This is a genomic window from Serratia sp. PAMC26656, assembly GCF_016469055.2.
Classification (GTDB): Bacteria; Pseudomonadota; Gammaproteobacteria; order Enterobacterales; family Enterobacteriaceae; genus Serratia; species Serratia plymuthica.
On record NZ_CP150486.1, the window covers coordinates 5,363,231 to 5,420,901 of the forward strand.

The window sequence follows — 57,671 nt, forward strand, 5'->3', positions numbered from 1 at the left end:
TCACCAATCAGGTGGGCTTCACCAAAGAATTTACCTATTCATTAGGCGGCCAATATACCGGCAAGGCCTATTGCGATACTCGTATTCCGACCAGCCCGCACTTTTATAAGTCGGATTCGGCATTGCCCCCCTCCGAGTTCGGCAACGGTTATTTAAAACTGAATGATTACCTGGATTTAAAAGCCGAAGTTTGGATCGCCGGTAATAAAAGGGCCTACGTCACCGTACCTTTTTACAATGTATCCAACGAGTTGAGCCAACATTCATGCAACCCGCCCTACGTGCAAATCAACAACTACGAAAGCGGTTCCCGGGGCAAAGTCACCTTCCGGGTGCGCAAAAAAATCATCAATGGCGTGCAGATTAACGACCGGCAAATCATCGAGATGTATGGCCGCCTGGGTTCAACCGACGCAGGTTTCGGCCCCAACCCTATGGCGCAGGTGTTTATTCAATCCGCCATTCTGTACGTGCCGGATAAATGCGTGGTGAATGAAGGCCAACTGATCAACGTCGAATTTGGGGAAATCAGCGGCAGCAACCTGAACGGCGCAAGCTATCCGCAAAGCATTCCGGTGCGCTTCCAGTGCGAAGGCGGCAGCTTTGAGGACGGCACCCTGAATATCAAACTGGCGGTCTCCGGCACCCCGGCGCCCTTCACCAATAACGCGTTTAAAACCGATAAAACCGATCTCGGTATCGAGATCAAACATAACGGTCAGTTGGTTGTCCCGAATGAGTTTTACCCGGTGCAGAATATCGGTAACGGCGGCAGTTGGAACCTGGTTGCCGCGCCGTTGGCCAACGGCGGCAAGGACATCGCGGAAGGGGAATTTAACGCCTCGGCCACCATTGTGGCGGCCTTCGAGTAACCCAGGGAGAAACAGACCATGCGTTTACACGCTTTAGCGATGCTCAGTTGCACGCCCTTATTGTTGACGGCGTTGCCGGCTCTGGCGGATACCGAACTGGTCGGTTCACCACTGCAGTTCCACGGTACCGTGGTGAGCCGGCCGTGCAATATTGAACCGCAATCGGCCGATCAGGTGGTGGAGATGGATACCGTGATCGTCAAAACCCTGTACCGCTATGGCCACAGCAATCCGGTGCCGTTCAACATCAAACTGACCGACTGCAAAACGGCAGTGTTCAAATCCGTCAATGTCACCTTCAGCGGCACCGAAGACAGCGAACTGCCGGGCAAACTGGCGATCAATAACGGCACCAACGGCGCCGCCATCGCGCTGTTTGACAGCAAGGGCGCCGATATCGAGTTGAATCAGGCCACCAGCGCGGTGGCATTGCAGGACGGCGCCACTGTGCTGAATTTCACCGCCTATGTGCAGGGCCACCCCAGCGCGATACAGAATAAAACCATTACCGAGGGTGAATTCAGCTCGGTAGCCAATTTTGTGCTGGCTTACCAATAAGGCCAGGCGCTTCAGGAAGCAGTGATGATATCCAACAACAAAACGGCCGGGTTATTCGGGCTGGCGGCGTGCTATTGCCTGATCGCCATGCATATTTACTGGCCCAATCGCGGCGGCAGCGGTTTTTATTTGCCGTGGAATCTGGTCGGCGGCATATTTATCGCCCTGTTTATTCTCGGCGCGATGCTATTGAGCCGTCCGCCATTGGCCGTGTCCGGCTTTTTTAACCGGCTGGCACCGGGCGCTCTGATTTTATTATTGCCGCTGTTGTGGACGAAAAATCCCTGGCTGAGTGAAGCTCTCCCGCGCCTGTTGGGGCTGACGCTGGGCGTCGCCGCCTACTTCGCGCTGTTGCAGATACCGCTCGACCGTCTGCGGCGGCGCAGGCTGCTGATTTTACTGCTGGCGGCGACGGTGCTCGAGGCGCTGCTGGGTCTGGTGCAGTACGGCCTGTTGGAGCCGGGTAACGCCATAGGCTACAACACCGTGAAAAACCGCCCTTACGGCATCTTCCAGCAGTGGAACCTGATGGCCAGCTTTATGGCTACCGGGCTGGCGCTGGCGCTGTATCTGCTGAGCAACCGGCGCCCGTTGCACCGGAGCGTGCAATGGCTGACGGGCAGTATGCTGGTGCTGGCACCGCTGTTGTTGATCGTGATCGCCTCACGCGTTGGCCTGCTGGCGGCCGTTGTGCTGTCGCCGCTGCAACTGTTTATGCTGTATCGGCTTAATCGCCGCCGCGCCACCGCCGCCCTGCTGCTGTTGCTTGCCGGGATAGCCGCCGGGCTGCTGCTGGTCATGCTCAACGGCGCGACGCGGGCGCTCACCGTGGCGGAACCGATTTTCTACCGGCTGACCTACTGGCAGGAAGCGCTGCGTATGATCGCCGAACGCCCGTGGCTCGGCTGGGGTTACGGCCGCTTTCAGCACGACTTCCTGCATCACTTCTACACCACCCACCGCAGCGGCATGGAAAGCGTCAGCATCAGCCATCCGCACAACGAAATTTTGCTGTGGGGCATCGAGGGCGGCCTGCTGAGCCTGAGCGGCATCGCCTTCATTTGCTGGGGGTTATGGTGCCTGTTGCGACGCACCCGCGCCCTGCCGCTGCGGCCCGCCCCTTGGCTGGCGGCGCTGCCGATCCTGCTGCACATGATGGTGGAATACCCGCTTTATCTCTCAGCGGCACACGGCGTACTGCTGCTGGCGATTCTGCGCACCGGCGATGTGCGTTGCCGCCTGCGCCTGTCACCGCGCCCGCAGCTCACCCTGCGGCTGCTCACCACCGGTTTGGCCGCGCTGGCGTTGCCGTATCTGCTCAACGGCCTGCACAGCGCCCTGATCGTGACCGCCGTGGAAAAAACCGGTCTGCAGCAATTTGCCGCCATGAGTCGGGTGATGACGCCGACACCCTGGCAGGTGCGCTACGACTACGATGTCCAGTTGCAACGGCTGCTGCAATACCCGCATACCCGCGATCCAGCCACGCTGCTGAGCTACCAACGTTGGGCGGAAAATGAAATCCGCGTGCGGCCGGACGCCAATATCTACGTCAACCTGATGGTGACCAGCCGGTTGCTGCAACAGCCGCAGCGGGCGGAGAATCTGCAACGTCAGGCTCGCCGGCTGTTCCCGCACGATGCGCGTTTTAAGGAGTAACTATGCTTAATATTCGGTTCACCCTGCTGGGCAGCGATAACTTTTATCAACAGGGGTTACGGCAACTGCTGGAAGAGTATCTGCATGACCTGAATCACAGCCGCCGCGGACATCTGCACGAACTGCGCAATCTGGAGCCGATCGAGATCGTGTTCCGTACCCTGGAAGAGCAATGCGGCTGCGCCAGTTGCTACCAAAGCCCGTACCAGACGCCGCGCCATCGGCAAATGATCGTGCTGATCCTCGACGATCTCGACACCCGTTATCTGCACGCCCACCCGGCGTTGTTCAGCATTAACCGACGCGACGATGCCGCTACCGTTCGCCACAAGCTCCACATGGCGCTGGAGCGCTTTTGCCAGCAACCCTGGGTGGCACTGCACGCCAGCGCCATCTGGAAATGCCGGCAATGCCGCATCGCCGCCCTGAGCAGCTGCGAAAAGAAGGTGCTGAAGCTGATGAGCACCGGCATGTCCGCCTGCACCATCGCCGGGATGCTGCACCGCAGCCAGAAGACCATCAGCGCCCACAAGCGTTCGGCAATGCGTAAATTGAACGTGCGCAAAAATACCGAACTGAACAAAATGCTGCTCAATCAGATGGGGTTGAACTGAAACGCCGCGGGATCAGGCCAGAGCGCGTTTCTTTGGCAGAAAGATCTCCGCCAGCATGCAGCGCGCGCCCCCGCCGCCGAGATCTTCGATAATGTCGATCGGCCCCAGCGCCAGCCGGGCGTAGCCGCCAATCAGCGCCTGTTGCGGCGGCGTAAAACTGGCCCAGGCGCGGGTCGACATCGCGTAAACCGGACTGCCGTCTTTGGCGCGCAGTTCCAGCACGTTGCAGGCGAACGCCTCCATCTGGGCATGGCTGACGTCAATCAGGGTTTTGCCGCTACCTTGCAACGTGGCGATCACCCTGCGCTTTTGCTCCGGGTTGCGCAGGCTTTCCAGGCAGAGAATGGCGTAGCGCACGCCGACGCTCATCATCACGTTGGTGTGATAAATCGGCTGATTATGGCGATCTACGGCGTCGAACCAGATAATTTTATAGCCGGAATGGCGCTCAAATTCGCGCCCCACTTCTGGAGAGCTGCGTGACGACAAGCAGGAATAAGCCAGCTTGTTCGGATGATCCAGGATCAGCGAACCTGTGCCTTCCAGAAAACGCCCGGCCAGTTCGTGAGCGGAAAGATCGATATGCCGTTCAATCACGAAATCATTGGCGAGCTGCGCGACAATATCCTGGCGGCGTTCCCGTCGTCGGTTTTCCGCTTCCATCGGGAAAGTGAACAGGCTGCCGTCGCCCAGCAGCGCAATCCAGTTATTCGGGAACAATGCGTCCGGCGTTTCCTGCCCGTCGATATCATCCATCACCCGCACGTCGACACCGGCCTGTTGCAGGGCATCAACGTAACCGTTAAAGGCGATTAATGCCCTGGCCGCGTGGTGTTCATGGTGCTGCGTGACCTTCTGAAAAAAATTGCTGTGCTGGGTCTGTTTATTCGCGGCAAAGCCGGAAGGCCGGATCATAAAAACGGATTGGGTGGTTTGCATGATATTTCTCACAGGGATCGGGGGAATAACGCGACCCTATTATGGAAAATCAATTTGGCACCAGGCAGTGTGAAAAATGACTAAATTGCTCTATATTTTTATAAATCGCCACCGCCAGCCGACACTTTGCCACCATGAATGATACCGATCGCCAGATCCTCGCGCTGCTGCGCGAAAACGCCCGCAGCTCGGTGACCGAGATAGCCAACAAGGTCCGGGTTTCGCGCGCTACGGTGCAAAAAAGAATTGAGGCGCTGGAAGCGCAGGGGATCATTACCGGCTACACCATCCGCGTGAAACCGGGCGTGGAACATAACCGCATTCGCGCCTGGATGTGTGTGGCGGTGGAAGGCACCAAGGCGCAAAGCGTGTTGCAACAGTTGCGCGGCGAACCGGCGGTGTTCACCCTGCATACCACCAACGGCAAGTGGGACATTCTGCTGGAGATCCGCACCGACAGCCTGGAGAGTTTCGATAAAATTCTGGGCCGCATCCGGCGCATCGCCGGCATTTCCAACACCGAAACCAGCATCCAGCTGTCGACGCACAAGGCATAACGCCGTCAGCGAGAGCGGAACATCGCCTCCAGCATTTCCACGATCAACGCCGCATATCGGCCGTCGGGATCGAGCTCGGGGTCGAATACCGACAGCGTCATGCCGCAGCACAACGGATTTTGCAGCAACCGCGCCACGATATTTTCCAGCCAGAGGCGATCGATTCCGGGGCTACCGGGGGAATCCACCGCCGGCATAATGGTTTGATCAAGCACGTCCACATCCAGATGCAGCCAAAAGCGCCATTCCGGCTCGGTGGCCAGCATCTGTTCGATTTGTCGCACAATCTCCGCTTTGCCCATCAGGTTGGCGGCGAAGACGTCAATGCGCGCTATCGCCGTTTGATTGATATCCGGCCAGGCAAAATCTGCGTCCCGGCACTCACGTTCGCCCAGCTGTAAAACCTGCCGTTCCGGCACCAGCGGCCCTGTTACGCCAGGCCATTCGGTCAGCAGCGGTTCCCCGCGCCCGGTCGCCAACGCCAAATCCATCCCCGCCACCGCACCCAACATCTGCTGCGGATCGTAGTTGCCGGGATGACGGAAATCGCTGTGCCCGTCGATGTGCACCAGCGAAAGCGACCCAGTACGGCGTGAACCGGCCAACGCCCCCAGCAGAATCGAACAGTCGCCGCCGACCACCAGCGGGAACTCGCCGCGCGCCTGCACCGCAGCAATCTCTGCGGCCAATGCGATAGTGAAGGCGCGAATCGCGTGACCATTACGTATGCGGGTGCCGGGCTGCGCTGCCGGCGAATAGGTCGGCTGCGGCAACTCAGTGACGGCCCCTGCTCCCAACCTTTGCACCAAACCATGCGCCATCAACGCCTGCGGCGCTCGCCAGGTTCCGGGAACATGGCCCGGCCGCAGAGGGCTCAGCCCCAGATTGGTAGGTGCAAGAATGATATGCATGGTGAATACCCCGGATAAACCCTCTAAAAATCAGCTTAGCCTATCCGGCGGCACCGGGCCTGAGTTTTGCCTACGGCTGCCGCGTATCGACGTCAACGTGCAGGAACCAATCGTATGTTCACTCTGATTATTGAGGTGCAGATAGTGCTGTAAATGCAGTAAATCTCGGCACGCTGTTTTACGAGGCTGGCCCGCGCGCGGAAAAACTGTCAGTGCTGATGTCCGCCGCCATAGATCGCCAGGAACTACGGCTGGCCGATCCTCACCCAGTTCCTTTCACTGCTTACCGCCGAGATCGACATACGGGTGTTCCAGCACGAATTGCACCCCATCAGCCTGCCGCGCATCCGCGAGATGGTCAGCAACGCGCTGAGTGCGACAATACAGTTAAAGCCAACATAACCAAATGATTATTTTAATATTAGTTAAATTTTATACTTTCATGAAACACGAAAATAATTAAATATATAATTATTGTTCTCTCATATGAATTAAATTTATTCTTAAACCTTAATTAAAACTCATTAATAATAAATCTTGCTAATAAAGCAGGAATGAGTTAATTATTTCACACTGCTTTACATTTTATAATCGCATTGATTACTTAAACAGAAGGAGTTGTTTATGGAAGTGATTGATTGTTCGTTGCCAGAATGTGTCTCTGGTGGTCAGGCAACAATGGCGGAAGAAGGAACGGGGAAGTGCTACAGGTAAAAATACACGCTAAAAAAACAGTGATAAACCTATCTCTATTTTCAGGTGATTATATGAATGACAAAGCGCTTAAATTAATATCGGTAGTTATTGGTATATTTCTCTCTGCCTCCTTGCTAGGTGGGGCTGGAGTGGGGTTTTCATCATGGTATCCCGCGCCGAGTGGCATTTCCGTATTATTGGTTTCAATTACTTGCAGCGTGTGTATAGTCAGGATTTTATATTTTTTGATTAAGTTATTTTTCGGAAACTCTCATGCTAGAAACTAAATTTCTTGTTTACCCGCCCCGAAATGGGCGGGCCCGAATATAAATATAATTCAGTCTTTTCGATGGCTAAAGACAATCATCCACCCTTAACCCTGATGATATCGCTGAAGCACGGAGTCGCAGTCGAGATACCGCCAGTTTGTGCGGGGTGTCAATCAGCCTTGCTGCCCCTGCGTCGCCAGCGCCTGAGCGCAAGCCCAGGCCGAGCTCCAGGCCCACTGGAAGTTATAACCGCCCAGCCACCCTGTCACATCCACCACTTCGCCGATAAAGTACAGGCCGGGCACCTTGCCGGCTTCCATCGTTTTGGAAGACAGCTCTTTGGTGTCTACGCCACCGAGCGTCACTTCCGCCGTGCGGTAACCTTCGGTGCCGTTCGGCTGCACACGCCAATTCTGCAAGGTTTCGACCAGCGCGGCCTGTTGCGTGGCGTTCAGTTGCTTCAGCGTGGCTTCCGGCAATTGCCCCAGCGTTTGCAAGCACTCCACCAGGCGTTTTGGCAGGTGCAGCGCAAGCGTGTTTTTCAGGCTTTGGTTGGGGTGCGCCTGACGTTGCTCATTAAGGAAACCCGCCAGATCGAGCGCAGGAAGTAAGTTAACGCTCACAAACTCACCAGGCTGCCAGTAGCTGGAAAGTTGCAATACCGCCGGGCCGGAAAGGCCACGGTGGGTGAAAAGCAGGCTTTCGCGGAAGCTGACGCCGTTTTCGGCGGTGATCACCGCCGGCACAGAGACGCCGGACAGCGTTTGCAGGTGTTCCAGCAGCGGTTTATGCAGGGTAAAAGGCACCAGCGCGGCGCGGGTCGGCAATACCTTAAGACCAAACTGCTCCGCCAGCTTGTAGCCGAACGGCGACGCGCCCAACCCCGGCATGGAAAGTCCGCCGCTGGCCACCACAAGTGAGCGAGCACTCACTTTCTCGCCATTCAGTGCCAGTTCGAAACCGGCTTCGGTTTTTTCCACGCCCAGCACTTCACTGCGCAGGCGCGTCGTCACCTGGCCCAGTTCGCACTCTTTAACCAGCAGTTCGACCACCTGCTGCGCCGAGTCATCGCAAAACAGCTGCCCCAGCGTTTTCTCATGGTAGGCGATGCCGTAGCGGTTAATCAGATCGATAAAATCCCACTGGGTATATCGCGCCAGCGCCGATTTACAGAAATGCGGGTTGTTCGACAGGTAGGCGGCCGGTTCGGTGTACATATTAGTAAAGTTACAGCGTCCGCCGCCGGACATCAGGATTTTGCGTCCCGGTTTTTTGCCGTTATCGAGCAGCAGTACCCGGCAACCGAGTTGCCCCGCCTGCGCGGCGCAAAACATGCCCGCTGCGCCCGCACCTATTACCACGACATCAAACTGTTCCACCTGCGCCTCTCCGAATAAAAACCACAATCGCGACAAAAGGCCGCCATATTACGCCGTTTCGCTACCGGTAACCGACAACTTTACGGCGGCAGATTGTAAAGCCATGCCGCCGTCAGCGCCATAGTAAGAAAATATTACAGTACGCTTATCAGCATAAGGTTATGATATTTCATATCTTTGTCATGCGAGCGCCATCGTTTCGTCATATCTAAATCAAAAAAACGTCATATTTTCCTTTTCCCCGGCCCCGGTTGTCACGGATAATGCGCGGCGTTCATGTCCACAAACTGGCGTAACGCTTATGCTGCATTTGTTCGCAGGCCTGGATTTCCATACCGGCCTGATGTTAATTCTCGCATTGTTGTTCGTGTTGTTTTATGAAGCCATCAACGGCTTTCATGATACGGCCAATGCGGTCGCTACAGTAATCTATACCCGTGCCATGCGCTCGCAACTTGCGGTCGTGATGGCGGGCTTGTTCAACTTTCTTGGCGTTATGCTCGGTGGTTTGAGTGTTGCTTACGCCATTGTTCACCTGTTGCCTACCGATCTGTTGTTGAACGTCAGTTCAGCGCACGGATTAGCCATGGTCTTCTCCATGCTGCTGGCGGCGATCATCTGGAACCTCGGCACCTGGTATTTCGGTCTGCCGGCCTCCAGCTCCCACACGCTGATTGGCGCAATTATCGGTGTTGGTTTAACCAATGCACTGATGACCCACACGTCGGTGGTGGATGCGCTTAACGTCCCGAAAATGATCGGTATTTTCCTGTCATTGCTCATCTCGCCGCTGGTCGGCATGATGGTCGCCGGGCTGATGGTGTTTGCCTTGCGCCGCTATTGGAGCGGCAACAAGAAACGCCAGCGTATCCACATGACCCCTGCGGAACGTGAAAAGGTCGACGGCAAACGCAAGCCGCCGTTCTGGACCCGTATCGCTCTGATCCTGTCGGCTATCGGCGTCAGCTTCTCGCACGGCGCCAACGACGGCCAGAAAGGCATCGGCCTTATCATGCTGGTGCTGATCGGCGTTGCGCCGGCCGGCTTCGTGGTCAATATGAATGCAACCGGCTATGACATCACCCGTACGCGTGATGCCGTGACCCACCTGCAGCAATATTACCAGCAGCACGGCGATGCCCTGTCACACGTGGTGTCCCTGACGCCGCTGGTGCCAAGCCCGGAAGATGAGGTTTCGCCGAATAAGCCGACCGAGTTCCACTGTGACAGTTCCCGCGCCATGCCGGCGATTGAGCTGACGCAGGGCCTGCTGAACAATCTGCAAAGTTACGATCAACTGACGGTAGAACAGCGCAGCCATCTGCGCCGCCTGCTGATGTGCGTAACGGATACCGCAGACAAGGTCGCCAAACTGCCGGAAACCTCCGCTGCGGACCAGCGTTTCCTGAAGAACCTGCGTCAGGATCTGCTGCAAACCGTTGAGTATGCACCGCTGTGGATCATCGTTGCGGTTGCTCTGGCGCTGTCACTCGGCACCATGGTTGGCTGGAAGCGCGTTGCCACCACCATCGGCGAGAAAATCGGTAAGAAGGGAATGACCTACGCTCAGGGCGTGTCGGCTCAGATGACCGCGGCCTTGTCGATCGGCGTGGCTAGCTACACCGGTATGCCGGTTTCCACCACCCACGTGCTCTCTTCGGCGGTAGCCGGGACGATGATCGTGGACGGCGGCGGTGTACAAAGTAAAACCGTGAAGAACATCCTGTTGGCCTGGTTACTGACCCTGCCGATTTCGATTCTGCTTTCCGGTTCACTGTACTGGCTGGCGCTTAAGGTTATCTAAGCAGCGTGTTCAATGAGAAAGGCGGCCCGATGTGGCCGCCTTTTTTTTGCTCGTATCCAGGGTAACTGCCCGGTTTTAATACCAGATCATCAGCGCCAGCAGGCTGATGGCCACCAGCCCGCACAGGGCGGAAGTCAGCATAAACTGCCCGCGCACCCGCTCACAACGGCGGATAAACTCCGGATCGTGATGTTCGACGTAGCGCTGCGAGAAGATGTAGCGCACCAGCCGCAACTGCTTGCTCGGCTGACCGTGGGCAGTAAAGAAACCGCCGCCGTCGACGTATTGGTACAACAGCGGATCGCAGCCGCGCAACACCACCAGCAGCGCACGCAGAGAAGAGTAATACCGCACCATGTTTACCACACACACCACACACAAAGCCCAAAACAGCGCGACGGTACTGATCATGATTGCCCCCTCAAGGCGTTGTTATCCACGGCGCTCCGCCGGGTCCAACTGCCCTACCTCGATGCCCATTACTGCGGGAGCCTACCGCTCCGATCCCCTTTTTACCGCTCGGGCCGCGCATAACCCACAGCCTCTGAAACAAGCCGTCGCCCGGCAAGGAACCCGTAGCGCGGACTGACTCAGAGGAGAAAAGGTGAGGCCCATATTCATTATTGTAGGTGAATGAAACGCAAACAGGCCTGAGCAGGAGATAAAATTTACCGCAACCTACCTATTTGTCATCCACCCGTTGGTTATAAGTGATAACCGCTCTGCCTGCCATGTCCGGCATTTTCCACGGCCAGATAAGCATTTGGGACTATACTCTGTTTAAGAATGCTTATGTTTCAAGCAGTCAAACTGCCAATAACCCCAGTAATGGTAGGATTCTCAACCCGGCGGGTGTAAAACTGACGGGGTAGAGATGAAGAGATTTTTTGATGCAGCACACTGTGATCGCCCCAACATATCATTGTGTTATCTGAATGATAAAATGCAGGTAAACCTAAAGCGCCAGGCTGGTACGCTGAAATGCCTGCTAACCCTTTAATCGGCATTATATGGAAGGAGTATTCTCATGGCTTACAAACACATTCTGATTGCGGTAGACCTGTCCCCGGAGAGCAAAATTCTGGTGGAAAAAGCCGTATCTATGGCGCGACCGTACAACGCCAAAGTTTCCCTGATCCACGTAGATGTGAACTATTCCGACCTGTATACCGGCCTGATCGACGTTAATCTCGGCGATATGCAAAAACGTATCTCCGAGGAAACCCACCACGCGCTGACCGAGCTTTCGCAAAATGCCGGTTATCCGATTACCGAAACCCTGAGCGGCAGCGGCGATTTGGCGCAGGTGCTGGTCGATGCCATCAAGAAATACGACATGGACCTGGTGCTGTGCGGTCACCACCAAGATTTCTGGAGCAAGCTGATGTCCTCTGCGCGCCAGTTGATCAACACCGTGCATATCGACATGCTGATTGTGCCGCTGCGTGACGAAGAAGACAGCGCCGAAGATTAAGTAATCGCTCGCAAACTTAGCCTGCCAACGCCCGCCTCTGCGGGCGTTTTTCATTCTACCGCGATCATTAATCGCTTGTTAATCAACCGCCCTCCAGTGATATAGTCGCTAAAGACACAACATCATCCCCCACACGTTATCCATACCAATATTTATAAAAATAGTGGGGGAACATTAATGCCAAAAGGAGTTATCCATGGAAAATGCCGTATCGGTAGAGTCGTTTTTGTCCTCGCTACAACGCCACAACCCCCACCAGCCTGAATATTTGCAGGCGGTAAGAGAAGTGTTTACCTCGCTGTGGCCGTTTATCGAACGCAACCCGCGCTATCGCGAGCATGCGTTGCTGGAGCGGTTGGTGGAACCGGAGCGTGTCATCCAGTTCCGCGTCAGCTGGGTGGACGATCGCGGTCAGGTGCAGGTTAACCGCGCCTGGCGCGTGCAGTTCAATTCCGCCATCGGGCCGTATAAAGGCGGTATGCGTTTTCATCCGTCGGTGAATTTATCGATTCTGAAATTCCTCGGCTTCGAACAAACCTTCAAAAATGCGCTGACCACCTTGCCCATGGGCGGCGGTAAAGGCGGGTCGGATTTCGATCCGAAAGGCAAAAGCCAGGCGGAGATCATGCGTTTCTGCCAGTCGCTGATGACGGAACTGTACCGCCATCTTGGCCCGGATACCGATGTGCCCGCCGGGGATATCGGCGTTGGCGGCCGTGAAGTCGGCTTTATGACCGGCATGATGAAAAAACTGTCCAACAACACCGCCTGCGTGTTTACCGGCAAGGGGCTGTCGTTCGGCGGCAGTCTGATCCGCCCCGAGGCCACCGGCTATGGGCTGGTCTATTTCACCGACGCCATGCTGCAACGCCACGGGCTGGGCTTTGAGGGGATGCGGGTCGCCGTTTCCGGTTCAGGCAATGTGGCGCAGTACGCCATCGAGAAGGCGCTGGAGCTGGACGCGCGCGTGATCACCGCGTCTGACTCGGGCGGCACCGTGGTCGATGAGGCCGGTTTCACCACCGAGAAGCTGGCCCATCTGGCGGAAATCAAGAATCAGCGTTATGGCCGGGTGGAAGACTACGCCCGTGAGCGCGGCCTGACCTACCTGGCCGGCCAGCAGCCGTGGAGCGTGCCGGTGGATATCGCTCTGCCGTGCGCGACCCAAAACGAACTGGATCTGGAAGCCGCACAGTTGCTGATCCGCAACGGGGTCAAAGCTGTGGCCGAGGGGGCTAATATGCCCACGACTATTCAGGCTACCGATGCGTTCCTGGATGCCGGCGTGCTGTTTGCCCCAGGCAAGGCCGCCAACGCCGGCGGCGTGGCCACTTCCGGGCTGGAGATGGCGCAGAATGCGGCGCGCATCAGCTGGCGGGCAGAAAAAGTGGATGTACGTTTACAACATATCATGGCGGATATCCATCAAGCCTGCGTCGAATACGGCGGTGAAGGAAAGCAAACTCACTATGTGCATGGCGCCAATATCGCCGGATTCGTCAAGGTTGCCGACGCCATGCTGGCACAGGGCGTGCTGTAACCCGCCCTTAAGGTGATCTTGCTCACACATCCGTTAAATGCTTCAATGCCGGCTCTCCTGCCGGCATTTTTACCGCCCCAAAACGCCATTCCCACCCTCATAAAGTTGCTTACATGTAAATTAATATGGTTTATTTTGTTAAGTAAATGATGATTTTTCGTGGTAAAATTACCACCACTAAATTATTAAACATTTAATTAACATTAAAACCGCCATAATTTTACCTCAATGTGCGCAGATCACATTTCTCCAACGTCGGTTACGCCCCCTCTTCCATTCCTTTGTAATCTGCACTGGTGGAAAAACATCCACCCCTACAGATAAAAAAGGTACAGCGAATGAAATTTAACCTCGCATTATTAAATGCATGTGTGGTTTCTGCGTGCATGTTATCGACAACACCTGCTTTTGCCGCTGAAAAGTACGACATCGCCGTGGTTGCCAAAGTAACCGGTATTCCCTGGTTCAACCGTATGGAAGTGGGCGTAAACGACGCAGCCAAAAAGCTCGACGTCAACGCCTACCAAACCGGGCCTTCCACCCCAGATCCGGCCGCACAGGTCAAAGTGATTGAAGACCTGATCGCCAAAAACGTTAACGCCATCATCGTGGTGCCAAACGACGCCAAGGTGCTGGAACCGGTGCTGAAAAAAGCGCGCGAGAAAGGCATTGTGGTGCTGACCCATGAATCCCCGGATCAGCAGATCGGCCAGTGGGACATTGAAACCATCGACAGCGAGAAGTATGCGCAGGCCAACGTTGATGAGCTGGCGAAAGACATGGGCGGCAAAGGCGGCTACGCCATTTACGTCGGCTCGCTGACCGTGCCGCTGCATAACGCCTGGGCCGATTCCGCGATCAAATACCAGAAAGCGAAATACCCGGACATGTTCGAAGTCACTTCGCGCCTGCCGGTGGCGGAAAGCATCGATAAATCCTACGCCACCACGCTGGATTTGATGAAAACCTATCCGCAGATGAAAGGCATTATCGGTTTTGGCTCCCTCGGCCCGATCGGTGCCGGCCAGGCGGTCGCCAAGAAGCGCGCCAAGGACAAAATCGCCGTGGTGGGTATCGCCATGCCGGCACAGGCTGCCCCTTACCTGATGCGCGGCGATATCAAGAAAGTGCTGCTGTGGGATCCGAAAGACGCCGGCTATGCACTGGTGACGGTGGCCGACCAACTGTTGCAGGGCAAGGAAGTAACCAAAGATTTGTCGATCGAAGGGCTGGGTAAAGCCGACGTCGATATGGATAAAAAAGTGATTCGGTTTAATAAAATTCTTGAAGTGACCAAAGATAATGCCAAATCGCTAGGCTTCTAACCTTAAATAATATTGCTCCACACCGGGAAAATCATTAAATAACGTCGGTGCGCAGCTTACCGCGCCCGACGATAATAAAAACCTGCACAGGTTAACGCTATGACCACATCCACCGCATTTATCACCCTGGAAAATATCAGTAAAAAGTTTCCGGGCGTGCTGGCACTGGACCAGATCAACCTGACGCTGAATATTGGCGAAGTGCATTGCCTGGCCGGACAAAATGGCTGCGGCAAAAGCACCATTATTAAAATTATTTCCGGGGTTTATCAGCCGGAAAAAGGCGCCAATATTTCGCTGGAAGGCAAACTCTTTCATTCCCTGACGCCGCAGCTCTCCGGCTATTACGGTATTCAGGTGATTTATCAGGATCTGTCGTTATTCCCCAATCTGACGGTGGCGGAAAATATCGCCATTCATCGCTATCTGCCCGGCGGCCATTTCTGGGTACGCAAGCAGGTGATGCGCCAGACCGCGCTGGACGCCATGGCCCGCATCGGGGTGCATATCGATCCCGATAAAAAAGTCGAAAAACTGTCGATTGCCGATCGCCAACTGGTGGCGATTTGCCGCGCCATTGCCGCCGAAGCGCGGCTGGTGATTATGGATGAGCCTACCGCGTCACTGACGCGTCAGGAGGTCAACGGCCTGCTGCGGGTGGTCAACGAGCTGAAAGCGGCGGGCATCTGCGTGGTGTTTGTCAGCCACCGCCTGGATGAAGTGATGGAAGTCGCCGACCGTATTAGCGTGATGCGCGACGGCAAGCTGGTCGGCACTTACCCGGCAAGCCAGCTCGACAGCCACGAACTGGCGTTCCTGATGACGGGCCAACGCTTCCACTACAGTCAGTTGCCGGCACGCCCGCCAGCCGATACCGCCCCGCTGCTCGAGGTCCGCAACCTCAACCGGCGCGGCAAATACCGGGACATCAATCTTTCACTGCGCGGCGGCGAAATAGTCTCGATCGTCGGGCTGCTCGGCGCAGGCCGCACCGAACTGTGCCTCAGCCTGTTCGGCATAACGCGCCCGGACAGCGGTGAAATCAAAATCGACGGCCAACCGGTGCGGCTGCACAACAACCGCGACGCGGTGCGTCACGGCATCGGCTACGTGTCGGAAGATCGTCTGACCCAGGGGTTGATCATGGAACAGTCGATCTACGACAACACCATCGTCACGGTGTTTGATCAGCTGCATACCCCGCTTGGGTTGCTGGATCACGCCAAGGCGACCGAACTGGTCAACCGGCTGATTCGTGACCTGAACATCAAGGTGTCCGACAGCGCTTTGCCGGTCAAAACCCTGTCCGGCGGCAACGCCCAGCGTATCGCCATCGCCAAGTGGGTAGCGACCCGGCCGAAGATCCTGATCCTCGACTCACCCACCGTCGGGGTGGATATCGCCAACAAAGAGGGGATCTACCAGATCGCCAAAGATCTGGCCGAGCTCGGCATGGCGGTGTTGATGATCTGCGACGAGATCCCGGAAGCCTATTACAACAGCCATCGGGTGATGGTGATGCGCAAAGGTGAACTGATCGCCGAGTTTTCCCCGCACCACAGCACCGAACAACAGATCGCCGAGGTGGTGAATGGATAAGTCATTATTGGCCCGCCTGGCCGGCCGGCACGAGTTTTACCTGGGCCTGCTGGTGTTGTTGCTGGCCATTGGCCTGAGCGTCGGCACCAGCGAGTTCCTGACGCTCGGCAACCTGACCGATGTCGCCACCAGCTACGCCATTCTCGGCATTCTCGCCTGCGGCCTGTTCGTGGTGCTGATTGCCGGTGGCATCGACATTTCGTTCCCGGCTATGACCGCCATCGCCCAGTATGTGATGGCTACCTGGGTTATTCAGCACGGCGGCGGCTTCCCTTTGGCATTCGTGCTGGCGATGGGCGTCGGCCTGTTGCTCGGGCTGGTGAACGGTTTTCTGGTGTACTGGCTGAAGGTGCCGGCCATCATCATCACCATCGCCACCCTGAATCTGTTCTATGGCCTGCTGGTGTACGCCACCAACGGCACCTGGCTGTACGGTTTCCCGGACTGGTTTATGGACGGCATCAACTGGTTCTCGTTCCAGGGCGCCGATGGCTACGATTACGGCCTGACGCTGCCGCTGCTGTGCCTGCTGGCGGTAGTGATCGTCACCGGCGTGCTGATGAACTTTACCCGCCTCGGCCGCCAGATCTTCGCCATGGGCGGCAACCGCGATGCGGCGTCGCGCCTGGGGTTGAACCTGCTGCGGCTGCACTTCTACGTTTATGGCTACATGGGCATTCTGGCCGGTATCGCTGCGGTGGTTCAGGCGCAAATCACCCAGTCGGTCGCGCCCAACTCGCTGCTCGGTTTTGAGCTGACGGTGCTGGCGGCGGTGGTGCTCGGCGGCACCAGCATGACCGGCGGCCGCGGCTCTCTGACCGGCACGCTGCTTGGTGTCGTGTTGCTGGCGTTCCTGCAAAACGGCCTGACGCTGCTCAGCGTGTCGGCTTACTGGCACCAGGTGTTCAGCGGCGCGATCATTTTGATCAGCATCAGCAGCACCGCCTGGAATGAAAAACGCAAGCTGGCCAAGGAGCTATGACATGAATTCGTTAACCCGCCTGATCCCGAACGATCGGATCATCCGTCTGCAAAGCGCGATTATCATCGCCGTGGCGCTGCTGTTTGCCGGGCTGCTCGGATCGCGTTTCTTCAGCATCGGCAACTTCCAGTCGATCGCCTCGCAGCTACCGATCCTCGGCATGCTGGCGCTCGGAATGGGCATTACCATGCTGACCGGCGGCATTAATCTGTCGATCATCGCCGGTGCCAACGCCTGCTCGCTGGTGATGGCGGCGATTATCGTCAGCCATCCGGATCAACCGCTGTTTTTAGCGCTGGCGCTGCTGGCCGGGCTGCTGGTCGCGGTCGCCATCGGCGCGCTTAACGGCGTGCTGGTCGCCTGGGTCGGCGTTTCGCCGATTCTGGCCTCGCTCGGCACCATGACGCTGATCACCGGCCTGAATATCCTGCTGTCCAACGGCGCGGTGATCTCCGGCTTCCCGGCGGTGATTCAGTACTTTGGCAACGGCAGCCTGCTCGGCATTCCGGTGGCGCTGCTGCTGTTCCTGCTGGTGGCCGTCGGCCTGTGGTTGCTGCTGGAGCACACCACGCTGGGCCGCAGTTTGTACCTGATCGGCTCCAACGAACAGGCCACCCGTTTTAGCGGGGTCAATACCGCCCAGGTGCAGATCGCGGTGTATATCCTGTCCGCCCTGCTCGGCTGGGGCGCAGCCCTGTTGATGATGGCCAAATTCAACTCGGCCAAGGCGGGTTACGGCGAATCCTACCTGCTGGTGACCATTCTGGCCTCGGTGCTGGGCGGCATTAATCCGGACGGCGGTTTTGGCCGGGTGCTTGGCCTGGTGCTGGCGCTGATTGTGCTGCAAATGCTGGAAAGCGGCCTCAACCTGCTGGGCGTCAGCAGTTATCTGACCATGGCCCTGTGGGGCGGTGTGCTGATCCTGTTTATCGCATTACAGAATCGAAAAAGCTAGGTTGCGCCCCGTCATTGAACGTGGCACCGACGCAGACCAAAAATCCCGCTATCAAGGCGGAAGGTGCAGGACATAGCGGGTCTATGTTCAAACCTGACAACGCGGAAAGCGGGATTTTGGGGCGCATCCCTTCGGGCTGGTGCCATTTAAGCGCGCAGCATCGTTATTCACCGCTTATTTGGGCCCACCAAACTTCACGGCTCACGCCTTGCTTCGCGCTTAAATGACCGCCAGCGGCGCTCACGGGCAATGGCGGGACACAACCTTTAGGAGAAGAACAATGGCGAGTTATTTTATTGGCGTAGATGTAGGCACCGGAAGCGCACGCGCAGGGGTATTCGATCTCAACGGCCGCATGGTCGGGCAGGCCAGTCGGCCCATCGATTTGTACCGCCCGAAGGCGGACTTTGTCGAACAGTCTTCGGACAATATCTGGCAAGCGGTGTGCAGCGCGGTGCGCGATGCGGTCAACCAGGCCGATATCAACCCGATTCAGGTCAAAGGGTTGGGGTTCGACGCCACCTGTTCGCTGGTGGTGCTGGATAAAGAAGGCCAGCCGCTGACCGTCAGCCCGTCAGGTCGCACCGAGCAGAACATCATCGTGTGGATGGATCACCGGGCGATCGTTCAGGCCGAGCGCATCAACGCCACCAAGCACCGGGTGCTGGACTTCGTCGGCGGGATCATCTCGCCGGAGATGCAAACCCCCAAAATGCTGTGGCTGAAACAGCATATGCCGACCACCTGGGCCAATGCCGGCTACCTGTTTGACTTGCCGGATTTCCTCACCTGGCGCGCCACTCAGGACGCTACCCGTTCGCTGTGTTCGACGGTGTGCAAATGGACTTACCTCGGCCATGAGCAGCGCTGGGACAAAAGCTATTTCAAACAAATTGGGCTGGAAGACGTGCTGGAACACGACGCCGCCAAGATCGGCAGCGACGTAAAAATGATGGGCGAACCGCTGGGCCACGGCCTGACGCAGCGCGCCGCCGGCGAGATGGGCCTGATTGCCGGCACGGCGGTCAGCGTGTCGATCATCGACGCTCATGCCGGCACTCTCGGCACGCTGGGCGCCACCGGGGTTTCCGGCGAAGTGGCGGATTTTAACCGCCGCGTCGCGCTGATCGGCGGTACTTCCACCGGCCATATGGCGATGTCGCGTACTGCGCGCTTTATCGGCGGCGTTTGGGGGCCGTATTATTCGGCAATTCTGCCGGAATACTGGCTGAACGAAGGGGGTCAATCCGCCACGGGCGCGTTGATTGACCATGTGATCCAGTCTCATCCGTGCTATCAGGATCTGCTGGCGCAGGCGAAAACCCAGGGAAAAACCATCTATGAGGTGCTGAACGCCCTGCTGCGCCGCATGGCCGGCGAACCGGAGGACATCGCCTTTCTGACCCAGGATATTCACATGCTGCCGTATTTCCACGGCAACCGTTCGCCGCGCGCCAACCCGACGCTGACCGGCACCCTGACCGGGTTGAAGTTGTCGCGTACCCCGGAAGACATGGCGCTGCACTATCTGGCGACCCTCCAGGCGATCGCGCTCGGCACCCGCCATATTATCGAAACCATGAACCAAAGCGGCTACAGCATCGACACCATTATGGCCAGCGGCGGCGGCACCAAGAACCCGCTGTTCGTGCAGGAGCACGCCAACGCCACCGGCTGCGCCATGTTGCTGCCGGAAGAAAGCGAAGCGATGCTGCTGGGCGGCGCGATGATGGGCACCGTGGCGGCGGGCGTGTTCGACACGCTGCCGGAAGCGATGAGCGCCATGAGCCGCATAGGTAAAACCGTCACGCCGCAGACCAACAAAATAAAAAGCTATTACGACCGCAAATACCGCGTGTTCCATGAGCTGTATAACGACCATATGAAATACCGCCGGCTGATGCAGGAGGAGGCGTAATGCAGCAGGAATGGCAGCGAGCGACGGAAGCCTGGGCCATTTACAGCCGCGAACTGGCGCAACTTGGCCAACGCATCGACGCACCCACCTGGCAACGGCTGCTGACGCTGCTGGCGGCGTGCCAGGGCAAGATTGTGGTCACCGGCGTCGGCACCTCCGGCATCGCGGCGCGCAAGATTGCCCATATGCTGGCCTGCGTGGAACGGCCGGCCATCTACCTGAACGCCACCGACGCGGCGCACGGCGATTTGGGCTTTCTGCGCGACGATGATCTGATGATTCTGATTTCGCGCGGCGGCAATTCCGACGAACTGACCCGCCTGCTGCCGACGCTGCAGGCCAAAGGCGTACCGCTGATTGGCGTAACGGAAAACCCGGATTCGGCGATAGCCCATGCGGCGCAGCTGGTGATCCGCACCGGGGTGGAAAACGAGATAGATCCGCTGAATATGCTGGCAACTACGTCTATCGTGCTGGTATTGGCGATTTTCGATGCCGCCTGCGCCTGCCTGATGGAACGCAGCGGCTACAGCAAAGAAACCTTGCTGGCGGTGCATCCGGGCGGTGACGTGGGGAAAAGCCTGCGCGAGCAGGAATAACAGCGGGGCGAAGATGTTCGCCCCCTGGGAATAAGCTTACAGCGGCATATAAATATCGAAGCGGTGGCTCTTGGTCAGGCTGGCCGCGTGCGCAGGCACGTTGGCCAACGGCGGGGCGTAATCCGGCCGCTTCACCACCACCCGCTTGGTCGCCAGCCGACGCGCAGGCTCCAGCAGGCCGTCGGCGTCGTCATCGCTGCCCACCAGCGACTGAAATACCCGCATCTCTTTCTTCACCAGCGCGCTTTTTTGCTTATGCGGATACATCGGATCGAGATACACCACTTCGGGCCGTGGATCGAGGCCGGTCAGCGCGGTCAGGCTGGAGGCGTGCAGCAGCGTCAAACGCTCACGCAGCCACGGGCCGATTTCCGCATCCTGATAGCCGCGTTGCAGCCCGTCATCCAACAGCGCCGCCACCACCGGATTGCGTTCCAGCATCCGCACCTTGCAGCCCAACGAAGCCAGCACAAAGGCATCACGCCCGAGCCCGGCGGTCGCGTCCACCACCTCCGGCAGGTAGTTGCCCTTGATGCCGACCGCCTTGGCCACCGCCTCGCCGCGCCCGCCGCCGAAACGGCGCCGATGCGCCAGGGTGCCGGAAACGAAATCGACGTAAATCGCGCCCAGTTTGGGTTCGTCGCGTTTGCGCAGCTCCAGCCGCTGCGGCGTCAGCACCAGCGCCATCAGCGCGTCGTCGTCCGACGTTAACTGCCAGCGCTCCGCCAGAATAGACAAGGCGCCGGGATCGGCGCCTTCTTCACACAATAAACACACGCTCACCGGTGGGTTATCCTTTAATACCGTAATGGCGCAGCATAGCATCCAGCTGCGGCTCACGGCCACGGAAGCGTTTGAACAGTTCCATCGGCTCTTCCGAACCGCCGCGCGACAGGATGTTGTCGAGGAAGGATTTGCCGGTTTCGGCGTTGAAAATCCCCTCTTCCTCAAAGCGCGAGTAAGCATCGGCCGACAGCACTTCCGCCCACAGATAGCTGTAATAACCCGCCGCGTAACCGCCGGCAAAGATATGGCTGAAGGCGTGCGGGAAGCGGCCCCAGCTCGGTGAAGGCACCACCGCCACCGTTTTTTTCACTTCCGCCAGCGTCGGCAGGATTTGCGCACCGCGTGAAGGGCTGTACTCGGCGTGCATGCGGAAGTCGAACAGGCCGAACTCCAGCTGGCGCAGGATAAACAGCGCCGCCTGGTAGTTTTTGGCCGCCAGCAGCTTGTCGAGCATCTCTTTCGGCAACGGCTCGCCGCTCTGATAATGGCCGGAGATAAAGGCCAGCGCTTCGGGCTCCCAGCACCAGTTTTCCATAAACTGGCTCGGCAGCTCGACCGCATCCCACGGCACGCCGCTGATGCCGGAGACACCGGCGGTATCGATTTGGGTCAGCATATGGTGCAGACCGTGGCCGAACTCGTGGAACAGCGTGGTCACTTCGTTATGGGTGAACAGCGCCGGTTTGTCGCCCAGCGGGCGGTTGAAGTTGCAGGTCAGGTAGGCAACCGGTTTTTGCAGCGAGCCGTCGGCCTTGCGCAGGCTGCCGACGCAGTCGTCCATCCACGCCCCGCCGCGTTTGTTTTCACGCGCGTACAGGTCAAGGTAGAAGCTGCCGCGCAGTTCGCCGTTGGCATCGAACAGGTCAAAGAAGCGCACTTCAGGATGCCAGGTATCCACATCCTTGCGTTCTTTGGCGGTGATGCCGTAAATGCGTTTCACCACTTCGAACAGCCCTTCTACTACGCGCTGTTCAGGGAAGTACGGCCGCAGCTGTTCGTCGCTGATGGAGAACAGGTGCTGTTTTTGTTTTTCGCCGTAATAGGTGATGTCCCAGGCTTCCAGCTCATCCACGCCGTAATGCTGTTTGGCGAAGGCGCGCAGTTGTGCCAGTTCCTTCTCGGCCTGCGGGCGAGCACGCTTGGCCAGATCGTTCAGGAAACCGAGCACCTGCTCCGGGTTTTCCGCCATTTTGGTCGCCAGCGATTTGTCGGCGTAGCTGGCGAAGCCCAGCAGTTCTGCCAGTTCGTGGCGCAGCGCCAGCGTTTCCGCCATGACTTCGCTATTGTCCCATTTGCCGGCGTTCGGCCCCTGATCGGAAGCGCGGGTAGCAAAGGCGCGGTACATTTCTTCACGCAGCGCACGGTTGTCGCCGTAAGTCAGCACCGGCAGGTAACTCGGCATATCCAGCGTCAGCAGCCAGCCATCCTGCTCTTTGGCCTGCGCCATCGCCTGGGCCTGTGCCAGCGCGCTTTCCGGCAGGCCGCTCAGCTCGGCTTCGTCGGTAATCAGTTTGCTCCAGCCCATGGTGGCGTCGAGCACATTGTTGCTGTAGGTAGAACCCAGCTCGGACAGGCGCGCGACAATCTCGCCGTAGCGCCGCTGTTTTTCCGGCGACAGGCCAATGCCCGACAGTTCGAAATCACGCAGCGCGTTTTCCACCGATTTGCGCTGTGGCGCGTTCAGTTGGTTAAACGCTTCGCCCTCTTTCAGGCTGCGATATGCCTGGTACAGCCCCTCATGCTGGCCCACCCAGGTGCCGTATTCAGACAGCAGCGGCAGCGCCTGTTCGTAAGCGGCACGCAGCTCCGGGCTGTTTTTGACCGAATTCAGGTGCCCGACCGGCGACCAGATGCGCGACAGGCGATCGTCCGACTCCGCCAGCGGCTGACACAGGTTATCCCAGGTGAACGGCCCCGGCTGCGCGACCACGCGCTCTACCGCAGCGCGGCAATCGGCCAAGGCGGATTGCACCGCAGGCACGATATCTTCAGGGCGAATGGCGGAAAACGGCGGCAGGGAAAACGGTGTCAGCAACGGATTTGTCATAGGGCAGTCCTGATTAGCGTTGGGGCCCGCCGCAGCGGGCAGGCCTTAAAATGCGAATGAATATCTAACATGGAGCCAAGCAGCGGGAAAATCAATGGCCGGGCGTTGATAGATAGTGCCTTAAAGGGTGCTCTGGCGGATTTTCGCCGCCAGAGCAGCCAGATGCCCATCGTCGGCGCGAGCGGCGTCGTGCGAGGAAAGATACCCCTCGTAACGCTCGAAAAACTTGGTCGATTTGGACTCGATCGGCTGCCAGTGATCCAGCTCGGCGGTGCCATGCATCGGGATCAATTTGGCATGCACGTGATCGACGCCAAAGCCTTCGAACACCATGCCGCAGCGGCCCACGTCGTCAAATGCCCGGTCGAGCAATTGCGCCACCCGCTTGGTCGCCAGCATCAGTTCGCTGAGCGCCTCGTCCGGCAGCGCAAAGGCGTAGCTGTCAAAGTGCGCCTTGGGGATCACCACGCTGAAACCTTCGGTATTTGGGTAAATGGAGAGAAACGCCATATGAGCGTCGTCTTCCCAGATTTTATGGCACGGTACTTTGCCTACCACCATGTCGCAAAATAGGCAGCTCATTTTATCTCCTCGTGATTCACAGCGTTTCGACCAATTCAAACTCTTCAAACACCAGCCACATATCCGGTGCAAAGCTGCCTTCACGGGTGAAAAACGCCCGGTGTCCCTGCTGCCAGAATGCCAGGCTCTTGTCGCCCTCACCCTCTTTCGCCGCCATCTCGGCGGTGACGTCACAGTAGCGGATCAGCCGCAGGGAGAGCGTTCTGATCACGCAGGCGGGTTCCCCACGCCCATCAAGGATGACGCTATAATCGCCCAGCAGAGGCGACTTCTCTTGCCGGTAACTGGCATAAGAACCGCAGGTCGCCGTTTTATCCCCGCTCAGCACCAACTGCAACAGTTCATTGGCCAATTCGGGCCCATCGCCGAATGCCCAACGCGCAGCGTCGGGGTAACGGTCCAAAATCACGTGTTCACTCATCGTCTTATCGCTCCCTTTAATGACCTGCGGCAACGCAGTTCAGTTTTTCCCTGCCAGACAGTTTATACTGTGCAGATTATAAGCCTTCATTCTCTTCAGCACGCTCCGCAGGAGCACAAGGAATTACCACCAGCCATGTTAAGTTACCGCCACAGTTTCCACGCCGGCAACCACGCCGACGTGCTCAAGCACACCGTTCAGAGCCTGATCATTGAATCGCTGAAAGAAAAAGACAAACCTTTCCTGTATCTGGATACCCACTCCGGCGCAGGGCGCTATCAGCTGAGCAGTGAGCACGCCGAACGCACCGGGGAATACCTGGAAGGCATCGGCCTGCTGTGGAAACGTGACGATCTGCCGGAAGAGCTGGCGGCTTACATGAGCGTGATTCGCAACTTTAATCGCACCGACAGGCTGCGTTACTACCCTGGCTCCCCTCTGATTGCCCGTCAGTTGCTGCGCCCGCAGGATAAAATCCACCTGACCGAGCTGCACCCGAGCGATTTCCCGCTGCTGCGCAACGAGTTCCAGAAAGACGAACGCGCCAAAGTGCAACGTGCCGACGGCTACCAGCAGCTGAAATCCCAGTTGCCGCCACTGTCGCGCCGTGGGTTGATCCTGATGGATCCGCCGTACGAGATGAAAACCGATTATCAGGACGTGATCAAAGGCTTGCAGGAAGGCTATAAACGCTTTGCCACCGGCACTTACGCGCTGTGGTATCCGGTGGTGATGCGCCAGCAGATCAAACGCATGCTCAAAGAGCTGGAAGCCACCGGCATCCGCAATATTCTGCAGATCGAACTGGCGGTAAAACCCGACAGCGATCAACGCGGCATGACCGCCTCGGGCATGATCGTGATTAACCCGCCGTGGAAGCTGGAACAACAGATGAAAAACGTGCTGCCGTGGCTGCACAAGACGCTGGTGCCGTCGGGCAATGGCCACCATTTGGTGAACTGGGTGGTGCCGGAATAAGCCCCCCGGGCGCGGTACGCCGCGCCTTCACCCCACCTATCGCAGCCATCGACGCAATCTTTGCGACAAACCCGCATCAGGCGTTAAACTCTTACCCTCTTCGATTCACACAATTCATGGAAATCCCAGATGACCAAACATTACGATTATCTAGCAATTGGCGGCGGCAGCGGCGGCATCGCATCGATCAACCGGGCAGCCATGCATGGCCAGAAATGCGCACTGATTGAAGCCAAGGAACTGGGCGGCACCTGCGTAAACGTGGGTTGTGTACCGAAAAAAGTCATGTGGCACGCGGCGCAGATCGCCGAAGCCATCCACCTGTACGGCCCGGATTACGGCTTCGATACCACCGTCAACGCCTTTGACTGGAAGAAACTGGTCGCCAACCGCACCGCTTATATCGACCGTATCCATAATTCCTACGACAACGTGCTGGGCAAAAACAAAGTCGACGTGATTAAAGGTTTCGCGCGCTTTATCGACGCCCACACGGTGGAAGTGAACGGCGAGAAGATCACCGCCGACCATATCCTGATCGCCACCGGCGGCCGCCCTAGCCACCCTGACATTCCCGGCGCCGAATACGGTATCGATTCAGACGGCTTCTTCGAGCTGGATGCGATGCCAAAACGCGTTGCGGTCGTCGGCGCGGGCTATATCGCGGTGGAGATCGCCGGCGTGATGAACGCGCTGGGGGCCGAAACCCACCTGTTCGTGCGTAAACACGCACCGCTGCGTACCTTCGATCCGATGATTGTCGAAACCCTGGTGGAAGTGATGAACACCGAAGGGCCAAGCCTGCACACCGAATCTGTGCCGAAAGCCATCGTCAAGAACGCCGACGGCAGCCTGACGCTACAACTGGAAAACGGCAAGGAATTCACCGTCGACAGCCTGGTGTGGGCGATTGGCCGCGAACCGGCGACCGATAACCTGAACCTGAGCGTGACCGGGGTGAAAACCAACGAAAATGGTTATATCGACGTTGATAAATACCAGAACACCAGCGTAAAAGGCATTTACGCGGTGGGCGACAACACCGGTGCAGTTGAACTGACCCCGGTCGCGGTCGCCGCCGGCCGTCGCCTGTCCGAACGCCTGTTTAACAACAAACCGGAAGAACACCTGGATTACAGCAACATCGCCACCGTGGTGTTCAGCCACCCGCCGATCGGCACTATCGGCCTGACCGAGCCGGAAGCTATCGAGAAATTCGGCGCCGACAGCGTGAAAGTGTATAAGTCTTCCTTCACTGCCATGTACAGCGCCGTGACGCAGCACCGCCAACCGTGCCGCATGAAGCTGGTGTGCGTGGGTAAAGAAGAGAAGATTGTCGGCCTGCACGGTATCGGCTTGGGCATGGACGAGATCCTGCAAGGCTTCGCCGTCGCCATCAAGATGGGCGCCACCAAGCAAGACTTCGACAACACCGTGGCGATCCACCCGACCGCGGCGGAAGAGTTCGTTACCATGCGTTGATTTGCCTGCCCGGCGGCCAATGCCGCTGGGCAAACGGCAATAAAAAGGTCAGGTGCCTCAGGGCCCTGACTTTTTTTATATTTGGCGATTATCAAAATAATCCCTCTGTATTGATTGGCGGGTACTCCCGAGGGTGACTCCGGTGCGGACACAGAGACACATTTTCTCGCTTAACGGCATGCCCATGACCTCGGGAAAATTAAAAATAGATGCCGAAAAGTGCAATATCACTGAATAGCGTGTAAACAACCCCACTTCAACTGTATATACACATCATTAATATCAAAATCCAAATACATACTTTATATATCCCATCAACGAAAAGATTACCCACCAGCCGTTTGGTAGCATAAAAACCTGCAACCACTCTCTTTCCCGGCCATAACCCCCATTATTTCTAACTTTTTAACTTACTATTTTTAAAGGAATAGCTTACTGATATTTTGTATAGGCCATCATTACAACCCAGCGGAATGATTACGTTATTAGCGATCACAATTAAAAATAAGCGCCCTGCCCTATGAAAAGAATTTATTTAGCCTTGGCGATAATTTTAATATCGCACGAATCCCTATCGGCCATCCCTAATGCCGGCCAGGTTATGCGCGATATTGAACATGAGCGCCCAACCTTACCGGCACCGGCAGATTTAACTCCTAAATTAAAAAACACCCGTAGGGAAAATATAAACCGCGGGAATAATAACGAACCTAAAATACTTGTCCGTGGATTTTATATTGAGGGTAATAGCGTTTTAAAAACATCAGACTTGCTTAATAAGCTGAAGAGTTTTAACGACAGAAAGCTCTCTCTGCAGGATCTCCAGGATGCCACTCAGGTCATCACGCGCTATTACCAGGAAAAGGGTTATGTCTTGGCCAAGGCTTACTTGCCCAAACAAGACGTCACTGAAGGGTGGATCCGTATCCGCATTGTCGAGGGGCGCTTTGGCAAACTGCACCTTAATAACCGCGCACGCGTTAGCGCGAACCTGTTGCAGAATGCTTTCGCAGGGATAAAAAGCGGCGAAGTGATCTCAGATACCGCTCTTGAGCGCGGTTTACTGCTGTTAAGTGACATTCCCGGCATTGAGGTTAACAACACCCTGCGGCCCGGCAGCCAACCCGGAACCGCTGACTTGCTGGTTGAGACCACCCCAGGCCCCTTATTCAATGGCTCTCTTACGGCCGACAACTTCGGCGATCGTTATACCGGGGAATATCGGCTCGGGGGCAATATCTATCTGAATAACCCTTTTGGCCTCGGGGACCAGGCAAGCTTGCGCCTGTTGGGCAGTAACAAACAGCAAAAATATTATCGTGCAGCCTACGACCTTCCGGTGAATGCCGGACCGGTTCGCGTTGGCGCCGCCTATTCGCAGATGAGCTATCGCCTGGGGGAAGATTTTGCCGTGCTTGACGCCCATGGGCGAGCAGAGATTACCAGTATATATGCCTCCTATCCGGTCATTCGCGCGCGCCTGTTTAACCTGTCGGTGCAACTGCAGTATGAAGACAAGACGCTGCGCGACGATATCGATCTGTTTGAAAAACGCAGTAAGAAAGATGTCGGTTTAACCACCTTAACCCTGAACCTCAATAATCAGGATCGCTGGTTAGGCGGTGGACAGAGCGCCCTGTCTATTAGCTATGGGTTAGGAAGATTAAATATCGGCGATGAGCAGGATCGCCTCTGGGATGAATACAGTGCCAAGACTTTGGGGCGCTTTAGCAAAATCAATATTAATGCGCTTCGCCTGCAAAACCTCGGGGATCGTTTCCAATGGATGACGCAAATCAATGCGCAATGGGCATCAAGCAATTTGGACTCCTCGGAAAAATTCAGCCTGGGCGGCCCTTATGGCGTCCGCGCCTATGACGCCGGCAGCGGCAACGGTGATGAAGGCATCCAGCTCAGCACAGAACTTCGCTACGCCGTAATGCCCGGCTGGCAATTGAGCACCTTTTTCGATCAGGGTGCCGTCAGGATCAATAAACAGCCCTGGTCTCCCGAGAATAACACTGCCCGCCTGACGTCGGTCGGAGCAGGTATCGCGTGGTTTGGCCGCCAACAGCAAATCAACCTCACTACGGCATGGCCAATCGCACAAGAAAACACGGCCGCCGCCCCTACACATACCCCCAGAGTTTGGCTCCAGACATCCTGGAATTTTTAGATTGTCTGGAATAAAACCCGCACTGCTCGGGAAGCAGCACTTTATAAAACAAGGAAATAATAATGAATAAAATCTACGCATTGGTATGGAACCCTGCGCAGGACTGCTGGAACGTGGTCAGCGAAAACAGCAGCCGCCGCGGCAAGCGCAGCAGCAAACGCCGCCTGGCGGTGGCGCTGTCGCTGCTGGGCCTGGCGGCACTGGAGCCTGCCTACGCCCTGCCGACCGGGCAGAATATCGTTGCCGGTCAGGGCGCTGTCTCCACTAACGGCCAGCAGATGACCATCAATCAGCAAAGCGACAAGCTGATCACGCAGTGGGACGGTTTCAACGTCGGCAGCAACGAAAGCGTGACCTTCCATCAGCCGGGCAGCAGCTCGGTGGCGCTGAACCGCGTGATGGGCATCAACGGCAGTGATATCCAAGGGAAAATCGACGCCAACGGCAAAGTGTTCCTGGTGAACCCGAACGGCGTGGTGTTTGGCAAGAACGCCCAGGTTAACGTGGGCGGGCTGGTGGCCTCGACGCGTGATATCAGCAATGACGATTTCCTGGCGGGTAAAAACCGCTTCGTCGGCAAATCCCAGGCGGAAGTGCGCAACGACGGTACCTTGACGACAGCGCAAGCCGGCAGTGTGGCGCTATTGGGCGCCCGCGTCAGCAACCAGGGCGTTATTCAGGCGCAGATGGGCAGCATCGCGCTGGGCGCGGGTGATGACATCACGCTGAACTTTGACGGCGACAAACTGTTGAACCTGCAGGTAGACGGCGCGGCGGTGAATGCGCTGGCGCAGAACGGCGGGTTGCTGAAGGCCGAGGGCGGCCAGGTGCTGATGACCGCCAAAGCGGCCAGCGATGTGCTGCAAACCGTGGTGAATAACCAGGGGACCATCACGGCCACCACGCTGAGCAATCAGGCGGGGCGTATCGTGCTGGACGGCGGCAACAGCGGCGTGGTGAACGTGGCGGGTACTCTTGATGCGAGTGCGGTGGCAGGCAACGGCGGCGTGGTAGAAACCCGTGGTGCGCGCGTGGCGGTACAACCGACCGCGCAGGTGACCACCCGTGCTGCCAGCGGAAAAACCGGCAGCTGGAAGCTTGCAGCAGCCGAGGTTAACGTTGCCGATAACGGTACCCTGAATGCGACGACGCTGGCCAATGGCCTGGCGAACAACAACGTGGCGCTGACCAGTACCCAGGGTGATGTGGCTGTATCAGGAGCGGTTGACTGGCAGAGCGACAACAAACTGTCACTGACTTCCGAACGTGCGGGCATCAAGATCAACGCGCCGCTGAAGGCCACAGGTGCGGGTGCCGGGCTGGAACTGAATCACAAAACCGGTTATGCGCTGAATAACGATGCGGCAGTGACGCTGTCCGGCGCCAAAGCAACCTTCAGCGCCAATGGCGAAGACTACCAGGTGGTACAGAGCCTGAACCAGTTGCACGGCATCGAAAATAATATGAACGGCCGTTATGTGTTGGGCACGAATATTACCGACGGTAGCCGTATCGATTCAATTGGCGGCGACCGCACCTTTACCGGCGTCTTCGACGGCCTGGGCAATACCGTCAAAGGGTTGTCTGTGACGGGTAAGGGGCCATACGTTGGCTTATTCAACGCTTCAGCCGGGCGCATCAGCAACCTGAATCTGGACTCGTTGACCGTGACCGACAACGGAAATGGCGCGTTTGTCGGTGGATTGACGGGCCTCAATAGCGGAGAGATTTCCAACGTTAAGGCCAAAAACATCCAGGTCAGCGGCGGCAGCGAGATCGGCGGGCTGGTTGGTTGGAACACCGGTTCACTGGCGAATGTCTCTGCATCCGGCAAGGCGGTCGGGGATCGCGATACGGTCTCCATCGGCGGGTTGGTCGGCACCAGCTTTGGGAGCAATGCCAGCGTGAGCAATAGCCAGGCGAATGTCGAGGTGTCAGGCGACATGCAAGACAGCGCTTTATATGGCGGCGTGGGCGGCCTGGTGGGGAAAAATGATGGCGGCTCGATTGCCAACGCCTCAAGTCAGGGGAGTGTTACCGCGAAGGGCGCCGGTCTTAGCGTTGGTGGGCTGGTTGGCTTCAATGGTTCGCCAGGCAAAATTGCGAATTCACATGCTTCCGGCAACGTCGCTGGCGGGCAAAGCAGCTATGTCGGTGGGTTGATTGGCCTAAACAATGGCACAGCCTCCAATTCCTCTGCCGGCGGTACGGTGAAGAGCAATGGCGCAGAGGCTATCGGTGGCCTGGTCGGTTGGAACTTGCACGGCACAATCAATAAAGCCAAAGCGAGCGGTGACGTCTCGGATCTTGCCTCCGCCAATGTGGGTGGGTTGGTCGGCAGCAACAACTATGGCGAGATTAAAAACTCGCATGCCGACAATACCGTCACCGGCGGCGCTAACGCTAATATCGGCGGTTTAGTGGGTTATAACCTCGGTGAACTGTCCAACGTCGCTTATCACGGCAATGTCTTTGCAGGAAAAGACAGCCTGGTTGGCGGATTGGTGGGTTTGCACACCGGCGGTGACATTAGCAACTCGCAAGCAAGCGGGAATGTAACGGGGTATCGCAGCGCTTCAGCAGGCGGCCTGGTGGGTGAGAATCGCGGGGCGAAGCTCAGCAATGTTCAGGCACAAAGTGATGTCAGCGGCGGTACCAACGTGGGCGGCTTGGTAGGTAACAATATTAACGGCACCATTGATAATGCCGGCGCCCAAGGTAACGTGAGCGCAGGCGATAACGGCTACGTTGGCGGGTTAGTGGGTAACAATATTGGCGGCAACATTAATAATGTCACTACCCAGGGTACCGTGAGCGCAGGCCATAACAGCCGCGTTGGCGGGTTAGTGGGTAACAATGATCACAGCAGTATCAAAAACGCACAGGCTAATGTGAACGTTAAAGGTGGGGATAAAAGCTACAGCGGCGGTTTGGTTGGGTACAACAGCGGCGCATTATCCCTGGTGAACGCAACGGGTGACGTTACCGGCGGCGCTGAAAGCTATGCCGGCGGGTTGGTCGGCATCCATGCAACGGGGGCATCAGGTAACATCTCGCTGGCCGAAACCTCGGGGAAAGTCACCGGTGGCAACAACAGTAGCGTTGGTGGAATCGCGGGGCAAAACGAAGCGCTGATTGTCAACTCAACGGCCTCAGGCCAGCTCAGCGGCGGGAACAACGCTATATTAGGTGGGCTGGCGGGTAAGAACTTCAGCAAAATAAACAACTCGGTGTTTAAAGGCAACATCCTGCGGTTAGCGCCGTCGGCCGGCCAGCGCATCGGTGGTTTGGCAGGCATTAACTTCGGTTATCTGAGCGGTAATCAAGTTTCCGGAGAGTCTGAAAAACTGCCGCTGGCAGGTTTAAGCCCGCGTCCTGGTTCAATTAAGTAAGCATTACCCGGCAGGCAATGCGCCTGCCGGTTCTCCCCATACCGAAGGTTGAGAATGAAAAACGCCTCTTGTTTACGTTATTCATTATAAAAATCATCATTTATTGCATTCCGCTACGGTAAGCTTGCCCACCTGAATGATTGATTGAGGGTATGCGCCAAGTAAAATCAACGGTCCATTTCTATTGAGCGGCGATATCTGAATATCGGGCAACAAGCCCCTTACTCAAGAATGGGCAACGTCTGGTAGTAAGTAATAGCCCTAATTTTACACCGGGGAGTTAACACAAAGCATTCTGGGGAGTTGATAGTGGATTATTTACAGGGTCGTTAGCCCGTTAAGCCCCCCTAAAACTTGAATCATTAAATTAATGGTAAATATATTTATAGTTTTTTTTAAAAAAATCCGGTTGCGTATACTCACTAAGTAAAATAGATTAATACACAATGAATACAATTAAAAAACACTGAGCTGACTTTCACAGCCCAGTGAAAAATACCACCACGAAAAAAATAATTGCATTATATATTAATTAACAGAAAAAGAAATGATATCACTCCCACTATATGGCCCCTCCGCAATAGCGCCAGATTGTTGCAAGGTGGATTTTATCTCTACCGGGGTCCCCGCAGGGGTTGCCACAATATTCCCGCCACCACCTTGCACCCCGCCAATAGAAAGTATACTCACCAGGCTGCCGCCACGACCCAGATCAACCCTCCCACCTGAAACAGCCCGAATCTTTAGAGACATACTGCTTGAACACTTGGCATATGCAGTGGCAGTAGCAACATTTTGATTGACTGATGAGATAATCACCTCGCCATGATTCAGATTTATTTGTGCCGGTTCAATATCACACGTTACGCCTGGCGGAGTGGCAATCTTGCAGATAGAACCTGGCCAAATTTTAGTCGATGTATTATCCCCCGAACCAAGGTTATATGCTATACAAGCCTCGGCAGTATCAGTGGCCTGCATACCCCATATATTAGACGCATAGTATAATTGAGGTAAATTAACTCGATCATTAAGGTACCTCTCCAGATCACCCACAGTAGCGAGATTCATTAAATCGGCCCATGGAAAAGCCCCTCCATATCCCCACGTCCAGTAGCGAATAATATGCGTATTAACATACCGCCCATTCCTATATTGATTCACTATGACCCTAATAGAACAAGACTTATTAGCACTCAAACAAGGATTTCTCTCACCACTTGTCATATCAGGACGGCCAACATTAACATACATTACTTGTGTTGTAGGATTCCAATTGGCGTACTCTACTTCCCATCCGGCTACAGCCTTCAAAGGGATACAAGAAAACATGGCGAGAAAAACCAGTAAAAAAACATTGGATTTATTTAAACGAATAAATGACATAGTATACACTCCGGGATTACAACCATTAACCACGAGCAAAATAACGACCACATCACACGAATAATTTTATAGGTGAATAGATCCCTGTGAATTAATGCCTACACCATCTCCTTTTTTCCCCGCAAACCTTTCGGCGAGATACGAATACACTCTTTCGCTTCATCAAAGAGAAGTGCTTATAAAATGAAAAAATACTTATCGCCACACAAATAAACAGCATGGAAAACAACATAAAATCCCTTTCAAATAAAAGTTAAACTTTCAATAACCAACTAAAAAAATCATTTTTCCGTCTTAAGTTAAGCTTGCGCATAACAGACTGTTTATAGGTGTGAACCGTTTTCACGCTCAAGTGCATATACTTTGCTGCTTGCGTTTGATTCACCCCTAACCGGAGATAAGAGACAACCTCCTTCTCTCTACCGCTGAGCCTTCTGCTTAAGCAAAAAAAACAGGGTGTTGCTGCAGCACTAATTACGCTCATTCGCCAAAGCTTGTCATCCAACAGATGAAACAAAGCCTCGAGATCGGCATGACAATCTAAAACCCCCAATTCACGAGAACATGCTTTCTCCTTCGTCGCTTGGGCAGGTTTTATTTTACGTATCGAGATATACAGCGGGGGGGAGTCCGTCTCGCGCGTACCTCTGTCACAATATGACACATTGCCTGATTCAGACTGCGCAATAAAAACCAGATCGACAGCGGCGTTACTGTTTTCTTCTGCTAAAAACTCAACGGTTTCTCCCTTCAGGGAAAAGTATTCTGATAACGCATATTTCAACCCTTCAGCAAAAAATAGATTATTCTCTATGATTGATATTTTCACTGACATATCCATTTCCCTCCTTTTAAATGACGCTCCTGTTTACATAAACCGTGGATCATCAGGAAAAAAGGCTATTGCTTCCCGCCGTAGCCTTTCAGCCTGCGTGTTGTTCCCCTGATGCTTCAATATCAAGTACAAACTGGCGTACACATTTCTATCTATACGTTTTTTCAAATAGCCGTTGGCCCAGTGTACATACCCCTCCAGCAGGCGCTCATCGCCGGTGCGATTGAACATCAGCAGGGCATGCACCTGCTCATCGAACCCCTTGCGGTCCTGATGTACCCAGGCCGACAGCCCAGGCATGGCCCTGACCGCCGTGATATCCGCCAGGCCGGTACGCTCGGCACGGGTTAACGTCAACCCGCCCTGCAGGGCAAATGCCATCACCACCACCGTCCCGAGCGACAACAGCGACAGGCCGCCGCGAAGCACCCTACCCATCACGGCAGGCAAGGGTTTGCGGCCCGCCTCGCCACTCACCTGGCAGTCCAGCATCGCCAGCAGCAACAGGAACACCATAAAGTGCAACGCGGACAGGTAAAACGGGTACTCCAGTTGGGTATGCAACACTATCGGCAACAGCACGAAACACAGCGCCGTCGGTTCCCCGGCACACCGCCGCCCGTCGGCAAACGCCTGCCGGTCCTGACGCCAGGCCCGACACACCAGCCGGAGACCGCCGGCGATAATCAGCCCCATCCCCAGCAACGCCACCAGGCCGCCCTCCACCCACCACAACAAAATTTCGTTGTGCGGATGGTTGGCGATTTCGGTCACCACCGTCGGTGGTATCTGGTTAATGCGAAAATGAAGGAAACTGTATTCAAAGCCCCCATATCCCCAGCCCAGCCACGGCTTCGCGGCAATCATGCGCAGCGTGTCGCGCAACATGGTCCAGCGTGCCTGATTGGAGCCCTCGTGGCTGAGGTAACGCAGTTCCTCTCCGTGCCCGACCACATCAGCCAACAGCATGACGGCAATCCCGGTCGCCGCCCCGGCCGCGATGAGCATGAGGGCCTGTTTGCAGCGCACGGGAAATACCGCATAAAAGCGCCAGAGAAACAGCAGGGTAACCAGTGTGCCGCCCAGCCAGCCGACGCGGGACTGTATCCAGACCAGCAACGCCGGCAGCACCAACAGCAGGATGCCAAGAACGGCGAGGCGACAGTGCTCATACCGCGCCCGTCGCAGGGCAAAGCCCGGCAACAAAAACAGCATCAGCGCCAGCGCCAGTCCGGTGGCAATAAAGCTCGCCAGCACATTGGGCTGCTGGAAGATGCCGTACACCCGGCTGGCCCTGAACGCCACCCAGCTCAACTCTGGGGCAAACAACTGCAATAGTGCCAGCAAGGCCTGCACGCTGATGGCAAACAGCAGGCCGTAATACACCACCTGTCGCAAGTGGAAAGATGCAGACACCTGCAGCCAGGAAAAATAGAATATCAGGCCACCCAATAACCCAGCCCAGCGCCATGAGGCAGCTTCCAGCCATTCCTGCCGGGTATAAAACAACGGAATAGCCAACAGCACTAAGGAAATAAATAATAACTTAGCCGTGGGGGTTATTATGATGCTGCGTTTTTTGGACCCAACACACAGCCAGACAATCAGACTAAGTAGTACCATCGTGCTCCAGCTGAGAATATTTTGCGGCAGTGCTAAACCCACCCCTCCCCTATTGGGGATGTAGATATGCATAAGTAGAGCGAGCCAGATAAAAAACATACCGGCCATCCATTTTTTTTTATCATTCGTCATGCTCCACATAATTTCCCTTAACTCACTAAAAACAAAACATTATTAATTTACACTTAATGCAAAAATAAATTCATCTAAAATAAAAATCACGCAGGTGAAATAACCAGAATGGCAATACCATTAAAATCGCCAGGTAAAACATCGCCTGAAGCAACCAACTCTGCCTTTATATTCAATGCAGTTCCTGAAGGCGTTGCCGTAAAGGAGTACCCTGTGGCCATAGGTACGTCATTAATGGTTATTTTTGCTTTCAAACTTCCGTCAGGGCGCAGGTTGACAGTACTTCCCACCCCTGTCGCATCGATGACTTTGATGCTCATATCCTGGGTGCAAGATGCATGTATAACGGTCTGAGCAACCAGCCCATTCGCGCGGTCGGAGTGAACAATCCCATAATCTATATTCATATTGCTTTCATCAATATGACACTGAGCAGGATCAATAGTGGTTGGCCGGCAGAACGTTCCAGGAAGACGGAGAGGAGTTCCACCATTGAGCATATAGCCAAAAAACTGGCATCGTAACGGTCCAGATACTCCTGACCTGCCCTTACGACCAATTATATTATTTTTATATAGGGCGGAGCCTACCTCACCCATGGTTTTAGAGCTTGACACCCATGGGTAATATCGATTGTCATATTTAGCACCCCAACTATTACCACCTCCTACGAAATACCACGCCACCATCATTGAACAGGTTGCAACCTTATAGCAAGGGTTGAGGGTTGTATCGTTCACATCTGCCGACGCAATGTTGTATTCATATATTGATGTCGATGGCAGGGGCGTATACACACCTTCCACAATAATTTCGGCGTGTGAAACCGCAGAGAATAAAAAAAATAAAACAAGGTAAGATATACGTTTAAAAAATAATATCAATTACACACCTCGCTAAATTAAAAAACCGTTAATCTGCCATCAGAAATAACCCAAAAACCATCAACAACTGTACGCCCCAATGCTCACTCATAAAGCAATGTAAATGTAGCCAACGCGGAAAACGCCCCAAGCCGGATTGTTTTATTCGCGATGGCGTTCGGCTCGCCACGGACATACGCCTTGATAAGGACAATATTATTGCCATTGCTCAGTAGGTTGTCTTGAGTCGCAGTTTCTAAAAGCAAAGGTTGCCCCTGCGCCGTTTCAAACCCTATTGCCACCCCCTGCGCCTGGCTGCTGCCATCAAGCGCCAGTAGACCTGGCAGGTTCGGATTCTCGGTACCACTGAAACGTACTTTCACCACCTTGCCCAGGCTGGTATCGCAATCAGCCAAACGCAGCTGAAACGACTTGCTGAGGGTTCGCTGGTTTTGGTACAGGTATTTATTTATCACAGTACCAAAATCCAGCTGCACGCTTTCATCCCCAGGCAGAAGGGTGCAAGGTTCCTCCACCAGAGCGCCATGCAACCGCATATTCTCCGCCGCCAGCGCCGGCAGGGTGACCGCACCCACCAGCAGGCCGATAAGCATTTTTTTCATTACACGCATGCTGCTTTCCTATTGGTAATCTGCCAGTAACGTCGCTGTCACCGCAAAGGCGCCGGCCTTCAGCTCCACACCCGGTTTTTTGACCGGCACCGCCTGCAATACCGGCGGGTTCGCCACATCAATATTCATGCGCTTGTTCAGCGCGAAAGGCTGGCCATTTTGTAACAAACGGACCCCCAAATCGGGAATATTGGTCTGCAACGCAGCGGTATCGAACCCGGTGGGGCTACCGGAAACCATCAACCCCATATCCAAACCGGTGATACCTTGCTCGCAGCTGATACGGTAGTTCACCATTTGCATATAGTTCTGGCCATCGACCTTGTTCACCCCGACACGATCGCCAAAGTCCACGTCAACCTGCTCACCATTGTTGATGGTGCAGGGCGGCGGCGCATTTAAGGTGCCGTAAAACGCCATATTAGGAAAAGCCTGGGCCTGCATACTTCCCAACAGCAACGCAACGGAGAAACAGCGCAACAATGTCATTTTTTTGCCCATTTCTCTGCTCACTGGTAGTCCACCATCAGGGTTGCCGCAACGCTGAAAGCGCCGACTTTCAGCGCGCCACCGGCCCGTTTCACCGGCACCGCCTGCATCAAAGGCTTGTTCGGGTAGGTGAAATTCAACCAGCTATTGATAGGGAACCGCTGGCCATCAGCGCGAAGCTCAATTCCCAGATCGGCCTGATCGGTCTGCAAGGCACTCTGATTAAAAGATGTCGCGCTACCCTCTATCTTCATTTTTATTGCGTTTGAGGTGTTGTTTTTGCATACCAGGGTGTAATCCACCGTCTTCATATAATTACTGCCGTCTACCCGTGTGGTGATCAGATCGTTGCCAAAGTCCACAGCTATAGCTTGGTTGCCGTTAATCACGCAGGACAACGGAGCGATAACTGTGCCTGTGATATTGATGGTGGTATCAGCACGGCTGCTGGCACTGAATATTACCGCCGAAAACATGGCTCCTGAAATCAGCAGAGACTCAAAGATTGAATAGTTTTTTTTCCTCATTTTTTGCCATATCTCCGTTTCTTATCTCTGATTGTTTAACCTTTTTTCCATTTTTCCCAAGCCAACCTCTAGATATAGCCTATTGATTGCCGGTAATACTCAACCTCAGGGTGCACTGAACACTAACGTTGCCGAGGCAGAAAAAGGTCCTGTTGCAATATTTTCAGAAGGCACATTTTTTTCACAGGTATAAATGTGACAGTATCATTCCCCACACCATTAACAATACGCGTTCTAAAAGTTTTACCTGGCCTAACCACCTCATTGTTATACATCATGGCAACACCCAAATTTTCATTACTGCTTCTAATCAGGTCTAATGAAAAACTACTGGTATCCCCAATCAATCTAACCAAAATATCTTGCGTCGCCTTGGTATCATCACATTGATAAATAATACTTTGTTCTTTTTTAACCTGAGCATTGCTAACACTCTGAGTAAACTTATCTGTACTCATCAGCCCAAACTCAACGTTCACCTGCTTCGCACCATTAATAGTACAACTGGTTGTAGCGAAATAGGCATCGTTATTGGCAATCAAACGCCAGCGATAAGGACCACACTGAGGACAACCACTTAAACTATTGTTCTGAATGAAGTTCATATACCCGATAATATCACCTTTCCTGATGATGATATCCGCTGCAGGAGAGGACTTAAGTTTGATAAATACTCTAATGTCTAATGCCTTCTTCTCGTGATCAGATACGGTTAAGACATTAATTAACCTGGGAACTGGGGCCATATAACGGACGCCATTAATATACATGCCGTACTCAGTATTTTTACCAATAGGATTTAAGGATATAGCGCCATAATCTGTGTATAAAACATCCATCCAAGTGGCTTCGCTGCTACAGCTAATCTGGCCTACATTGACAATTTCATTCACCCCCTCGTTTAGAAGTGGCCCGATATTAACCCTTACATCAACGGGTGTTGTTGAACCACCTGGAGGGATAATTCCTCCATCGGATGTTCTGCAGGTAAACGCTTTCGCATCTCCTATAAATAAAAAAAGAAATAAAGATAATAACATATGCGGGTTGTATATTAACTTTATCATTGTTCACCTGAAAATAAATTAAAGAAATTGTCATGGTTCTGTAAACCATTGCTTATCCATTATTCCAACGAGGGCAGCAAGACAGCCATAATACTTATGCCATCAGTCATAACTCAGCCGAAAATCCACCGATGCCGAATAGGCACCCGCCACCAACGGCGCACGAGTGCGTTCCGGCGCCACGCTGTAGGCCAGCGTGTTCTGCCCCGGCGTCAACAACAGCGGTTGCCCGCGGCTGCCCAGCCGCACGTCCTGCCCTAATGGGTCGGTCAGGCGCAGCGCCAGCCCAGAGACGCCCTGCACCTGCACCAGTTGCGGGTTGTTAACGTCCGCCGGTGCGCTGAATCCCACCGTTACCGCCGGCTGATGTGCCGCCCAGGTCAGTGCTCCGGTGCGGCTATCGCGGCTGCTCGCCGGGCTGCGCAGGCAATCTTGTAAACGCAGCTCAAACCCCACCGGCGTGCCCCGGTCACCCACCTGTTGCAACCGACCGGTGCCGGTTTCACCCAGTTGAATATCCTGGCGCGCACTGCTCATCTCCAGCCGACAGGCGCTCTCGGTCAATGCACCGCGCACCTGCAACACGCCGTTGGCACCGTCGGTATACCAGTTATCCACCGCCTGCCCGTGAGCATTCGGCAGCAACAACAGCATCGTGCCAAGCGTGATGGGCGCCATCAGCGCCAATGCACCCAGGGTGCCGTAGTACTGCCAGTCGCGGTAACCCGGCAGGTGTTGACTCAGTGTTTTGCTTATCCGTTGCATCGTTCTTCCTCCTGTTCACCTGCCCTGACTACGGCGTTATGACTTGTTCTTTTCCGGCACTACCTGGCAGGCGCTGCCGCTGCAGCTAAAGGTCAGTTGCGGACGGCCGCCGTAATCGTTGATGTAGGTCAGTACCGGCGCGCCACCCAACGCAGCCGCGCTGACGCCCAATGACATATTGCCCTTCGGCGGCACCATCAGCGGCTCAAAACCCTTCACGCCTTCCGCACCTTTCTTGCTACCGGCATCCACTATCGTGATGTAGTACGGCGTCGGGTTATTCACCTGGTATTTGTCGCCCTGTTTTGTCAGCGTCAGTTGCTCCTGCCAAGGCGCGGCGTTCTGCTGCAACGCGATCGCCGCTGGGCGGTAGAACAGCTTGATACGCGTCTGCAACGCTATCTGCAGGGTGTTCGGCTTGTCGCTCTTCGGCGGGATTTCCCGCAGGTTGAAGTAGTACAGCGTCTCGCGGTCCTGCGGCAGCTGTTTGGCCACCGGCAGCGCCTGGATTTTTACCTGGCTCGGCTTGCCCGGCTCCACGCGCTGTACCGGCGGCAGCACCACCAGCGGGCTCTGGATTTTGTTGCCCTGTTCATCTTCCAGCCACGCCTGCGCCAGGTAAGGCAACTGCTTGTTCTGGTTGCTGATGTTCAGGCTGACCGAGTTCTGGCCGCCATCAAAAATTACCCGGGTACGGTCCAGCGCGATCGCCGCCTGCGCCTGCGGGGCCAGCAATGCGCCCAGCAGGGCGGCGGTGGTCAGGCACTGTTTATTAATGGCAAAATGCGTTTTCATAAAAAATTCTCTCTCGCTGATTCAAATAGGGTGTCGGTACGCTTACTGCGCGTCTGACTCGTCCGCCGGCAGCGCCTGGCACGGCAGCAGCAGGTTGCTTAGCGTGCTGTCCGGCAGCATTTTCGGCAGGCTGATGGCGCATTGCGCCGCGCCGCCCCAGTGCACCGTCATGCGGTCACCGGCCTGAATGCCGCTCAGATAGACGCTGCCGCCGTCGTTCACTATCCCTGTTTCCTGTTTGTTGGCGTTCATCACCGTGGCGCCGAACGGCGGCGTGCTGCCGTCCGCCAGGGTAATCACCGCCATCGCCTTCTCCCCGGCGATTACGTCAAATTTCCGGTAACCGATCGCGCCCTCGGTCAGGGTGGCCTGTACCACCGATTTGGTGGCCTCGGCGTTGTCGCCGAGCTTGTTCAGATCAATACTGGCCTGGTTGCGGTAGTAGTTGCTCACGTCCGTCACCACCGCCTTGCCGAACATGTTGGTGTTGCTGGTGCTACCATAGCCGCGCACCGGCACCCCGGCCACGCCGCCGGTATCCAGCAGCAGACGAGTCCCGCCCGGCATGCCGATGCGGTGCAGTGCGCCGCCTTGCGGTGTTACTGTGGCGCCCCCTTGCGCGGAGAAGCCCAGCGCGCTGTAGCTACCTTCCTGGTAGCTGGCGTTGGCGCTCATCTGGGCAATATCACCCTCGTGGTTGTAATAACCGCTCAGGTTGGCGCCACCGCGTGAGTGGCCCGCGCTCAGCTGGTAGTTGTTGTGCTCGTCAAGCCGGTCGTAAACCCCCACCCGGTGGGTGGTGTCGTTATGATTCGCCGTGGTGTTGTAGCTGACATTAGCGCCGTTGCCCCACGGCATCGACAGCGACATATACATACCGTCGTCATTGCTGCCGTTATACTTGTTGCGGTACCCGGCCAGCGACAGGCTCAGGTTCTTGAACCGACCGATATCGAAGTAGCGCGACAGCGTCAGGTTATAACGATCATTCACCGGCCGATCCCAGTAGGTCTGGTGGTCGTAGTTCAGGTACAAACTGACCCCCGCATCCCGGAACTGCTTGTTAAAGGTGATGGTGTACATCTCTTTGCTGTTACCCGTTCGACGCCCCTCGTAACGAGCATCCAGGTACTCGCTCATGCTCATAAAGTCTTGTTCCGAGAAGCGGTAACCGGCGAAAGTCACCTGGCTGTCCAGCTCGTCAAAGCTCTTCGAGTAGCTCAGCCGGTACGAGCCGCCGCTCAACGTGCCGCCTTGCTGCGGCAAACGCGCCCGCGATTGTGTGGCGTCAAACGACAGCGCGCCCAGCGCCATCAGGTCGCGGCCGATACCCATCGATGCCGCGTTGTAATCACCGCCGCCCAGCGCACCGCCGTACAATGACCAACCGTTGCTCACCCCCCAGGAAAACTCCCCGGTACCAAACAGCGGGCCGTTGGTGTGGTGCTGCCAGTCTGACGGCCGGCCCGCCGCAAATTTGTACCGCACCGAGCCAGGGCGGGTCAGGTACGGAATGTTGGCGGTGTTCATGGTGAACGCCTGCACGCTGCCGTCCTGCTCTTCCACCCGCACATCCAGCTCACCGGACACTGCATCGTTGATGTCCTGTATGCGGAACGGCCCAGCCGCCACCTGAGTCTCGTAAATTACCCGGCCCTGCTGGCTGATGGTTACTTTGGCGTTGGTCTTCGCCACCCCCACCACTTCCGGCGCATAACCACGCAGGTTCGGCGGCAGCATATTGTCGTCCGACACCAGGCTGGCACCGCTGAAGCGGAAGCTGTCGAACAGGCCGGAGTTAAGATAATCTTCCCCCAGCGTCAGCTTTGAGCGCAGTGACGGCAGTGCCCGGTAGAGGTAGTAGCGGCTCCAGTCCAGTTGCTGGTCGGTGCCCTGCCCGCTGCCGCTCTGGTGATTGAGTTGCCCCTGCCAGTCGGCGCGCAACCGCCATGCCCCCAGGTTGGCACCGGTGGTGCCGTTGCCGCTCAGGTTATAGCGCTGCGAGCCGTCCCGCTGCTGACGCTGAGTCTGACCATTAAGGTTGTAGTCAAACAGCAGCCCTGGAATGCCTTCATCCCAGCGCGAAGGCGGATCCCAGTCCGCCGAGGCGTACTCCAGATAAGCCTGGGGAATGCTCAGGTACAGCGCCGCAGTCGCCAGGTCACCCCGAGCCTCCATGCCCTTCAGGCTGGTAATGTCCAGACATTCGTTCTGGTGCCACCAGGTCAGTGCTTTCAGCGCATCCGCCTTTAGCCCCAGTTGATCCACCAGTGCCGGCGAAAGACAGGCCTGGCTGCCTTTCGGATCATCATCCGGCGGATAGAAAGGAACATTCTGCTCCGGCAACTCATTTTTATTGATGTGTACCGTCAGGCTGTAGGTCCCCGGCATCATGTAACCGCTACGCGAGAACTGGCTCAGGTCGATATTTTTTCGGTCATTCACATCCAGCACATCAGTATTAAACTGTATGCCGTCATCGGCATAAGTCAGCGGCACCGCCGAACTTATCGCCAGACAAATACAGGCCCTTAATAACTGAATGCGGAACCGCGTCCCTGCAGGAAAAAACACCATAGCCATCTACCCTGTTATTTAATAATTTTTATCCGCATCAGTAATAATCCAGTTTGAAGCGTACGGCAGAGGAATATCCTCCGGCCCGCAATGACTGGTTATTGCTTACCAGCCGCATGGCATAATTCAGCTGCATGGTCCCTAATGAAATATCCTCAAGCGGCAAGGGTTTCCCTGGTGTTGCAATATTTCCCCGGCCATCGGCAATTTGCAGCGCAACGCCTTTTGCATCCCCCTGCACGCCAAATAATGTGCCGTCTTTTTCACCGTCAAAAGTCACCTGAAAATGCTTCCAGTCCGGCAGTTTATTATTGGCCCGAGTTAATACGCAGTTAATTAATTCAATAGAGAACGAATGTGTTATTCCCTGGCCGTCGCGAATAATATCGGCAACGGGTATTGTTCCCATATCAATAACCTGTTCCCGACTGCCTGCTGCAATAGCACAGGCAGTATCGATAATGGCCCCTTGCATATTGATGCGTCCCCATCCCTGTGCCTTAGTGGCAGCCTGCGTTGGGGAAATAAACGTGCTGATCAATATGCAGGGAACCACTACAAAGCGAATAAGCTGATTCATTGAACACCTTTGACAAATACCTTCCTATCCCAGGAAAAATGCATGCGAGATATCTCGCATGCAAAAGACATTACACCAACGGTTGATGCTTACTGGTAAGCCAGCTTGAAATCAGCCACGGCAGTGAAATCACCTGGAACTACTGCAGCAGATGCGCCATCACCCTGCAGGTAGGCAGCGAAACGAAGTGTGTTGTTACCGTCGTTCAGCGTCTGAGTAGGTGTCGCAACGCCCAGTTTGATCGGGTTGCTTGCCATATCGGTGATAGCAATGCTGGCGCCGCTGGCGTTGCCGATGATACCCAAGCGGTCTGCGCTCGTCGCTGAAGACTTGCCGCTAAAGGTAGTGGTTACGGTTTTCATTGTGGAGGTATCACACTGTTCTAATTTAATGTCGAACGGGCGTGGCATGGATTTACCACCTTTTTTCAGTGCAACGTTCGATACTTGACCCATATCTACAGTTTGATCAACAGATTCAGGAGCAATAGAACAAGGTGCGTCAATAATTGCGCCTTTAAAAGTCACAGTACCGGCGCCCTGGTTTGCTGCTTGTGCCATCATAGAAGTTGCGCCGAAAGCCAGTACTGCCGCCATCATAATTTTGTTCAGTTTCATAAAAAGCCCTTACATTCCTTTATAAGAAGAAGATATCGATAATCAATTAACAAGTTTATTGAGTGAAGGGAGGAGAGAAAGTAGCGATTAACCTAAGCTCTTTCCTACCAACCTTATTTTCAACCAGCTCACCGCCAGCCACTACAATGTACCGCAACCGCACTCACCCCGAAACAATATAGTGTTAATCGATAAAAAAACGGGATTTAATAAAAAATAAGTGCCATTTTATATAAAAAAGCTCCAAAAATGACAGTCTTTATATAACAATACATATATTCATAAATATTTATAGACGCAACATTAATTAATATGTGACAAATAAGCAGATTAATCCTATACCCAAACCAGTCGGGTTATTGAAAAAAGAAAATTGTGATAGCAAAATCAGCTTCCCCAACCAAAAGGAAGGTTTTCGAAAATGATTTTCGTTATAAACAAGAAGATTAAATACAACGAATATGAAGGAACGCTGGAGGATATCGACAATCCAGACAATGAGATCTTACTGGTTAAACCCGCATGTAGACTTTTGTCTATCTTTGTGAGGAATAATGACATGCTCATTAAGCGCAAACAGCTGCTTGATGAGGTGTGGGAGGATTATGGACTTAAAGCGACTGACAGTAATCTGAATAACTATATCTCAGGCCTGAGAAAATCGCTGGCTAAGATTGATACCGAAGAACTGATCATCACCTACCCAAGACAGGGATTTAAATTCGTTGCAAAAAAAATAACCCGGCAGGACCTCAACGCCGCACTGTTACAAACAGACATTATCGTGGAGAGCGATGATAAGGAAAAAATAAAACCAGAACGCTCACCGGTAGAGTTAAGGTTGCCAGTCTCGTGGTGGCGAAAAGTCTCTTTGAAAAAGGTAGGCCTTATCGCGATAATCCTCGCATTCCCGTATTTACTGAGCATGGCCTATAAGCAAATCCCAGTCAGCAACATTACCAAACTGGGGCAATACAATAACTGTGACATTTACTCAATTAAATACAACGGTATGTCACCTAAAAAAGTTGAAAGCGCGATCTCTGAGCGCTACACCTGTGAGGACAAGGCTAACATTTATTACTATTTCAATATCAAGGAAAAGGGATCACCCTCCTACGCATCGGTACTCGCCTACTGCCCACTGGATGTCTCTGCCACTTGCGAGTTAAGCTATATAAAAAGTTAGAGGAGAGGATGGGGCAGTAAAGTACGTGAGAAGGAAAAACAATAAAAATGAGCAAAAAAATCGTCGTAACAAGATAATCCCGTGCAAGATTTTACTTGCAGTCAGGTTAATAGATTACATCGCCAGGTCAGCTGATCTCTAACAACCCCATAATAGCACTCTGCTCATTCTCGAAGGCTATTATGGGACCGTTATTCAGCGAACTTTTGCTACAAAGAATGTAGAAAGCAGACCTTCACTGCTTGATCGGCCTACGGTATGGTGCAACAGCGTTGGAAACTCAGTAGCAAGGCGGGAAGTACAGCGTGCGCCACTTATAGCAGGAAATGGTGAGTCAACATTTCTCAGTAACGGCTCTACCTTACATGATGCCGTAACCCAATACCGTTCAACCGGTATTGTGATAAGGGTCGCGACGACAAACCAACGGACGAACTCCCTCGATAAAGGTTGAGCAGGCCAACGATCTCAGCCCTGAACCGCTGGTAAACCAGAACCTCTCTTAGGCTTGGTTTCTATTTACGTAAAGTACCGGTGACTTCGATACTGAGGCGCTTCTGCATGTAACCCTGTTCATTGGCACATCGCTTCGATGGGCGATCTCCCAGAGAGCTCTGCAAAGTAGTTGATGGACAGCTTGCCTGTATGGTTCGCTCAACTGTCAGAGGACAACAACAGCCCATGAGCCCACCCAGTAACGGCATAGGTGAAAGCTGCGCCAAAACGATGAGACTGACCTATAGCAATAATCCTGAAATCGGCTACTCAGCAAGGTGTAAACATTCCACCAGTCATGTTTAACATTAGGAAGAAGACCATTCTGGCCCACCTTCATTTATCATAAAAGTATCAAATTTTTAGGCAGGAAAAGTCATTTAGATATATGTAATTAGAAATACCTAATAAATCATATAAAACAAGCAGAGAAACCGTCAATTTTTGATTCCCACAACCATAAACTAAATCTATATGTAGCCTAATAGAAATAAATAAAACATATATATAAAACATACACATAAGTTATATATTAAAAAATGTTATATTTAAAACATTAACAAAGACTTATTTTAATCAAATGCTTTACAATTTTATTTTCACAATTAGAATGACCGATAGCAACAAAACCAAAGGGAATTCAATTTTAGTTTTATTACATTGATGATAGTCCTCACCCTTCTGATTTTTTGCTTAGAAAGCATCGAGCCCATGATGGCGCAGCTACTTAATCCACACTATTAACAATAGAGATTGAATTTATGCTTAAATTTAAATTAGCATCCATGGTTATTATTTCATTAGTTTCTTTTTCAGCAACCTCTGCCGTTGTTATCAATGGCGGCGTTCATGGTACCAACGGTGGACAGAATAGCGTCCACGTTGGTGAATCCGCCACAGGTAATAATACAAATGGCAAGGATGGCGCTTCCGTTTCAGTCAATAACCCACAGATTGAAAATGATGTTCAAAAAACACTTTGCGCGGATGCATTCTTAAGACAATTCATTAGCTCCTGCAAAAAATAATAAAGTGCCATCCAATATCTGAGTGGGATGTTCGGTTGCAGATCAGACCGCATAATGGGTAACACTTTTAGTATTGAACGGCTCTGATGCTCCTGTATTTACTTTTTATGGTAATCCACGAGCGTCGGGCCGTACCCAATCACATCATGCTCATCACAACTACACGTCAAAATCCGATGCCCTAGATAAGCAATGGGCCCGCTTGTATAATAATTTTCACCATAATAAAGCTTATAGATAACATCACTCTGTCATGTTATCTTGCAATACCTCATAATAGCGTTCAGAACACACTACCGAACGCTATTATGGAACAAGACTGCATTTAGGTTTTGGTGCAAATAAAAGCAGGGGCGCGGTTTCCGCTAAACACATAGTTTTTTGTATTCAGCATCTCTATTTTCAGTAAAAAATACTTGCTGTTTATGATCGGTAATGTCTGGCTTACATCGTCCTGGCCGGCATTATCCGCTGGCTGTTTTTTCATCTTTTTTACGGTAAAATAGTAATAACCGCCTCGATATTTGTAATCAGCCTCGATCATCCGTGACAGCGTATAGGTCCCCTTCACGCCGTTAGCATGCCCATTAATCATAAAGGTCGTCTCACGGAAACCGGAGGACACCAGATTGATCAGGATAACGTTTTCTTTCTTTTCCCCGTCAATGGGCCGGATGATTTTCACCACCGCTTTACATTCCGGCACGGTGTGAAAATCAAACATCAAGTAGGACATGCCCGCGATGATCAATACGGATAATACCGAGACCGCGATACAAATAGTTTTCTTATAATTGCCTTTTTTCGATAATCTCATGGGTATTCTCGCACTGAGCTTCAACCCCCTCTAACCGTGAGGCAGGGCAGTAAGATAGAAAAGATATGGCGTTATTCATGCCGGCCCTGCTGACCAACATCTTGGTGTTAAAATAATAAATGGTTGCAGGCACCTGACAGTTAAACCTTGCAGATTCAATCAGTGGTTTTACTTTTTCCAGCTCATCATCGGCATGCTTGACATAGTGTGACGTAGTTAAGAGCTCGACAGAACAGCGGTCTATCTTACCAATTTCACTGTGTTTGACAGGCTGATATCGATCAAAAAAAGGATAAGCCGTAACCATAAGGATCGCCATGGCCGCCAGCACCAGCGATACCAGGCCAGCAGGCCTCCACTTTACCGCTGCCGCAGGTGTCGGCAGGTTCTCACTCACCGAACTCTCTCCATCAATCGTGTTCACTTCAGCGGCAGAAAACATAAACCCTTGACGAGGCACAGTGACAATAATCTCACTCTCACCAAAGGAGTTGAATATCTTCCTGATCATCGAAATATAGTTATTCAGGTTGCTGTGTGAAGAAGACTTTCCATACTCATCCCAAGCATTGGACAAAAGAAACTCTCTGGTCAGCAGTAGATTGTTATTCTTCACCAACAGAGAGAGCACTCTGCATAACGTTGTGGTAAGCGTAACCGGTTCGATAGTATCATCCAGCAACTCTATCGTGGAATTATCCTCATGAAAGATAATTCTCTTGTTAATCACAAATTTCATTTATCCACTCTTATTTCATTAAAAAGCACGACAAACAAATAAAAACATCAATCTAGCCACGCCAATAAAAATAAAAACAACCTAAGAAAATTCTTAGTTATCAATGCTACAACAAAAGAACATAGGATGTCCAAGGGTATTCATGTCGTAACCCTATTCCCAGGATCTCGCCTGATGATAAAGTTTATTTTTATGCCCTGAATTAAAAGAACTTTGTTAGATAAGCCAACCAATAGTTCGCAGCACGCAAGCTCAGCAGTGTCACTCGCCGAACCTAAGCCACTCCCGCAGTCAGGTGGCTTTCTGGCTGAAAAAGCCAAGATCGCCAGACAACCTCCAAGCTGCAGATAAGACGGAAAAACCTCAGCCAGGAGAAAAGTTCATCATCACACAGTCACGAGCATACTTATCTCATACACCCCTTATCACTGACGAGCCTTTCCAGTAAATGACAAAACAATGACACCTGCCAACCCAGAGAGCCTGGCCAGCCTTGCAAAATCCCGTACCCGCTAAAGAAAACGCCTAATCTTGCAATTTGTATTCCCCATAGATAAAAAACCACTATATATATGAATACTTAAAACCTCTATAAAACAAGACAAACAAATAATTCATTAGTCACTAAATTAAAATAAAAGTAAAAAAGGATAGAGAAAACTATAAAATCAGCACAATGTCATAATTAAAGACAGAGTGGAGTTATAATGTTTATTAAAAAAAACCGGAATGATAATTTACAAAGGCTGACTTGTCCCAGTCCGAGAAAAGGTGTAAGCCACAGTATTACCAAGGACTTCATTATTTCACCGGTATTAATGCATAGGCACGCACCTGGTCTCGGGCGATTTACTTAATCAGCATTATTAAACCTTATACTATAATGGAGTCATAAAATGGATTTCCCAAGGAAATTATCCTGCCTTTCGGCAATGGTTATGCTGTGCCTCAGCGGCGGTACGGCCTTCGCTGACGCTTCCATTCAGCCGGTTGGCGGCAACGTTAATGTCACCGCCAATAATGTGCCGGTGGTAAATATCAATCAACCCGGTCAGGATGGTGTATCTCATAACCAATACAGCCAATTTGACGTGGGTAGCCAGGGCGCCGTATTGAACAATGCGCAGGGCGGCGCGCAAAGCCAACTGGCCGGTGCCATCAATGCCAACCCCAACCTGAGCGCAGGCGCCGCGAAGGTGATCCTTAATGAAATCAATTCCAGCGACAAAACGTTGCTGAATGGGATGATCGAAGTCGCCGGCCAGAAGGCGGACGTTATCGTCGCCAACCGCTCCGGTATTACCTGTAACGGCTGCGGATTTATCAATACCGGTACTGGGGTACTGACCACCGGCGAGCTGCAATTCAAAGATAAACAGTTCACCGGCTACAACGTTACCGGCGGCACGATTGCCTTCGAAGGCAAAGGGTTGCAGAAAGGTGATGTGGACTACACCGCAGTGATTGCCCGCGCTGAGAATATCAACGCCGCCGTACAAGCCAAGAGTCTGCTGGTGCTGGCAGGCAAGAAAACCGTCACCGCAGATCTGACGCGCTACACCAACCTGGAAAATAAAGAAAAATCACCCGAAGTGTTGGTTGATGTCTCACAACTCGGCGGCATGTACGCGGGTAAAATTAACCTGATCGCCAATGAAAACGGCGTTGGCGTCAATAACAACCCGCAAATCAGCCTGAGAAACAAAGGTGAACTCATGACTGATGGTGACAATTTGAGACTGTCGGCAACGAGCGTTGTAAACCAGGGAAAGATTACCTCAGGTGCCAATGCAGTGATACAAACCACAGCGCTGAACAATAGCGGTGACATAAAAGCCAACGATGTAGCGTATATCAATACCACCTCGCTTCAAAATGAGAGAAACATTAGCTCCAATAATAAATTAACCATTAACTCCACCTCTCTGACTAACAAAGCAGGTGGAGATATCACCTCTCATCAGGGTGAAATGGCGTTGAGCAGCACCTCATTCTCTAATGACGGCAATATTTCCGCACGCGGCAACATCGTTCAGACGGGAACGTCTTTTTCCAATCGCGGTAGCCTGACATCCACTCAAGGGGGAATCACGTCATCAGGCACCTCTTTTTATAATACTGGAAATATCAGCGCATATAATAACATTACCCGGACAGGAACATCCTTCAGCAATAGCGGAAAAATGGTGTCAACCCAGGGTTCCGTATTCAACAACGGCAGAGATATCAATAAGCCTGTTGTTGTCTCCCCACCACAACAACAAAACCCATGGTGGTCATCCTGGTGGTACCCACGCTGGTAACATTATTCCTCCGCCGCTTGGCGGAGGTTTTTCCTCCGATGCCAGAATTTATTATGAAAAAAAACATCCCATTGCTGCTGAGCCTCCTGCTTACAGGGGTTGCCCATGCCGATAATCTGTTATCCACATTGGAACAACAGAGTGTCAGCCAGGAAAATAAAGAGCGGAATATCCAGAATAAGCTGCAGCCTGGAGCCCATACCGTATTCACCCAACCGAGCGACACGCGCCAAGAGCCGCTCTTCTATCCGCAGGAAACCCCCTGCCTGAAGATCCGTAAGGTGCATATTGAAAGTGGTGAAATACGCCCAATCCCCGCCATTAAACGACTGGCCAAGAGCGCCGAACACCAGTGTCTGGGCGCAACGGGAATAAGCAACCTGCAGAAGGCCATACAAAATCAGTTGATTGGCGAAGGGCTGATCACCTCACGTGCGGCGGTGACAACCTACCAAGCCAAAGAAGAGACTCTCACCCTTTCTCTGATTTATGGCCGTGTCAGCAGCATCAGGCTGAGTGACGACAGTAGCGGGCATTTCAATCTGGCCAGTGTTTTTCCGCTGAAGGCCGGTGACATACTCAATATCCGCAACGTTGAACAGGGGTTGGAAAACATCAACACCCTCCCCGGCACCCAGTCCGATATCCGCATTATGCCCAGCCAAACACCGGGAGAAAGTAAAATTGAAGTGCTGCGCAAACAAGATAAATACTGGCAGTTAGCGTCCTGGGTCGATAACTCGGGCACCAAAGCCACGGGCCGCTATCAGGGTGGTGCCGCGCTTTTCCTCAATAATCTGACATCGCTTAACGATACCCTCTACGTATCGCGCTCACAGAATATTGAACGTTCTGATACCCGTGGCAACAGTTCACGCGCAATATCCTACTCGCTTCCCTATGGCTTCTGGTCATTAGACCTGTTTGCGGGTAAGAGCAACTACCATCAGGGTATTCCCGGCTATGCTGTTGACTACCAATATAAAGGCAAAGCAGAAAGCCTCAGCCTGCAAATTGGCCGAACGGTATCACGCGGCGCTCGGTACAAAACCACGCTCAACGCGCAGTTATTGGAACGGGATTATCATTATTTTATTAATGACACGGAAATAGACCTTCAGCGTAAACGCTTAACCAATATAAAAATCGGCGCCAAACACCTGCACTATATCGATGATGCAAGGGTTGCGTTATCGCTGGATCTTTTGAAAAATATGCGATGGTTCCAGGCCGATCATCTCGATGGCGCCTATAACTTAAGCAGCCACATTATTAAAGCCGAAGCCAGCGTATTTAATCCCTTCATGCTATCCAACCTTTCCATGGATTATAGGGGCGGATTAATGCTGCAACTCGCCAACTATGACTTGCCTATACAGGACAAGTTAGGTATTGGAAGCCGCAATACCGTGAGGGGATTTGATGGCGAACTTAACTTGTTCGGCAACAAAGGCATCTACTGGCAAAATACGATGACCTGGAACTTAAGTTCAGTTCCGCTACAGCCCTATGTTGGCATCGATTATGGCTATGTTATGCAGAGCGAGAACGCTGTTGGGCATAAGCTGGCAGGCGGTATTGCGGGCATAAGAACTGAAAAATGGAATACCAGCCTCGATACCTTTATCGGCACGCCCCTCTATAAACCCCAGGGTTTCGCTACCAGCTCCATGAATATCGGTTTTTCACTGGTATGGCGATATTAATGATAGAGATAAGGTCAGGCGCTTCAACACCCTGACCTTTTTATATCTATTCGGAGATGTCAAAAAACCGGGGCCAGCTTAACGGGCCGGGTTGAAATGATCCCTGATAAACACCGGCAGGTCGTTTGACGGCGGCGTAAAGGGCACCTGGTACATCATGTCGCCGACAAAGCCCCGGTGATAGGTGGCGTGATTCACGAGGTGCAGCACGATTTCCTCTCGCGTCATCACGCCTTCTCCGCCCCCAACAAACTCGAAATGGACGGCCTTTACCAGATCCTCGTTTGACCAGCTATCCACCAGATCGATATACCAGCGGTCCATTTCCTGCACCGCCTGCCACAAATCCTCAAACGCCGGCGTATGCTCGGTATTGCGCGCGGTATAGCCGTGCTTTTTCCCCTGCAGATGGTGTCTGAAGATATCGTCCACCACGTAGGTATGGTTTAACGTATGCACCATATTGCCAAACCGCGTCGGGCGCGGTTTCAGGGCTTCGCCCTCCGGCAGAGACCTGACGTTGCTGAACGTCAATGCATCCGCCCAGGCTTTGTAACGCACCAGCATTTTCAACGTGTTGAGGGCCGAGGCCGTCGGCGCAGTCTGAACGGCCATTTCACTGAGAAGCGAGTTATTCGTAACCACTGACATGCTGTGAACTCCTGATTTCAACATTTAACGTTTTAAAAAAAAGTGTCGATTACCCTGCGCCAGTCTCCAGATTGTGCATCAAAAAAACCAGGTTACATCAGCACCTGGCTTTTTTATTTCATCACTGACAGCCCATACCTTTTTCACTGAGCTCGGGGGCACGCCATATTTGGCGGAAAATGCCCGCGAAAACGCCTCCACACTGCCAAATCCAACCTGATAGGCCACCTGCTTGACGCTTCGCCCCGACATCAGCGCTTTTCTGCCCAACGTTAAACGCCATGCCGTGAGATAGGCGCCCGGCGTTTCCCCCACAATCGTCCCGAATCGTTCGATAAAATGGCTGCGCGACATGCCGGCGATCTGCGCCAGCCTTTCAACCGACCATTTGCAGGCCGGCTCGTCATGCATGGCGACCAGGCTGCGGTGAAGGGCGGGATGGGCCAACCCGGCCAACATGCCGGCTTTCACCGCACCGGCGGCAATAGCGCGCCGGATGACCAACACAATGATGACTTCGCACAACCGGTCCTGCACCGACACCGTTCCACAACGGGGAGATTGCGCTTCGCCAATAAACAAATCGGCCACGCCCTGCAGCGCCGGTGTATCCGCCAGCAAGAAATCCATTCTGTCGGGCAAGGTGCCGACCAGCGGGTTCAGCTCGCCGGAAAAATCGACGTCGGCACTGACGATGACCGCAAACTCACCTTCCGGCGGTGGCCCGCCTGCGACGTTAAAACGGATATGTGATGCCCCTTCTCCCGCCACACACGCAGCGACGTAGAGGTTGGCATGGTCTGTCGGGCCGGAAAGCACCCTGGCTTTCAGATCAAAGGCCCTGAGAAAGGCGGCCAGCCGGTCATGCTTGTGCATATTCGTACTATTCATCATGAAATTTGGACATTGTCCGTCAGAAAGTACGCTAGTTTGCAGGCAACCGTCAAAACCTCATGGAGCCCCCCACATGCGCATCGCGTTACTGCATACCTTTGAAACCAATATTGCAATATTTACTCAGGCCGCGTCCCGGCTCGGCTTGCCTGCAGATTCACTGGTGCACGCCGTTCGCGCCGATCTGCGTGCCGCAGCGGAAGCGGGAGCGCCAGATCTGGAACAACAGGTCTGCGCCGCACTTGAAACACTCAGCCAAACTGCCGATGTGGTGGTGCTGACCTGTTCAACGCTCTCCGGCGCCGCCAGAGCGCTCGCCGCAACCTCGCCAGTCCCGATACTCAGAGCGGACTACGCTCTGGCGCAAAGGGCGCTGCAGGCGAGTGATTCGATCATAGCCCTGTGCGCCACAGAAACCTCGGCGTTGTATACGCAACGCCTGTTTGAAGAAGCAGGTAAGCGCGCCGCCCAAAGGGTTGAAGTCCAGGTTGTCCCTGACTGTGGCTTGCAGCTGCAGCGCGGTAATACCCAAGCGGCCCTGCTGCTTACGGCACTGGCTGCGGAACAGGCCAGCCAACAAGGAGCCACCGAAGTGGTGCTGATGCACCCGTGGATGGAGGGAGCCTTGGCCACGATGGCAACCGACCGGGTTCCCCTGTCCAGCGCCCCGGTTAGCCTGTCGGCCGCATTGAATATTCTCCAGGCCACCTCTGCCGACTAAACCCGGCCCCCGTTCCTCTATCAGACCGGGGTCATGCTCCGGCCTGCTTAATTTCACTTCATTTACCCTTCTCTCCGGCACAACCCCGTATTTTCTGCCATGATTTTGCCTGTTAAATTAGCAGGCCTTATGCAGACTTCCGTTACTTCTGGAGAGCACCGATGCTGTTCACTTTTTTTAAAAACGCCGCGTGGGCATTTTTTGCGCTGGTCATCGTTCAATCCAGCGCGCTAAGTTTCACTCTGGAAGTGACAGGCAATATCGAAAACACCACCGAACCGGCAAAAAAAAGTTATCTGTTTACCGATAAGCAACTGTTGACGATGCCGGTGCACAGCATCACCACCTCAACCTCCTGGACGCCGCAAAGAAAGTTCGAAGGGGTGGCCGTGGCGGATATTTTGGCTCGCGTGGGGGCCAAAGGCAGTACGCTGACGTTTCATGCGCTGAACGATTATTACATCGACGTGCCGCTGTCCGACGTCGAGAATTACCATATAATTTTGGCCTACAAGATGGACGGCGAAATGCTGAAGATTAGAAACTTCGGACCGCTGTTTTTGGTTTATCCAAGGGATGCTGCAGGGCCTGAGTTAAATTCCCCGCTCTACAACTCGCGCTTTATCTGGCAAGTGGACAGGATTGTAATTAAATGAAGCTTAAAGGATTTAAAAGCGGCAGCAGGTTGGCAATTCCAGCGATTTTTGCCGCGCTTTTTTTGGTTGCCTCCACGGTAACGCTGTATTACTACAGCGCCACCTTGTCAAAGAAAGGTCTGTATGCCATTGCCGGCACGCAGGAAAATTACTCCTGGTCGATCGCTAAATTCTCCATCAAGCTGGCCGAATTTGACACCCTGGTCGAACAACAGAAAAACGCGCCTCGGGTGGATAGCGAAGATCTCAGGCTTAAATTTGAAATCCTTTATTCCCGCTTTTACGTGCTGGAAACGGTATCCGAATCCACGCAACCGCTGTATGCCGAACCGGGTTACCCTGAAGTGGTCACCCAAATGCGCCGGCAAATGGATCAAATTGATACGTTGCTGAACAGCCCGGCGATTGACTTCACCCGCATTTCGCAGGCCATGAAGCAAATCAAGCCTTACTCGATTGAGATGGCCAACCTGACCGATCACGCCGAAGTGAAGCAGCGTACCGTCGCCTATGAAGACTATATCGAAAAGCGGCATATCATTTTTTATGGTCTGGTGATCGTGATGTTCTCGGTGATCGCCCTGATTGCCATCACCCTGATTGTGTTGCGCCAGCAGCGCCTGACCATCCGGCAACAGGCCAAAGCGATTGAGGCGGAGAAAGCCACCCGCACCAAAAATGCCTTTCTCGGGGCCATCGGCCACGAGTTGCGTACCTCGTTGCAAAGCATCATGTCCGCCATTGACGTGTTGGTGAATACTAAGGTGTCGGCCGAACATGCGGATACCTTCCAGCGGCTGGAAACTGCCGCGCAGCAGGTTGAAAGCCAGATGAAGGACCTGACCGATTATGCCCATCTGGACAGCGGTATGATGGAATTGCGCATAGTACCGTTCGACGCCCAACGGTTGATCGATGAAACGGCAAATGAAATCACCACGCTGAGCCAGAAAGATCGGGTTACGCTACTGTGCGAGGTTGAGTGCGGCCACCAGCAAATATATTCCGATCCGCTGCGTATCAGGCAGATTATCGTCAATCTGCTGACCAACGCCTACAAATACACCGAA

Annotated in this window: 50 protein-coding genes (2 of these 50 running past the window's edge); 25 read left to right on the forward strand and 25 right to left on the reverse strand. The window is 53.8% G+C overall.

Features of this window, described 5'->3' with window-relative positions; all coding sequences use genetic code 11:
* The 4 genes in view from JEM67_RS26140 to JEM67_RS26155 are tightly spaced (at most 24 nt apart) and all read left to right on the forward strand, a layout consistent with a single transcriptional unit that may run on beyond the window.
* A protein-coding gene (locus tag JEM67_RS26140; RefSeq protein ID WP_199638645.1) for a fimbrial protein crosses the window boundary here: on the forward strand, positions 1-872 show its 3' portion. The gene continues 133 nt to the left of window position 1, outside the view; 872 of the gene's 1,005 nt are visible here — the last part of the coding sequence; the start codon falls outside the window, past its left edge; it ends in the stop codon at positions 870-872.
* A gap of 18 nt (positions 873-890) precedes the next feature.
* The gene (locus JEM67_RS26145) at positions 891-1,430 is read left to right on the forward strand and encodes a fimbrial protein (protein WP_199638647.1); all 540 of its coding nucleotides are present in this window, start codon (positions 891-893) and stop codon (positions 1,428-1,430) included.
* A gap of 24 nt (positions 1,431-1,454) precedes the next feature.
* Positions 1,455-3,089: a PglL family O-oligosaccharyltransferase gene (locus JEM67_RS26150; protein ID WP_199638649.1), complete on the forward strand. Its 1,635-nt coding sequence runs from the start codon at positions 1,455-1,457 to the stop codon at positions 3,087-3,089.
* 2 nt (positions 3,090-3,091) lie between these two features.
* The gene (locus JEM67_RS26155) at positions 3,092-3,703 is read left to right on the forward strand and encodes a helix-turn-helix transcriptional regulator (RefSeq protein WP_199638651.1); all 612 of its coding nucleotides are present in this window, start codon (positions 3,092-3,094) and stop codon (positions 3,701-3,703) included.
* A 12-nt stretch (positions 3,704-3,715) separates the two neighbouring features.
* On the opposite strand, the gene ctlX is transcribed toward JEM67_RS26155, so the two are convergent.
* Positions 3,716-4,642 (reverse strand): citrulline utilization hydrolase CtlX, encoded by a 927-nt coding sequence (gene ctlX, locus JEM67_RS26160; protein WP_199638653.1) that lies wholly within the window; start codon positions 4,640-4,642, stop codon positions 3,716-3,718.
* A 134-nt stretch (positions 4,643-4,776) separates the two neighbouring features.
* Between ctlX and JEM67_RS26165 the strand changes: the two genes are divergently transcribed.
* Positions 4,777-5,199 (forward strand): Lrp/AsnC family transcriptional regulator, encoded by a 423-nt coding sequence (locus JEM67_RS26165; RefSeq protein WP_013814901.1) that lies wholly within the window; start codon positions 4,777-4,779, stop codon positions 5,197-5,199.
* A gap of 5 nt (positions 5,200-5,204) precedes the next feature.
* Here JEM67_RS26165 and JEM67_RS26170 read toward each other — a convergent pair whose 3' ends face one another.
* Complete coding sequence (locus JEM67_RS26170; protein WP_199638655.1) at positions 5,205-6,110, reverse strand: arginase family protein; 906 nt, start codon at positions 6,108-6,110, stop codon at positions 5,205-5,207.
* A 1,138-nt stretch (positions 6,111-7,248) separates the two neighbouring features.
* A complete protein-coding gene (locus tag JEM67_RS26175; protein WP_199638657.1) occupies positions 7,249-8,454 on the reverse strand; it encodes an NAD(P)/FAD-dependent oxidoreductase in 1,206 nt (401 codons plus the stop codon).
* A 301-nt stretch (positions 8,455-8,755) separates the two neighbouring features.
* On the opposite strand from JEM67_RS26175, the gene pitA reads away from it, so the two are divergent.
* The gene (pitA, locus tag JEM67_RS26180; protein ID WP_004951543.1) at positions 8,756-10,258 is read left to right on the forward strand and encodes an inorganic phosphate transporter PitA; all 1,503 of its coding nucleotides are present in this window, start codon (positions 8,756-8,758) and stop codon (positions 10,256-10,258) included.
* 75 nt (positions 10,259-10,333) lie between these two features.
* On the opposite strand, the gene uspB is transcribed toward pitA, so the two are convergent.
* Complete coding sequence (gene uspB, locus JEM67_RS26185; RefSeq protein WP_013814913.1) at positions 10,334-10,669, reverse strand: universal stress protein UspB; 336 nt, start codon at positions 10,667-10,669, stop codon at positions 10,334-10,336.
* Positions 10,670-11,285: 616 nt separating this feature from the next.
* On the opposite strand from uspB, the gene uspA reads away from it, so the two are divergent.
* The 8 genes from uspA (at position 11,286) to JEM67_RS26225 (ending at position 20,650) form a co-directional block, all read left to right on the forward strand.
* Positions 11,286-11,732 (forward strand): universal stress protein UspA, encoded by a 447-nt coding sequence (gene uspA / locus JEM67_RS26190; RefSeq protein WP_004951550.1) that lies wholly within the window; start codon positions 11,286-11,288, stop codon positions 11,730-11,732.
* A gap of 196 nt (positions 11,733-11,928) precedes the next feature.
* Positions 11,929-13,272, forward strand: coding sequence for an NADP-specific glutamate dehydrogenase (gdhA, locus tag JEM67_RS26195; RefSeq protein WP_199638659.1), 1,344 nt, complete (start codon positions 11,929-11,931; stop codon positions 13,270-13,272).
* A 338-nt stretch (positions 13,273-13,610) separates the two neighbouring features.
* A complete protein-coding gene (locus JEM67_RS26200) occupies positions 13,611-14,597 on the forward strand; it encodes an autoinducer 2 ABC transporter substrate-binding protein (protein ID WP_199638661.1) in 987 nt (328 codons plus the stop codon).
* Positions 14,598-14,696: 99 nt separating this feature from the next.
* Positions 14,697-16,196, forward strand: a complete 1,500-nt coding sequence (locus JEM67_RS26205) for a sugar ABC transporter ATP-binding protein (protein ID WP_199638663.1) — start codon at positions 14,697-14,699, stop codon at positions 16,194-16,196.
* Positions 16,189-17,178: an ABC transporter permease gene (locus JEM67_RS26210; RefSeq protein ID WP_199638665.1), complete on the forward strand. Its 990-nt coding sequence runs from the start codon at positions 16,189-16,191 to the stop codon at positions 17,176-17,178. Before JEM67_RS26205 ends, JEM67_RS26210 begins: the two co-directional genes overlap by 8 nt.
* 1 nt (position 17,179) lies before the next feature.
* Complete coding sequence (locus tag JEM67_RS26215; RefSeq protein WP_199638667.1) at positions 17,180-18,133, forward strand: ABC transporter permease; 954 nt, start codon at positions 17,180-17,182, stop codon at positions 18,131-18,133.
* 280 nt (positions 18,134-18,413) lie between these two features.
* On the forward strand, positions 18,414-20,051 hold the full coding sequence (locus JEM67_RS26220) for an FGGY-family carbohydrate kinase (protein ID WP_199638669.1): 1,638 nt from the start codon (positions 18,414-18,416) through the stop codon (positions 20,049-20,051).
* The gene (locus JEM67_RS26225) at positions 20,051-20,650 is read left to right on the forward strand and encodes a KpsF/GutQ family sugar-phosphate isomerase (protein WP_199638671.1); all 600 of its coding nucleotides are present in this window, start codon (positions 20,051-20,053) and stop codon (positions 20,648-20,650) included. Before JEM67_RS26220 ends, JEM67_RS26225 begins: the two co-directional genes overlap by 1 nt.
* 36 nt (positions 20,651-20,686) lie before the next feature.
* On the opposite strand, the gene rsmJ is transcribed toward JEM67_RS26225, so the two are convergent.
* The 4 genes from rsmJ to JEM67_RS26245 all read right to left on the reverse strand — a co-directional run bounded on the left by rsmJ (position 20,687) and on the right by JEM67_RS26245 (position 24,486).
* Positions 20,687-21,433: a 16S rRNA (guanine(1516)-N(2))-methyltransferase RsmJ gene (gene rsmJ, locus JEM67_RS26230; protein ID WP_065506750.1), complete on the reverse strand. Its 747-nt coding sequence runs from the start codon at positions 21,431-21,433 to the stop codon at positions 20,687-20,689.
* 7 nt (positions 21,434-21,440) lie between these two features.
* Complete coding sequence (gene prlC, locus JEM67_RS26235) at positions 21,441-23,483, reverse strand: oligopeptidase A (RefSeq protein WP_199638673.1); 2,043 nt, start codon at positions 23,481-23,483, stop codon at positions 21,441-21,443.
* A 120-nt stretch (positions 23,484-23,603) separates the two neighbouring features.
* A complete protein-coding gene (locus JEM67_RS26240) occupies positions 23,604-24,065 on the reverse strand; it encodes an HIT family protein (RefSeq protein WP_199638675.1) in 462 nt (153 codons plus the stop codon).
* Positions 24,066-24,081: 16 nt separating this feature from the next.
* A complete protein-coding gene (locus tag JEM67_RS26245) occupies positions 24,082-24,486 on the reverse strand; it encodes an ASCH domain-containing protein (protein ID WP_199638677.1) in 405 nt (134 codons plus the stop codon).
* Between the two features lie 135 nt (positions 24,487-24,621).
* Here JEM67_RS26245 and JEM67_RS26250 point away from each other — a divergent pair, with 135 nt between their 5' ends.
* The 4 genes from JEM67_RS26250 (at position 24,622) to JEM67_RS26265 (ending at position 32,514) form a co-directional block, all read left to right on the forward strand.
* Entirely contained in the window at positions 24,622-25,464 is an 843-nt protein-coding gene (locus JEM67_RS26250) for a 23S rRNA (adenine(2030)-N(6))-methyltransferase RlmJ (protein ID WP_199638679.1), read from the forward strand.
* Between the two features lie 129 nt (positions 25,465-25,593).
* Positions 25,594-26,946, forward strand: coding sequence for a glutathione-disulfide reductase (gorA, locus tag JEM67_RS26255; protein ID WP_037433804.1), 1,353 nt, complete (start codon positions 25,594-25,596; stop codon positions 26,944-26,946).
* A gap of 601 nt (positions 26,947-27,547) precedes the next feature.
* Positions 27,548-29,122, forward strand: coding sequence for a ShlB/FhaC/HecB family hemolysin secretion/activation protein (locus JEM67_RS26260; RefSeq protein WP_426406340.1), 1,575 nt, complete (start codon positions 27,548-27,550; stop codon positions 29,120-29,122).
* 62 nt (positions 29,123-29,184) lie between these two features.
* Positions 29,185-32,514 (forward strand): GLUG motif-containing protein, encoded by a 3,330-nt coding sequence (locus JEM67_RS26265; protein ID WP_199638683.1) that lies wholly within the window; start codon positions 29,185-29,187, stop codon positions 32,512-32,514.
* A 528-nt stretch (positions 32,515-33,042) separates the two neighbouring features.
* Here the strand turns inward: JEM67_RS26265 and JEM67_RS26270 are convergent.
* The 13 genes from JEM67_RS26270 to JEM67_RS26330 form a co-directional block, all read right to left on the reverse strand.
* The gene (locus JEM67_RS26270; protein WP_199638685.1) at positions 33,043-33,900 is read right to left on the reverse strand and encodes a hypothetical protein; all 858 of its coding nucleotides are present in this window, start codon (positions 33,898-33,900) and stop codon (positions 33,043-33,045) included.
* Between the two features lie 253 nt (positions 33,901-34,153).
* The gene (locus JEM67_RS26275; protein WP_233527846.1) at positions 34,154-34,741 is read right to left on the reverse strand and encodes a helix-turn-helix transcriptional regulator; all 588 of its coding nucleotides are present in this window, start codon (positions 34,739-34,741) and stop codon (positions 34,154-34,156) included.
* Between the two features lie 27 nt (positions 34,742-34,768).
* On the reverse strand, positions 34,769-36,358 hold the full coding sequence (locus tag JEM67_RS26280; RefSeq protein ID WP_233527847.1) for a PglL family O-oligosaccharyltransferase: 1,590 nt from the start codon (positions 36,356-36,358) through the stop codon (positions 34,769-34,771).
* Positions 36,359-36,576: 218 nt separating this feature from the next.
* On the reverse strand, positions 36,577-37,374 hold the full coding sequence (locus JEM67_RS26285) for a hypothetical protein (protein WP_199638687.1): 798 nt from the start codon (positions 37,372-37,374) through the stop codon (positions 36,577-36,579).
* 83 nt (positions 37,375-37,457) lie between these two features.
* The gene (locus JEM67_RS26290) at positions 37,458-37,985 is read right to left on the reverse strand and encodes a fimbrial protein (RefSeq protein WP_199638689.1); all 528 of its coding nucleotides are present in this window, start codon (positions 37,983-37,985) and stop codon (positions 37,458-37,460) included.
* Positions 37,986-37,994: 9 nt separating this feature from the next.
* Positions 37,995-38,474, reverse strand: a complete 480-nt coding sequence (locus tag JEM67_RS26295; RefSeq protein WP_199638691.1) for a fimbrial protein — start codon at positions 38,472-38,474, stop codon at positions 37,995-37,997.
* Between the two features lie 20 nt (positions 38,475-38,494).
* Positions 38,495-39,001, reverse strand: coding sequence for a fimbrial protein (locus tag JEM67_RS26300; RefSeq protein ID WP_199638693.1), 507 nt, complete (start codon positions 38,999-39,001; stop codon positions 38,495-38,497).
* 122 nt (positions 39,002-39,123) lie between these two features.
* Positions 39,124-40,068, reverse strand: a complete 945-nt coding sequence (locus JEM67_RS26305; protein WP_233527848.1) for a fimbrial protein — start codon at positions 40,066-40,068, stop codon at positions 39,124-39,126.
* 102 nt (positions 40,069-40,170) lie between these two features.
* A complete protein-coding gene (locus JEM67_RS26310; protein WP_199638695.1) occupies positions 40,171-40,833 on the reverse strand; it encodes a fimbrial protein in 663 nt (220 codons plus the stop codon).
* A gap of 36 nt (positions 40,834-40,869) precedes the next feature.
* Positions 40,870-41,628 carry a fimbria/pilus periplasmic chaperone gene (locus JEM67_RS26315; protein WP_199638697.1) on the reverse strand — a complete coding sequence of 253 codons (759 nt, stop codon included), beginning with the start codon at positions 41,626-41,628 and terminating at the stop codon, positions 40,870-40,872.
* Between the two features lie 42 nt (positions 41,629-41,670).
* Positions 41,671-44,205, reverse strand: a complete 2,535-nt coding sequence (locus JEM67_RS26320) for an outer membrane usher protein (RefSeq protein WP_199638699.1) — start codon at positions 44,203-44,205, stop codon at positions 41,671-41,673.
* 37 nt (positions 44,206-44,242) lie between these two features.
* On the reverse strand, positions 44,243-44,785 hold the full coding sequence (locus tag JEM67_RS26325) for a fimbrial protein (protein ID WP_199638701.1): 543 nt from the start codon (positions 44,783-44,785) through the stop codon (positions 44,243-44,245).
* Between the two features lie 89 nt (positions 44,786-44,874).
* Positions 44,875-45,402 carry a fimbrial protein gene (locus JEM67_RS26330; RefSeq protein WP_199638703.1) on the reverse strand — a complete coding sequence of 176 codons (528 nt, stop codon included), beginning with the start codon at positions 45,400-45,402 and terminating at the stop codon, positions 44,875-44,877.
* Between the two features lie 421 nt (positions 45,403-45,823).
* Between JEM67_RS26330 and JEM67_RS26335 the strand changes: the two genes are divergently transcribed.
* Positions 45,824-46,591: a transcriptional regulator gene (locus JEM67_RS26335; RefSeq protein WP_199638705.1), complete on the forward strand. Its 768-nt coding sequence runs from the start codon at positions 45,824-45,826 to the stop codon at positions 46,589-46,591.
* A 1,256-nt stretch (positions 46,592-47,847) separates the two neighbouring features.
* A complete protein-coding gene (locus JEM67_RS26340) occupies positions 47,848-48,114 on the forward strand; it encodes a hypothetical protein (protein ID WP_199638707.1) in 267 nt (88 codons plus the stop codon).
* A gap of 325 nt (positions 48,115-48,439) precedes the next feature.
* On the opposite strand, the gene JEM67_RS26345 is transcribed toward JEM67_RS26340, so the two are convergent.
* Together JEM67_RS26345 and JEM67_RS26350 are read right to left on the reverse strand one after the other, a co-directional pair.
* Complete coding sequence (locus JEM67_RS26345) at positions 48,440-48,931, reverse strand: hypothetical protein (protein WP_199638709.1); 492 nt, start codon at positions 48,929-48,931, stop codon at positions 48,440-48,442.
* Positions 48,903-49,670 carry a winged helix-turn-helix domain-containing protein gene (locus JEM67_RS26350; RefSeq protein WP_199638710.1) on the reverse strand — a complete coding sequence of 256 codons (768 nt, stop codon included), beginning with the start codon at positions 49,668-49,670 and terminating at the stop codon, positions 48,903-48,905. The genes JEM67_RS26345 and JEM67_RS26350 overlap by 29 nt, the downstream gene beginning before the upstream one ends.
* 896 nt (positions 49,671-50,566) lie before the next feature.
* On the opposite strand from JEM67_RS26350, the gene JEM67_RS26355 reads away from it, so the two are divergent.
* Positions 50,567-51,973 (forward strand): filamentous hemagglutinin N-terminal domain-containing protein, encoded by a 1,407-nt coding sequence (locus JEM67_RS26355; protein WP_199638712.1) that lies wholly within the window; start codon positions 50,567-50,569, stop codon positions 51,971-51,973.
* A gap of 53 nt (positions 51,974-52,026) precedes the next feature.
* The gene (locus tag JEM67_RS26360) at positions 52,027-53,679 is read left to right on the forward strand and encodes a ShlB/FhaC/HecB family hemolysin secretion/activation protein (RefSeq protein ID WP_199638736.1); all 1,653 of its coding nucleotides are present in this window, start codon (positions 52,027-52,029) and stop codon (positions 53,677-53,679) included.
* Positions 53,680-53,757: 78 nt separating this feature from the next.
* Here JEM67_RS26360 and JEM67_RS26365 read toward each other — a convergent pair whose 3' ends face one another.
* Both JEM67_RS26365 and JEM67_RS26370 read right to left on the reverse strand, forming a co-directional pair.
* Positions 53,758-54,330 (reverse strand): DinB family protein, encoded by a 573-nt coding sequence (locus JEM67_RS26365; RefSeq protein WP_199638714.1) that lies wholly within the window; start codon positions 54,328-54,330, stop codon positions 53,758-53,760.
* A gap of 78 nt (positions 54,331-54,408) precedes the next feature.
* The gene (locus JEM67_RS26370) at positions 54,409-55,206 is read right to left on the reverse strand and encodes a helix-turn-helix transcriptional regulator (RefSeq protein ID WP_199638716.1); all 798 of its coding nucleotides are present in this window, start codon (positions 55,204-55,206) and stop codon (positions 54,409-54,411) included.
* Between the two features lie 91 nt (positions 55,207-55,297).
* Between JEM67_RS26370 and JEM67_RS26375 the strand changes: the two genes are divergently transcribed.
* The 3 genes from JEM67_RS26375 to JEM67_RS26385 all read left to right on the forward strand — a co-directional run.
* On the forward strand, positions 55,298-55,945 hold the full coding sequence (locus JEM67_RS26375; RefSeq protein ID WP_199638718.1) for a hypothetical protein: 648 nt from the start codon (positions 55,298-55,300) through the stop codon (positions 55,943-55,945).
* A gap of 161 nt (positions 55,946-56,106) precedes the next feature.
* Positions 56,107-56,601 (forward strand): molybdopterin-dependent oxidoreductase, encoded by a 495-nt coding sequence (locus JEM67_RS26380; protein ID WP_199638720.1) that lies wholly within the window; start codon positions 56,107-56,109, stop codon positions 56,599-56,601.
* A protein-coding gene (locus JEM67_RS26385; protein ID WP_199638722.1) for an ATP-binding response regulator crosses the window boundary here: on the forward strand, positions 56,598-57,671 show its 5' portion. 711 nt of this gene lie beyond the right edge of the window; the window shows 1,074 of its 1,785 coding nt (coding positions 1-1,074); the start codon lies at positions 56,598-56,600; its stop codon lies off the right edge, out of view. Before JEM67_RS26380 ends, JEM67_RS26385 begins: the two co-directional genes overlap by 4 nt.

Bases quoted from the DNA above. Each gene is read 5' to 3' on its own strand.
- gorA (WP_037433804.1), top strand. From the start codon at position 25,594: ATGACCAAACATTACGATTATCTAGCAATTGGCGGCGGCAGCGGCGGC.
- JEM67_RS26295 (WP_199638691.1), bottom strand. From the start codon at position 38,474: ATGACATTGTTGCGCTGTTTCTCCGTTGCGTTGCTGTTGGGAAGTATG.
- JEM67_RS26250 (WP_199638679.1), top strand. From the start codon at position 24,622: ATGTTAAGTTACCGCCACAGTTTCCACGCCGGCAACCACGCCGACGTG.
- JEM67_RS26300 (WP_199638693.1), bottom strand. From the start codon at position 39,001: ATGAGGAAAAAAAACTATTCAATCTTTGAGTCTCTGCTGATTTCAGGA.
- JEM67_RS26355 (WP_199638712.1), top strand. From the start codon at position 50,567: ATGGATTTCCCAAGGAAATTATCCTGCCTTTCGGCAATGGTTATGCTG.
- JEM67_RS26265 (WP_199638683.1), top strand. From the start codon at position 29,185: ATGAATAAAATCTACGCATTGGTATGGAACCCTGCGCAGGACTGCTGG.
- JEM67_RS26155 (WP_199638651.1), top strand. From the start codon at position 3,092: ATGCTTAATATTCGGTTCACCCTGCTGGGCAGCGATAACTTTTATCAA.
- JEM67_RS26350 (WP_199638710.1), bottom strand. From the start codon at position 49,670: ATGAAATTTGTGATTAACAAGAGAATTATCTTTCATGAGGATAATTCC.
- JEM67_RS26340 (WP_199638707.1), top strand. From the start codon at position 47,848: ATGCTTAAATTTAAATTAGCATCCATGGTTATTATTTCATTAGTTTCT.
- JEM67_RS26245 (WP_199638677.1), bottom strand. From the start codon at position 24,486: ATGAGTGAACACGTGATTTTGGACCGTTACCCCGACGCTGCGCGTTGG.
- JEM67_RS26260 (WP_426406340.1), top strand. From the start codon at position 27,548: ATGCGCGATATTGAACATGAGCGCCCAACCTTACCGGCACCGGCAGAT.
- JEM67_RS26320 (WP_199638699.1), bottom strand. From the start codon at position 44,205: ATGGTGTTTTTTCCTGCAGGGACGCGGTTCCGCATTCAGTTATTAAGG.
- JEM67_RS26220 (WP_199638669.1), top strand. From the start codon at position 18,414: ATGGCGAGTTATTTTATTGGCGTAGATGTAGGCACCGGAAGCGCACGC.
- JEM67_RS26315 (WP_199638697.1), bottom strand. From the start codon at position 41,628: ATGAAAACGCATTTTGCCATTAATAAACAGTGCCTGACCACCGCCGCC.
- uspA (WP_004951550.1), top strand. From the start codon at position 11,286: ATGGCTTACAAACACATTCTGATTGCGGTAGACCTGTCCCCGGAGAGC.
- JEM67_RS26275 (WP_233527846.1), bottom strand. From the start codon at position 34,741: ATGGATATGTCAGTGAAAATATCAATCATAGAGAATAATCTATTTTTT.
- JEM67_RS26145 (WP_199638647.1), top strand. From the start codon at position 891: ATGCGTTTACACGCTTTAGCGATGCTCAGTTGCACGCCCTTATTGTTG.
- JEM67_RS26360 (WP_199638736.1), top strand. From the start codon at position 52,027: ATGAAAAAAAACATCCCATTGCTGCTGAGCCTCCTGCTTACAGGGGTT.
- JEM67_RS26165 (WP_013814901.1), top strand. From the start codon at position 4,777: ATGAATGATACCGATCGCCAGATCCTCGCGCTGCTGCGCGAAAACGCC.
- JEM67_RS26375 (WP_199638718.1), top strand. From the start codon at position 55,298: ATGCGCATCGCGTTACTGCATACCTTTGAAACCAATATTGCAATATTT.
- prlC (WP_199638673.1), bottom strand. From the start codon at position 23,483: ATGACAAATCCGTTGCTGACACCGTTTTCCCTGCCGCCGTTTTCCGCC.
- JEM67_RS26215 (WP_199638667.1), top strand. From the start codon at position 17,180: ATGAATTCGTTAACCCGCCTGATCCCGAACGATCGGATCATCCGTCTG.
- JEM67_RS26330 (WP_199638703.1), bottom strand. From the start codon at position 45,402: ATGAAACTGAACAAAATTATGATGGCGGCAGTACTGGCTTTCGGCGCA.
- JEM67_RS26310 (WP_199638695.1), bottom strand. From the start codon at position 40,833: ATGCAACGGATAAGCAAAACACTGAGTCAACACCTGCCGGGTTACCGC.
- JEM67_RS26210 (WP_199638665.1), top strand. From the start codon at position 16,189: ATGGATAAGTCATTATTGGCCCGCCTGGCCGGCCGGCACGAGTTTTAC.
- JEM67_RS26270 (WP_199638685.1), bottom strand. From the start codon at position 33,900: ATGTCATTTATTCGTTTAAATAAATCCAATGTTTTTTTACTGGTTTTT.
- uspB (WP_013814913.1), bottom strand. From the start codon at position 10,669: ATGATCAGTACCGTCGCGCTGTTTTGGGCTTTGTGTGTGGTGTGTGTG.
- JEM67_RS26365 (WP_199638714.1), bottom strand. From the start codon at position 54,330: ATGTCAGTGGTTACGAATAACTCGCTTCTCAGTGAAATGGCCGTTCAG.
- JEM67_RS26305 (WP_233527848.1), bottom strand. From the start codon at position 40,068: ATGATAAAGTTAATATACAACCCGCATATGTTATTATCTTTATTTCTT.
- JEM67_RS26170 (WP_199638655.1), bottom strand. From the start codon at position 6,110: ATGCATATCATTCTTGCACCTACCAATCTGGGGCTGAGCCCTCTGCGG.
- JEM67_RS26280 (WP_233527847.1), bottom strand. From the start codon at position 36,358: ATGGTACTACTTAGTCTGATTGTCTGGCTGTGTGTTGGGTCCAAAAAA.
- JEM67_RS26325 (WP_199638701.1), bottom strand. From the start codon at position 44,785: ATGAATCAGCTTATTCGCTTTGTAGTGGTTCCCTGCATATTGATCAGC.
- JEM67_RS26225 (WP_199638671.1), top strand. From the start codon at position 20,051: ATGCAGCAGGAATGGCAGCGAGCGACGGAAGCCTGGGCCATTTACAGC.
- JEM67_RS26150 (WP_199638649.1), top strand. From the start codon at position 1,455: ATGATATCCAACAACAAAACGGCCGGGTTATTCGGGCTGGCGGCGTGC.
- JEM67_RS26345 (WP_199638709.1), bottom strand. From the start codon at position 48,931: ATGAGATTATCGAAAAAAGGCAATTATAAGAAAACTATTTGTATCGCG.
- JEM67_RS26200 (WP_199638661.1), top strand. From the start codon at position 13,611: ATGAAATTTAACCTCGCATTATTAAATGCATGTGTGGTTTCTGCGTGC.
- JEM67_RS26335 (WP_199638705.1), top strand. From the start codon at position 45,824: ATGATTTTCGTTATAAACAAGAAGATTAAATACAACGAATATGAAGGA.
- JEM67_RS26240 (WP_199638675.1), bottom strand. From the start codon at position 24,065: ATGAGCTGCCTATTTTGCGACATGGTGGTAGGCAAAGTACCGTGCCAT.
- JEM67_RS26370 (WP_199638716.1), bottom strand. From the start codon at position 55,206: ATGCACAAGCATGACCGGCTGGCCGCCTTTCTCAGGGCCTTTGATCTG.
- gdhA (WP_199638659.1), top strand. From the start codon at position 11,929: ATGGAAAATGCCGTATCGGTAGAGTCGTTTTTGTCCTCGCTACAACGC.
- JEM67_RS26205 (WP_199638663.1), top strand. From the start codon at position 14,697: ATGACCACATCCACCGCATTTATCACCCTGGAAAATATCAGTAAAAAG.
- JEM67_RS26290 (WP_199638689.1), bottom strand. From the start codon at position 37,985: ATGCGTGTAATGAAAAAAATGCTTATCGGCCTGCTGGTGGGTGCGGTC.
- JEM67_RS26380 (WP_199638720.1), top strand. From the start codon at position 56,107: ATGCTGTTCACTTTTTTTAAAAACGCCGCGTGGGCATTTTTTGCGCTG.
- pitA (WP_004951543.1), top strand. From the start codon at position 8,756: ATGCTGCATTTGTTCGCAGGCCTGGATTTCCATACCGGCCTGATGTTA.
- ctlX (WP_199638653.1), bottom strand. From the start codon at position 4,642: ATGCAAACCACCCAATCCGTTTTTATGATCCGGCCTTCCGGCTTTGCC.